General features: G+C 39.3%; 53 protein-coding genes and 2 tRNA genes. 34 read left to right on the plus strand and 21 right to left on the minus strand.

Annotation, left to right across the window (positions count from 1 at the left end; genetic code table 11):
* Window positions 1-85: 85 nt before the first annotated feature.
* Window positions 86-159: transfer RNA gene (locus HY817_05725), tRNA-Trp, on the minus strand.
* Window positions 158-415, minus strand: a complete 258-nt coding sequence (locus HY817_05730) for a GIY-YIG nuclease family protein (GenBank protein MBI4836725.1) — start codon at window positions 413-415, stop codon at window positions 158-160. Before HY817_05730 ends, HY817_05725 begins: the two co-directional genes overlap by 2 nt.
* 186 nt (window positions 416-601) lie before the next feature.
* On the opposite strand from HY817_05730, the gene dnaA reads away from it, so the two are divergent.
* Window positions 602-2,044: a chromosomal replication initiator protein DnaA gene (gene dnaA / locus HY817_05735; protein ID MBI4836726.1), complete on the plus strand. Its 1,443-nt coding sequence runs from the start codon at window positions 602-604 to the stop codon at window positions 2,042-2,044.
* 135 nt (window positions 2,045-2,179) lie between these two features.
* Here the strand turns inward: dnaA and HY817_05740 are convergent, their stop codons facing one another.
* Window positions 2,180-3,433, minus strand: coding sequence for a UDP-N-acetylmuramoyl-tripeptide--D-alanyl-D-alanine ligase (locus HY817_05740; protein MBI4836727.1), 1,254 nt, complete (start codon window positions 3,431-3,433; stop codon window positions 2,180-2,182).
* A 118-nt stretch (window positions 3,434-3,551) separates the two neighbouring features.
* On the opposite strand from HY817_05740, the gene tsaD reads away from it, so the two are divergent.
* Both tsaD and HY817_05750 read left to right on the plus strand, forming a co-directional pair.
* A complete protein-coding gene (gene tsaD, locus HY817_05745) occupies window positions 3,552-4,580 on the plus strand; it encodes a tRNA (adenosine(37)-N6)-threonylcarbamoyltransferase complex transferase subunit TsaD (protein MBI4836728.1) in 1,029 nt (342 codons plus the stop codon).
* Between the two features lie 273 nt (window positions 4,581-4,853).
* A complete protein-coding gene (locus HY817_05750) occupies window positions 4,854-5,390 on the plus strand; it encodes a peroxiredoxin (GenBank protein ID MBI4836729.1) in 537 nt (178 codons plus the stop codon).
* Window positions 5,391-5,469: 79 nt separating this feature from the next.
* Here HY817_05750 and HY817_05755 read toward each other — a convergent pair whose 3' ends face one another.
* Window positions 5,470-6,090: a CYTH domain-containing protein gene (locus tag HY817_05755; protein MBI4836730.1), complete on the minus strand. Its 621-nt coding sequence runs from the start codon at window positions 6,088-6,090 to the stop codon at window positions 5,470-5,472.
* Between the two features lie 112 nt (window positions 6,091-6,202).
* On the opposite strand from HY817_05755, the gene HY817_05760 reads away from it, so the two are divergent.
* Window positions 6,203-6,616, plus strand: coding sequence for an adenylyltransferase/cytidyltransferase family protein (locus tag HY817_05760; protein ID MBI4836731.1), 414 nt, complete (start codon window positions 6,203-6,205; stop codon window positions 6,614-6,616).
* Here HY817_05760 and HY817_05765 read toward each other — a convergent pair.
* Window positions 6,613-7,482, minus strand: coding sequence for a VIT1/CCC1 transporter family protein (locus HY817_05765; protein MBI4836732.1), 870 nt, complete (start codon window positions 7,480-7,482; stop codon window positions 6,613-6,615). The genes HY817_05760 and HY817_05765 overlap by 4 nt on opposite strands.
* A 28-nt stretch (window positions 7,483-7,510) precedes the next feature.
* On the minus strand, window positions 7,511-7,963 hold the full coding sequence (locus HY817_05770) for a DUF1801 domain-containing protein (protein MBI4836733.1): 453 nt from the start codon (window positions 7,961-7,963) through the stop codon (window positions 7,511-7,513).
* 105 nt (window positions 7,964-8,068) lie between these two features.
* Here HY817_05770 and HY817_05775 point away from each other — a divergent pair, with 105 nt between their 5' ends.
* The 8 genes from HY817_05775 (at window position 8,069) to HY817_05810 (ending at window position 12,681) form a co-directional block, all read left to right on the plus strand.
* On the plus strand, window positions 8,069-8,506 hold the full coding sequence (locus HY817_05775; GenBank protein ID MBI4836734.1) for an EamA family transporter: 438 nt from the start codon (window positions 8,069-8,071) through the stop codon (window positions 8,504-8,506).
* A gap of 3 nt (window positions 8,507-8,509) precedes the next feature.
* On the plus strand, window positions 8,510-8,956 hold the full coding sequence (locus HY817_05780; protein ID MBI4836735.1) for an NUDIX domain-containing protein: 447 nt from the start codon (window positions 8,510-8,512) through the stop codon (window positions 8,954-8,956).
* A 10-nt stretch (window positions 8,957-8,966) separates the two neighbouring features.
* Window positions 8,967-9,449, plus strand: a complete 483-nt coding sequence (gene msrA / locus HY817_05785) for a peptide-methionine (S)-S-oxide reductase MsrA (protein MBI4836736.1) — start codon at window positions 8,967-8,969, stop codon at window positions 9,447-9,449.
* Window positions 9,450-9,712: 263 nt separating this feature from the next.
* Window positions 9,713-10,228: a class IV adenylate cyclase gene (locus tag HY817_05790; GenBank protein MBI4836737.1), complete on the plus strand. Its 516-nt coding sequence runs from the start codon at window positions 9,713-9,715 to the stop codon at window positions 10,226-10,228.
* Window positions 10,229-10,242: 14 nt separating this feature from the next.
* Window positions 10,243-11,199: a hypothetical protein gene (locus tag HY817_05795; GenBank protein MBI4836738.1), complete on the plus strand. Its 957-nt coding sequence runs from the start codon at window positions 10,243-10,245 to the stop codon at window positions 11,197-11,199.
* A gap of 15 nt (window positions 11,200-11,214) precedes the next feature.
* Window positions 11,215-11,616: a DUF3052 domain-containing protein gene (locus HY817_05800; GenBank protein ID MBI4836739.1), complete on the plus strand. Its 402-nt coding sequence runs from the start codon at window positions 11,215-11,217 to the stop codon at window positions 11,614-11,616.
* Between the two features lie 86 nt (window positions 11,617-11,702).
* Entirely contained in the window at window positions 11,703-12,230 is a 528-nt protein-coding gene (locus tag HY817_05805) for an ImmA/IrrE family metallo-endopeptidase (protein MBI4836740.1), read from the plus strand.
* Between the two features lies 1 nt (window position 12,231).
* Window positions 12,232-12,681: a hypothetical protein gene (locus HY817_05810; protein MBI4836741.1), complete on the plus strand. Its 450-nt coding sequence runs from the start codon at window positions 12,232-12,234 to the stop codon at window positions 12,679-12,681.
* A gap of 95 nt (window positions 12,682-12,776) precedes the next feature.
* Here HY817_05810 and HY817_05815 read toward each other — a convergent pair whose 3' ends face one another.
* Window positions 12,777-14,204, minus strand: coding sequence for an ABC-F family ATP-binding cassette domain-containing protein (locus tag HY817_05815; GenBank protein ID MBI4836742.1), 1,428 nt, complete (start codon window positions 14,202-14,204; stop codon window positions 12,777-12,779).
* A 298-nt stretch (window positions 14,205-14,502) separates the two neighbouring features.
* Window positions 14,503-15,309, minus strand: a complete 807-nt coding sequence (locus HY817_05820; protein ID MBI4836743.1) for a TauD/TfdA family dioxygenase — start codon at window positions 15,307-15,309, stop codon at window positions 14,503-14,505.
* Between the two features lie 129 nt (window positions 15,310-15,438).
* Between HY817_05820 and HY817_05825 the strand changes: the two genes are divergently transcribed.
* Window positions 15,439-16,701: an aminoacetone oxidase family FAD-binding enzyme gene (locus HY817_05825; GenBank protein ID MBI4836744.1), complete on the plus strand. Its 1,263-nt coding sequence runs from the start codon at window positions 15,439-15,441 to the stop codon at window positions 16,699-16,701.
* A 14-nt stretch (window positions 16,702-16,715) separates the two neighbouring features.
* Here HY817_05825 and HY817_05830 read toward each other — a convergent pair whose 3' ends face one another.
* A complete protein-coding gene (locus HY817_05830; GenBank protein MBI4836745.1) occupies window positions 16,716-17,567 on the minus strand; it encodes a hypothetical protein in 852 nt (283 codons plus the stop codon).
* Window positions 17,568-18,042: 475 nt separating this feature from the next.
* On the opposite strand from HY817_05830, the gene HY817_05835 reads away from it, so the two are divergent.
* The 3 genes from HY817_05835 (at window position 18,043) to HY817_05845 (ending at window position 19,256) form a co-directional block, all read left to right on the plus strand.
* Entirely contained in the window at window positions 18,043-18,459 is a 417-nt protein-coding gene (locus tag HY817_05835) for a DUF1761 domain-containing protein (protein ID MBI4836746.1), read from the plus strand.
* 97 nt (window positions 18,460-18,556) lie between these two features.
* The gene (locus HY817_05840) at window positions 18,557-18,808 is read left to right on the plus strand and encodes a hypothetical protein (protein ID MBI4836747.1); all 252 of its coding nucleotides are present in this window, start codon (window positions 18,557-18,559) and stop codon (window positions 18,806-18,808) included.
* Between the two features lies 1 nt (window position 18,809).
* Window positions 18,810-19,256, plus strand: coding sequence for a hypothetical protein (locus HY817_05845; protein MBI4836748.1), 447 nt, complete (start codon window positions 18,810-18,812; stop codon window positions 19,254-19,256).
* Here HY817_05845 and HY817_05850 read toward each other — a convergent pair.
* A complete protein-coding gene (locus tag HY817_05850) occupies window positions 19,206-20,051 on the minus strand; it encodes a PKD domain-containing protein (protein ID MBI4836749.1) in 846 nt (281 codons plus the stop codon). The genes HY817_05845 and HY817_05850 overlap by 51 nt on opposite strands.
* Window positions 20,052-20,975: 924 nt before the next feature.
* On the opposite strand from HY817_05850, the gene HY817_05855 reads away from it, so the two are divergent.
* From HY817_05855 to HY817_05870, 4 genes are all read left to right on the plus strand, one after another.
* Window positions 20,976-21,665: a hypothetical protein gene (locus tag HY817_05855; GenBank protein MBI4836750.1), complete on the plus strand. Its 690-nt coding sequence runs from the start codon at window positions 20,976-20,978 to the stop codon at window positions 21,663-21,665.
* Window positions 21,666-21,675: 10 nt separating this feature from the next.
* Complete coding sequence (locus HY817_05860; GenBank protein MBI4836751.1) at window positions 21,676-22,491, plus strand: succinylglutamate desuccinylase/aspartoacylase family protein; 816 nt, start codon at window positions 21,676-21,678, stop codon at window positions 22,489-22,491.
* An 86-nt stretch (window positions 22,492-22,577) separates the two neighbouring features.
* Window positions 22,578-23,825 carry an insulinase family protein gene (locus tag HY817_05865; GenBank protein ID MBI4836752.1) on the plus strand — a complete coding sequence of 416 codons (1,248 nt, stop codon included), beginning with the start codon at window positions 22,578-22,580 and terminating at the stop codon, window positions 23,823-23,825.
* 232 nt (window positions 23,826-24,057) lie between these two features.
* The gene (locus HY817_05870) at window positions 24,058-25,728 is read left to right on the plus strand and encodes a type II/IV secretion system protein (GenBank protein ID MBI4836753.1); all 1,671 of its coding nucleotides are present in this window, start codon (window positions 24,058-24,060) and stop codon (window positions 25,726-25,728) included.
* Here the strand turns inward: HY817_05870 and HY817_05875 are convergent.
* Both HY817_05875 and HY817_05880 read right to left on the minus strand, forming a co-directional pair.
* The gene (locus tag HY817_05875) at window positions 25,706-26,665 is read right to left on the minus strand and encodes a DUF4115 domain-containing protein (protein ID MBI4836754.1); all 960 of its coding nucleotides are present in this window, start codon (window positions 26,663-26,665) and stop codon (window positions 25,706-25,708) included. The genes HY817_05870 and HY817_05875 overlap by 23 nt on opposite strands.
* Window positions 26,666-26,695: 30 nt before the next feature.
* Window positions 26,696-27,286: a hypothetical protein gene (locus tag HY817_05880; GenBank protein MBI4836755.1), complete on the minus strand. Its 591-nt coding sequence runs from the start codon at window positions 27,284-27,286 to the stop codon at window positions 26,696-26,698.
* A 149-nt stretch (window positions 27,287-27,435) separates the two neighbouring features.
* On the opposite strand from HY817_05880, the gene HY817_05885 reads away from it, so the two are divergent.
* The 3 genes from HY817_05885 to HY817_05895 all read left to right on the plus strand — a co-directional run bounded on the left by HY817_05885 (window position 27,436) and on the right by HY817_05895 (window position 29,572).
* Window positions 27,436-28,773: a hypothetical protein gene (locus HY817_05885; protein MBI4836756.1), complete on the plus strand. Its 1,338-nt coding sequence runs from the start codon at window positions 27,436-27,438 to the stop codon at window positions 28,771-28,773.
* Window positions 28,757-29,290 carry a hypothetical protein gene (locus HY817_05890; protein MBI4836757.1) on the plus strand — a complete coding sequence of 178 codons (534 nt, stop codon included), beginning with the start codon at window positions 28,757-28,759 and terminating at the stop codon, window positions 29,288-29,290. Before HY817_05885 ends, HY817_05890 begins: the two co-directional genes overlap by 17 nt.
* Window positions 29,291-29,362: 72 nt before the next feature.
* Window positions 29,363-29,572 (plus strand): hypothetical protein, encoded by a 210-nt coding sequence (locus HY817_05895; GenBank protein ID MBI4836758.1) that lies wholly within the window; start codon window positions 29,363-29,365, stop codon window positions 29,570-29,572.
* 13 nt (window positions 29,573-29,585) lie between these two features.
* Here the strand turns inward: HY817_05895 and HY817_05900 are convergent, their stop codons facing one another.
* Window positions 29,586-30,023 carry a lamin tail domain-containing protein gene (locus tag HY817_05900; GenBank protein MBI4836759.1) on the minus strand — a complete coding sequence of 146 codons (438 nt, stop codon included), beginning with the start codon at window positions 30,021-30,023 and terminating at the stop codon, window positions 29,586-29,588.
* A 93-nt stretch (window positions 30,024-30,116) separates the two neighbouring features.
* Here HY817_05900 and radA point away from each other — a divergent pair, with 93 nt between their 5' ends.
* Window positions 30,117-31,409 (plus strand): DNA repair protein RadA, encoded by a 1,293-nt coding sequence (radA, locus tag HY817_05905; GenBank protein MBI4836760.1) that lies wholly within the window; start codon window positions 30,117-30,119, stop codon window positions 31,407-31,409.
* A gap of 10 nt (window positions 31,410-31,419) precedes the next feature.
* Here radA and HY817_05910 read toward each other — a convergent pair whose 3' ends face one another.
* Entirely contained in the window at window positions 31,420-33,618 is a 2,199-nt protein-coding gene (locus tag HY817_05910) for a transglycosylase domain-containing protein (GenBank protein MBI4836761.1), read from the minus strand.
* A 120-nt stretch (window positions 33,619-33,738) separates the two neighbouring features.
* Between HY817_05910 and HY817_05915 the strand changes: the two genes are divergently transcribed.
* Complete coding sequence (locus HY817_05915) at window positions 33,739-34,272, plus strand: hypothetical protein (GenBank protein ID MBI4836762.1); 534 nt, start codon at window positions 33,739-33,741, stop codon at window positions 34,270-34,272.
* Window positions 34,273-34,286: 14 nt separating this feature from the next.
* On the opposite strand, the gene HY817_05920 is transcribed toward HY817_05915, so the two are convergent.
* From HY817_05920 to HY817_05930, 3 genes are read right to left on the minus strand one after another with little or no spacing between them, the layout of a single operon-like run.
* Complete coding sequence (locus HY817_05920) at window positions 34,287-35,171, minus strand: hypothetical protein (GenBank protein MBI4836763.1); 885 nt, start codon at window positions 35,169-35,171, stop codon at window positions 34,287-34,289.
* Window positions 35,172-35,179: 8 nt separating this feature from the next.
* On the minus strand, window positions 35,180-35,608 hold the full coding sequence (locus HY817_05925) for a polymer-forming cytoskeletal protein (GenBank protein MBI4836764.1): 429 nt from the start codon (window positions 35,606-35,608) through the stop codon (window positions 35,180-35,182).
* Between the two features lie 12 nt (window positions 35,609-35,620).
* Window positions 35,621-36,601 (minus strand): S-layer homology domain-containing protein, encoded by a 981-nt coding sequence (locus HY817_05930; protein MBI4836765.1) that lies wholly within the window; start codon window positions 36,599-36,601, stop codon window positions 35,621-35,623.
* Window positions 36,602-36,701: 100 nt separating this feature from the next.
* Between HY817_05930 and HY817_05935 the strand changes: the two genes are divergently transcribed.
* From HY817_05935 to HY817_05950, 4 genes are all read left to right on the plus strand, one after another.
* Window positions 36,702-37,520 carry a hypothetical protein gene (locus tag HY817_05935; GenBank protein ID MBI4836766.1) on the plus strand — a complete coding sequence of 273 codons (819 nt, stop codon included), beginning with the start codon at window positions 36,702-36,704 and terminating at the stop codon, window positions 37,518-37,520.
* 67 nt (window positions 37,521-37,587) lie between these two features.
* Window positions 37,588-38,199 (plus strand): RlmE family RNA methyltransferase, encoded by a 612-nt coding sequence (locus HY817_05940; GenBank protein ID MBI4836767.1) that lies wholly within the window; start codon window positions 37,588-37,590, stop codon window positions 38,197-38,199.
* Window positions 38,200-38,261: 62 nt separating this feature from the next.
* On the plus strand, window positions 38,262-38,780 hold the full coding sequence (locus HY817_05945; GenBank protein ID MBI4836768.1) for a hypothetical protein: 519 nt from the start codon (window positions 38,262-38,264) through the stop codon (window positions 38,778-38,780).
* A gap of 62 nt (window positions 38,781-38,842) precedes the next feature.
* Window positions 38,843-39,433, plus strand: a complete 591-nt coding sequence (locus HY817_05950) for a superoxide dismutase (GenBank protein ID MBI4836769.1) — start codon at window positions 38,843-38,845, stop codon at window positions 39,431-39,433.
* Between the two features lie 42 nt (window positions 39,434-39,475).
* Here the strand turns inward: HY817_05950 and HY817_05955 are convergent, their stop codons facing one another.
* The 3 genes from HY817_05955 to yjjX all read right to left on the minus strand — a co-directional run bounded on the left by HY817_05955 (window position 39,476) and on the right by yjjX (window position 42,157).
* Complete coding sequence (locus tag HY817_05955; protein MBI4836770.1) at window positions 39,476-39,736, minus strand: zinc ribbon domain-containing protein; 261 nt, start codon at window positions 39,734-39,736, stop codon at window positions 39,476-39,478.
* 70 nt (window positions 39,737-39,806) lie between these two features.
* Window positions 39,807-41,498, minus strand: a complete 1,692-nt coding sequence (locus HY817_05960; protein ID MBI4836771.1) for a SulP family inorganic anion transporter — start codon at window positions 41,496-41,498, stop codon at window positions 39,807-39,809.
* Between the two features lie 125 nt (window positions 41,499-41,623).
* Window positions 41,624-42,157, minus strand: coding sequence for an inosine/xanthosine triphosphatase (yjjX, locus tag HY817_05965; protein MBI4836772.1), 534 nt, complete (start codon window positions 42,155-42,157; stop codon window positions 41,624-41,626).
* A gap of 246 nt (window positions 42,158-42,403) precedes the next feature.
* Here yjjX and HY817_05970 point away from each other — a divergent pair.
* The 5 genes from HY817_05970 (at window position 42,404) to HY817_05990 (ending at window position 44,633) form a co-directional block, all read left to right on the plus strand.
* A tRNA-Ser gene (locus HY817_05970) sits at window positions 42,404-42,493 on the plus strand.
* A 259-nt stretch (window positions 42,494-42,752) separates the two neighbouring features.
* On the plus strand, window positions 42,753-43,220 hold the full coding sequence (locus HY817_05975; GenBank protein ID MBI4836773.1) for an NUDIX domain-containing protein: 468 nt from the start codon (window positions 42,753-42,755) through the stop codon (window positions 43,218-43,220).
* Between the two features lie 260 nt (window positions 43,221-43,480).
* Window positions 43,481-43,882, plus strand: coding sequence for a VOC family protein (locus HY817_05980; GenBank protein MBI4836774.1), 402 nt, complete (start codon window positions 43,481-43,483; stop codon window positions 43,880-43,882).
* A gap of 7 nt (window positions 43,883-43,889) precedes the next feature.
* A complete protein-coding gene (locus HY817_05985) occupies window positions 43,890-44,174 on the plus strand; it encodes a hypothetical protein (protein MBI4836775.1) in 285 nt (94 codons plus the stop codon).
* 27 nt (window positions 44,175-44,201) lie between these two features.
* A complete protein-coding gene (locus tag HY817_05990; protein ID MBI4836776.1) occupies window positions 44,202-44,633 on the plus strand; it encodes a hypothetical protein in 432 nt (143 codons plus the stop codon).
* Here the strand turns inward: HY817_05990 and HY817_05995 are convergent.
* The gene (locus HY817_05995) at window positions 44,597-45,562 is read right to left on the minus strand and encodes a fatty acid desaturase (protein MBI4836777.1); all 966 of its coding nucleotides are present in this window, start codon (window positions 45,560-45,562) and stop codon (window positions 44,597-44,599) included. The genes HY817_05990 and HY817_05995 overlap by 37 nt on opposite strands.
* Between the last annotated feature and the right edge of the window lie 208 nt (window positions 45,563-45,770).

The raw sequence follows: 45,770 nt of genomic DNA on the forward strand, positions 1-45,770 counted from the left end.
ACGACAGGCTTAAATTGAATCGGAAATGTAAATACGCTCCATCAATCTTCTGTAAGTAGCACCAAACTGTTTCAAAATGGATTCGTGGCAGGCCCGGAAGGAATCGAACCTTCATCGACGGTTTTGGAGACCGTAGTCCTACCGTTGAACGACAGGCCTAAATTGAATCGGAAATGTGAATACGCTCTGTCAATCTTTTGTAAGCAGCACCAAACTGTTTTAAACTTTTTTCTCGCTTTGTTGCTAACTTTTTCTCTTGATACCCTTCGATGTATAGTAGCGTGAATGGACGTCGATGGCGAGTGGATTTTACAAGACCTTCATTATGTTGTCCAAGCCTGATCAGATAATCTTGAGAATAGCCTATGTAAAGCTTTTTATCCTTGCTAGACTGAAGAATATAGATGTAATACATAAGTGACGGTTTTGGACCCCGCACGATAGAGCGGGGCTACCGTTGAACGACAGGCCTATATGCGATGCAGATAGTACGAGACGTCTGTATTCAAGTCAATCGAGAATCGAAGTGTGGAAGATTGTGCAAAACTTTGGAAAGATTCGCATCTTATGCTATCTTCTGCACGTTGAAGCAGCCTTTTTTATGGACGAAAGAGAACTACGGGAGTTTTGGCATGGTATTTTACGGGCATTACAGCCTTCGATTAAACGAGCTGAATTTCTCACTTGGTTTGGCAATACAAATGTTCATGCTTTTCAGGATGGAACTTTAATTTTGGCGGTGCCCACTATGTTTTATCAGTCTTGGATCAATAGTAAATATATGCCTTTAATTAAGGCTGAGGCTAAAAGGCTAAATAGCGATGTTCAAGATGTGAAAATTATCGTTGATTCCACTTTGATTCGTCAGAAGAAGGATGATTCTCCATTAAACACCATGAATGCTCCTGCTAGTAAACCTGTTGTAAATAATAATGAAACTTCTCAACCACTGCCGAGATCTTTTGTGCAGGAAGTTTCAGGTACTGGCAGTAGTATCAATCCTCGTTATACTTTGGACAGTTTCGTTGTTGGCCAAGAAAATCAATTAGCATTTGCTGCAGCCAAAGCAGTGAGCAATGCGCCGGGTGAGGCTTATAACCCATTATTTATTTATGGGGGCGTTGGCTTAGGAAAGACTCATTTGCTCCAGTCTATTGGTAATGCAGTGCTCAAAAAACATCCTCGTAAGCGTGTGCACTACTCTACTTCTGAGGAGTTTACCAATGAGTACATTGCTATGGTGCAAAAGAAGCGGGCGTCCTCATTTAAGGAAAAGTATCGCAATCTAGATCTATTAATTGTTGATGATGTTCAGTTTTGGGCTGGAAAAGAACAAACTCAGGTGGAATTTTTCCATACCTTCAATGCCCTGTATGAGGCGGGTAAGCAAATTGTATTGAGTAGTGACAGACCACCAAGAGAAATTACTAATTTAGAGCAGCGCCTTAAGTCCCGTTTTGAGATGGGTATGCTGATTGATATTCAGCCGCCTATGTATGAAACAAAATTGGCAATTTTGATTACTAAATGCCAGGAAAAAGGACATTTACTATCACAAGAGATTCTCGAATACATTGCGAACAATGCTGGTGCTAATGTACGTGAATTAGTGGGAGTATTGACCGGACTTTTAGCCTATATAGATTTACAAGGGAAAATGCCCAATTTGGAAGATGTCGCTCATATTTTTGATCGCTCCATGAAGCCTGAACGACCATCCGGTTCGCCAACAATAAAGTCTAGTGGCCCAATAGGCAGATCACTGAATGATGAAGATATTCTTAATATTACGGCAGAGGAGTTTAATTTAGCACCGGCAGATTTACTAAGTGATGTGAGAAAACGAGAAATTTTGGTGCCTCGTCAATTAGCAATGTATTTTATGCGAGAAGAATTACAACTTTCGTTAGAGCATATCGGTGAAATATTTGGTGGTAAAAATCATACGACTGTTATGCATGCCTGCCAAAAAATCGCCGATCAAATCAAAAAAGATAAAGTGCTGATTAAGCACTACAATGCAATTAAAAGAGCGCTTAGGTGAAGTCAGACAGGTGAAGTCAGAAGGCAGAGGGCAGGAGGCAGAAGTAAAGTTGGCAATATGAAGTCTAGTGGTATTCACTCATATCTTTATTGAGTTTGGCGATTTTCTCTTACTTCTGAATTCTGCCTCCTGACTTCAAATCCGTTTCCATTTTCCATACTGGCGTGGCAATAGGTCTTTTGCTTTGCTTGGGTCTGCCATTAATTGCTCACTAACTTTTTCTAGCATGATGGTGTTTTGTGAACCTTTCACCAAGACAATATCCCCTTCACTCAGCTTGGGAGTGATGAAATCAACTATTTCTTCTCGGGTTAGGAAATGTTTAAATGAAGCTTGGTTACGGTTGTGTTTGGGTTGATGTGCCAAGGCCTCGGCATAATAAGGGCCAAAGGCAATTACTAAATCACAGACATTACCCAAACAACTTAACATATCAACATGAGCTTCTTGGGTGATGTCTCCTAGTTCACGCATATCGCCCACAATGGCTATCCTTCTTTTGGCTGGTAAGTTGCGCAGTATCTCCAAAGACATTTTCATTGAAGCGGGAGAGGCATTATAGGAGCCTTCCAGTAAAATACTACCTTTAATTCCCGGTATTGCTGATAGCCGACCAGGAAGTGGTTTCAATGTGCTTAGTTGGCTAGCGATATCTTCCCAAGAAAGGTTTTGTAGTTTGCCAATAATAATTGCTGGCAAGCTGGAATATACTGGTGCTTTGCCAAGCAATGCTAAATGCAATGAATGGGGCTCATGATTATGTATCACCGCAAAATTTGTACCTTGTAAATCATACTCAATGTTAGTGGCATAAAAGCTAGCTCTTTCATTGAGGCCGAAAGTGATCAATGTTTTATCCTGAATATTCTTTGCCTGATCGTGAGTGGGGGGATTGTCATAATTAGCGATAACTATGCCGCCACTTTTCGTCCCATGAGCCAATTTCCATTTTTCTTTTACTAGTTCTTCGAAGCCACCAAAGTTCTGTGTGTGGACACTTTCTACTGTGGTGATGACACTGATATCTGGTTTAATAATAGTTAAAATTTCATCCATATCACCTGGCTTATCTATGCCACATTCCAGTACATAAAATTCTATCGAGCTGTCATAGATAAAAGTACGAAAGGAGATTCTCAAGACCTTGCCCAACCATTGCAAGAGATTCACAGCACTTTTTTCTCCTAATATTGCTAAGGGTAGCCCCAGTTCATTATTTAGACTGCCGTAATTTGCTCGCACTTTGAATGTGCGACCCAATACCTGGGCAATAGCCTCTTTGGTAGTGCTTTTGCCGACGCTACCAGTAATAGCAATGATTTTTGCTGTGGTATTTTTGATCTTTCTTTTGGCACACCAGATAATGTAGTTTTGAATGAGCTTTTTCATAGAGACGAGCCAAATGCTGCAGAGATGATGACATTAGCACGATACCATAAAAGATCAGAAGTTTTAGTTTTGCTTCTTTTCTTCTCTTGCTGCTAAACTCTCTTGGGTTTTTTATCTTATGAAAAGAATTTTAGCAATTGAAACATCTTGTGATGAAACTGCCTGTGCTGTTGTAGAGGATGGTGTCAAAGTGCTTTCTTCAATTGTGGCATCCCAAATTCCCTTGCATCAAATCACTCATGGTGTGGTACCGGAGGTGGCTGCTCGAGCGCATGTGGCACAAATTTTGCCAGTGATTGAAGAATCCATGAAGCAAGCAAATCTAGCTCCAGATGCTATTGATGCCGTGGCTGTGACCCAAGGGCCAGGGTTGGTGGGCTCTTTGATAGTGGGAGTGACGGCAGCTCAAGTGCTTAGTCGTTTGTGGTATAAGCCTTTATTGCGAGTGAACCACATCTTGGGCCATCTCTATGCTAACTTTTTGGGTCGGGAGCAACTTCCTCAACTACCGATACTTATTCTTAGTGTATCAGGTGGACACAATGATTTAGTTTTATTGAGTGAACATGGAAAGTATCAAGTATTGGGTCAAACACAGGATGACTCAGCAGGAGAGGCCTTTGATAAAGTGGCCAGAATGTTAGATCTGCCTTACCCAGGAGGGCCAGAAATAGATAAATTAGCCAAATTAGGAAAACCGGGCACATTTCAATTACCTAGGGCCTGGTTGCAACAAGTACCCACAGGTATGCGTCCCAAAGAAATAACCGATTTTAATTTTAGTTTTTCGGGGTTAAAAACTGCCGTATACGTACTGATAAAAAAGTTAGGAATCCTAACTTCAGAGCAAAAGGCCGATTTAGCATATGAGTTTCAAGAGGCTGTGTGTGACGTGATGGTTAGTAAATTAGTAGCTGCCTGGGAAAAGTATCAAACCCCAAGTGTCTTTATTTCTGGTGGTGTCTCGGCCAATCAAAGATTTCGGTCTTTGCTAGAAGCAAGTTTCATTAATAAGCCAGTACAGTATTTTTATCCATTGAAGTTGAGTTACTGCACAGATAATGCGGCGATGATTGGAGCGGCTGCGTACTTTAATCCCCAAGTAATTTCAGAGACATTGGAACCTGAGCCGAGTCTATGGCTTTGAATGAAGTCAGAAGGCCGATGGCAGAATTCAGAAGTGAAGTAGTGGGGCTGTTTTAGTTTGATAAAAAGTGCATACACAATTGGTTTTTTCAACAATTCTCGCTGCTATGTCCATTCCGAATTCTGAATTCAGCATTCAGAATTAAATTGATATTCATTTTTACATCATCTAAAATAATTTTACTCTACTTGATGTAGAGCTAATAAAGATCATTAACCAATTATTTTTATGCATAATTGTATGGACGGTTCTTGTGATTGCGATTGTTCTGCTATGGATGGGTCTTCTGTTCCTGCTAAGGTTGGTGAAGAGGCGCCTCTATTTGCTGCTGATGCTCTAGTAGGAAAAGAGTTTAAGCATGTTACTAGTCAAGATTTTGAGGGTAGGTGGCTAATGCTTTTCTTTTACCCATTAGATTTTACTTTTGTTTGTCCTACTGAATTGCTGGAACTGAATAAGCGTCATAAAGAGTTTGAAACGTTAAATTGTCAGATTATCGGTTGTAGTACCGATAGTGTTTATTCACATCAAGCCTGGGCAAAAGAAATCGGTGAATTCAATTTTCCCTTGCTAGCTGATATGACCAAAGAAATTGCTGCTGAATATGGTGTTTTAGTTGAGGAAAAGGGGGTTTCTTTACGTGGGGCTTTCTTGATTGATCCCAATGGCATTTTGCAATCAGCAACTATCAACAATTTACCTGTAGGTCGCAATATTGATGAGCTAATCCGAGTACTCAAAGCCTTCCAAACTGGCGAACTATGTCCTGTGGGTTGGCATGAAGGCGGGAAGACTTTAGGAAAAGCCTAGTTTAAGAGCTAAGAGCGAAGAGCTGAGAGCTAAGAGATCCGATCCATCTTAGCTCTTAGCATTTAGCTCTTAGCTCTTTCTATTTGTCCATTACGCCAATTTTTACTAAATTTTGGTAGTGTTCTGGGTAATTTTGATAAATAAATTCCATATATTTTCCTCTGGTATTCGCTAGAGTGAGTCCATGTTCTTGGGCAAATTGACCGATTTTCTCATGGGCTGCTTGGGTTTCGCTATTATCAGCTACTTGCAGTTCTATTTCAGCAATTTCGTAATGATAGGGAGTATTGTCACGAACCAGAGAAAATGTAGCTTCATCTAAATCAATAATGAAGCCTGCTTTATTGTACGTGGTGCGGATAGTTTTGATGGATGCCCGTGGTCGGAAAGCGTTTTTTATTAAGCTGCTTTCGAGATTCTTCGTTAGCTCTATTCCTATTTTCTGGGCAATCATTTTTTCATCACTGATTTCGTCCATAATGGTGGTATACGAAGAACCATCATTTTGCTTGGCCATTGGTGCTTTGAGCTCGAAGTGGCCATTTTTTCTTTTTAGGGAAAGGTTGGTAAGTCCTAATTGCCATTGATCATTGTCCCAAAATTCTACTACGAATTCTTTGACTCCGACAAAGGCTGCTCCAGTTAATAACTTTGCTTTGGTTTCTGGAGTGAGACGAAACTTGGCTTCTACTTCGATCATGAAAAAGTTTAAAACTATCGCTAGCCTACATTTCTATGATTGAAAGGTAAATGTGCCTAGTCAGATCAAAATAAAATCAGTAAGGTGATGATGTTTTTTCAATAGCTTTTCTATGAAAAAAGTTTTTTGCTTTGGTGTTTTTGATGGTATCCATGATGGTCATAGGGAGATGCTGAAAGAAGCTCGATCCTTAGGTGATTATTTGATTGTCGCACTTACTCAAGATCATGTTGTGGAACAATTAAAAAAGAAGCGGTCTAGGAATACTCTGGCGGAGCGAATCAAAAGTCTAGCAGAAACTGGTCTGGCTGATGAAGTGGTGGCAGGAGATCAGGCTATCCAAAGTTGGCAGGTACTACAGTCGTATCAACCAGATATTATTGCTTTAGGCTACGATCAGTTGCGATTACTCGATGCGTTGGGTCAAGCGATTCGCAACTTTTCTTTTTCGCTTCAAATTGTTGTCCTCAAACCCCATAAACCCGAAGAATTACATTCTAGTTTATTATTTCCTAGCAAAGATTAACCTACTTCAATACCGAATAATTTGCGGAAAGTGGAACCTAGGATGAAGGTGATAATAGTGACGCCGATACTTAGTGCTGCCATTTGAATAAATTCATGCCAAAATTTGCGGTGAAAAATTACTGATGCGTAAAAAGAAATCAAGGTAACAATCAGGAAAATAAAGACAAACATCAGTGCTATAGCTGAATAAAGTGAGCTGAATAGCAAATATGGAGTAACTAAGATAAGCACCACGATAATATAAGCAATACCTGTGTAGAGTGCTGCTTTTTTAGGATCTTTTCCCACCTCATAGCGGGCTTGAATATATGCTGAAGCAGCCATAGAAAGGCTGGCTGCTATACCAGTGATTAGGCCTGTTAGTGCTACTACCAAATGATTGCCCAGAGCAAAAGAAAAACCCACTAATGCTCCAGTGAGTTCAATTAGACCATCGTTGAGTCCTAATACAATATTACTCATAAATTGAATTTTGTGCTCTTGTATTTGCTCAATTAGTTGAGCTTCATGGGACTTTTCATGGGCAAGAATCTTTTTTACTTCGTTCTGCATTTTGGGTGAAGCTTGAGCAATGAATTCTTCATAGGCAACAATCATTCTCTTTTCTCTGGTTTCCAAAAATTTAGCAGTAAAGGTAAGGCCAAATATTTTTCTCAGTAAAATAAAACGCCAAATATCTAATCTGCTGATTCTAAAAGTTTTTTTATCTGCTAGTTTTTGCCAGAAATGAAAATCCTCTAATTCTTGCCCAATTAACTTTTCCAGCACTCTTTTAAATTCCTGATTCTTTTCTCTTTTGGCTAATTCTTGATAAACAATATAATCACGATATTGATGATAAGCGAAATATGTTGCTGATTTCATGGTGAAGCAGAGTTACCAGTTAATAATGCTATTTTTTTATTTGCTTGTGGGCATTTTCGTATTGGGCTATGAAGCTTTTCACCGAAGTGCGTCCGATTACTTTTCCTATAAGTTCTACTGGTAAATCCTCCAGCTTTTTAAAACGGATACATGATTTGCCCATATCCAGCTTTTTGCCACTAGCCTGGTATTCTTTTACAAACCAGTCTTTTGTCGACTCATCACCATAGACACACATCAAATACACCGCCATGTGATTCTTTTGAGAAGCGAGAGAAGCGATAGCCAATGGTTGATTATTGTATGTCTTAGGAAAAATAGAAAAAGGTACAATATAAGAAATCATACCGTATTGCATTACTTCTTCATATCCTTCAGAAAGGTTCTTGAGAATAATATCTCTGATCGTGCTGAGTGCTTTTCTTCGTTCAGGTTCCAGTCCATTGAGATACTCTTCGACAGTTTTTGCAGTACTTTGCATAGCGTGAAATTTAACACTATCACTATAGCATGAGTTATCGTGTTGTCTGGGGAAAGGGGCCGCTGGAGTTGATCACGCTTCTCCAGTACAGTGGCTAAGACATTTATGCCACAATTGATGAATTGGCTATATTTCGCACTTCTTGCTTCAGCTAGTTTTGGTTTCTACAATTTTTTTAGCAAATTAGCTACTGATAAATTTAGTGCTAGTATTACGCTGATGTTTGTCGCTGGTACGGCTTTTATTGTAGCTGCTATTACCACATTCAGTTTGAAAACAAGTGGATTACCGCTGCAATTTTCTTTTAAACATATCCATTTACCAATACTAGCTGGTTTTGCTACTGGTATCGCTGAAATATTGTATTTTATGGCATTCGCAAAGGGCGCTCCATTATCCATTGGTGCACCCTTTGTGATTGGTACTACTATTATTATTGCCTCAATACTGGGAATGATTTTTTTGCGGGAGCCACTTTCTTTGCTAAAATCAGTTGGTTTTCTGCTTACTCTTAGTGGTTTGATCCTTTTAGCTAAAAGCTGAGCTATGGATATGCTTAAAGTGCCAGAAATAAAAGTCGGTGTTTTGGTTTACAATGACCAAGGCGAAATCCTGCTGGTTACTTCTCATAAATGGCAAGATAAATGGATGGTTCCTGGTGGTGGGGTAGAATGGGGAGAAAGTTTAGAAGAAACTGTTCGCCGCGAAATAAAAGAGGAGACGACTCTGGATATTACCGACATACATTTGTTGGGAGTGCAAGAAAGTGTTTTGTCACCAGAGTTTTTTAAGCCTGCCCATATCATATTCTTGGACTATTGTGCGAAGCTTGTTGGTGGTAACCTTCAGCTTAACCAAGAGTTGCAGCAATATCAGTGGATTATGCCGGAAGCTGCTTATGCACTAGATTTAAAACCATCGATCAGATTATTTATTAAAAATTTTCAGAGATTCATAGCCCACAATTGTGGCCAAGATTTGTTCTCCATGTAAGCTATTTACTATGAATAAAAATTATCAATTTGCTACCTTTGGTGCTGGTTGTTTCTGGGGAGTGGAAGAAACTTTTCGTAAAGTTCCAGGGGTGGTGGAAACTACTGTGGGGTATGAAGGAGGAGTGACAGAAAGTCCTACATACGACGATGTCTGTGCTAAAAATACCGGTCATGCTGAAGTGGTACAGGTAATTTATGATCCTCAACAGATATCCTATGAGGCATTGTTGGATGTGTTTTGGCAAAATCATAATCCTACAACCTACAATCGTCAGGGGCCTGATGTGGGCAGTCAATATCGCTCAGTAATTTTCTATCATACGCCAGAACAAAAGTTAGCTGCTGAAATCTCTAAAGATGTACTTGATAAGTCAGGTAAATTCAATCGTGCAGTGGTGACACAAATTGTTCCTGCGCAACCTTTTTATCGTGCAGAAGAATACCATCAGAGGTATTTAAGCAAGCTCGGAAGAGATAGTTGCCGTATTTAAGAATCCAGAAGCTAGATTTTTTCTCACTTACCGAGTGAAGTCAGAAGGCAGGAGGCAGAAGTAAACTTGGCAATATGAAGTCTAGTGTTATTCACTCATATCTTTGTTGGTTCAAGCGATTTTCTCTTACTTCTGAATTCTGCCTTCTGACTCCTAACTTCAAATGCCTTCTGCCTTCATATCCACAATTTGTATAGGGTCGACCCATTCGATACACTCAGGGCAAGCAAGTTTACTACAAGATCCGTAATCTGCAATTTCTTATGTCTCATCTCAATGTAGAAATCAAGGCTCGTTGCAAAGATCAAAATAAAATCCGTGAGTTACTAAAAAGTAAAGATGCCGATTTTAAGGGAGTTGACCATCAAATTGATACATATTTTAAGGTGCCCAATGGCCGTTTAAAGTTGCGAGAAGGTAATATCGAAAACGCTTTGATTTTTTATAGTAGAGAAAATAAACAGGGTCCCAAAGAATCTCATGTGAGCATGTGTGCGATGCCGCCAGAAGCAAATTTAAAAGAGGTTTTGGCGCAAGCTCTCGATATCCTAGTAGTGGTTGATAAAGAAAGAGAAATATATTTTATTGAAAATGTTAAATTCCACTTAGACCTAGTACAAGGATTAGGCACCTTTGTTGAGATTGAAGCAATTGATATGATCGGAAATAATGATAAAGATAAGTTATTGCAACAATGTAATTTCTATTTAGAGTTGTTTGGTATTGCCAATGATGATTTGTTGTCACAATCTTATAGCGATTTACTTAGAGCCAAATAACTAACAGGCCAATAATGATAAATATCTTGAGTGCCGTTGAGTCGGTAGTAAATAGTGCCAAAGAGGTAAAGATTAACTACCTGGCTTTGAGTGGTGTGGCTAATTCTTTTCAAATGGCTGAGGCAAAATCTTGGCTACATGACGCTCCTTTTGATTTTTCTGTCTTGAGTGAAGAGGAAATGGTTAATTTCTTATTTCTTTTCTATGCCCTGATTTTTTGTTTTTGGGGAGAACCGAAGTGGGCTGTTACTTATCAAGAAAAAAGTTTCGATGGATCATTTGGTTTGTTGATAGCATTGCGTAGGGCAAAAGAAGAGGGAGTGCCTGTGTTTGATTGGAATTATTGGGCCACAATATCTCAGCATCACCTTGCTACTATATTGCGAGGCAATGTAGAGATCCCTCTTTTTTCAGCACGCCTGGACATTATGCATGAGGTTGGTAAGGGGATTGAAGATAATTGGCAAGGTAATATCGCTAATCTTATTCAAGCTGCACAACATGATGCTCAAGAACTTTTATTACTAATAAGCAATAATTTCCCTTCCTTTCGTGACGTAGCTCAATACCAAGGAAGAATAGTGCCTTTTTATAAAAGAGCGCAGCTTTTCATTGTCGATATCTACCAATTTCTAGAAAATAAAGGACTTGGTAACTTTTCTAATATTAAGACCATTACTGCTTTGGCAGATTATAAGTTACCGCAGACCTTACGCCATCTTGGGATTCTCCAATACACTCCTAAGCTAGCATCTATTGTTGATAGCAAGAATAGTTTGCCACATGGTGCTGAAGCTGAAGTTGAAATCCGGGCTGCCACCGTTTGGGCTGTGGAATTGTTAAGGAGAGAACTAGCACCGAAGTTTCCTACTATTACTGCTACTGTGATTAATGACTATTTATGGCTTATGAGTCAGAGCTTGGCTAATACTGTCAAGCCGTATCATCGTACTTTAAATATTTACTATTAAGCTTTATCCACTCTTATGGCTGGTTATTCAGCTAAGCCATTATGGCAAAAGTTAGGTATGAAAGAGGAGGCTACTCATGTGATAATAAATATGCCCAAGGATTACCCTGCCCTGCTCAAAGCGGGTGAATATAAAATAGCACTGTGTGCCAATGTTTTTCCTAATGCCCATTTTATCCAATTGTTTACTAGTTCCAGAATGGAATTAGAGCAGATCTTCCCTGAGCTAATATCGGCTTTAGCAAGTAGAGGTATGATTTGGATTTCTTGGCCTAAAAAATCGGCCAAGGTAGTAACTGACTTAGATGAAAATATTATCCGTGAAATTGGCTTAGCTTTAGGTATTGTGGATGTGAAGGTCTGTGCGATAGATGAAGTCTGGTCCGGTCTGAAGTTTCTGCGTAGAAAAAATAAGTGAGTAGAATATTAAAATTTATTTTGATATTAATACACTGAGTTTTTCCATTTTTATATTCTGCTACAATCAATCTGCTTACTATTTCTATGGAAAAAAGTTTTGTCGTTCAAAAAGCGGAAGAAATTCAAAGGCTATTTAACCCTAGTTTTTTTTCGCCTTTTCCTTACCAAAATATCCTGGACAAATTTAGCGATTTGAAAATCTTCTTAATCGATTTAGATCAAGGGGTTTCAGGGGTTATTCGTTATGAAGAAAACTTGAAAGAGTTTCATATCTTTGTGGATCAAAAGAAATCTGAAACACGGCAACACTTTACCATTGCTCATGAACTGGGACATTATTTTTTACATCAGGATATTATCAAAAAAGAAAATCTCATAGTCGATGGTGATAATATTTTTGACACTGGCGGAATGCTTTTTCGTCTAGATGGAGTGCCAGGGACTCAATTTGAAATGGAGGCCAATGAATTTGCGGCTACCTTAATTATGCCTGAATCGTTAGTCCGTGAAGCATGGGAAAAGTTAAAGAGTGTTGACGACTGTGCTAGCATCTTTCATGTTTCCCCTTTGGCTATGAGTATTCGCCTAGAAAAACTAGCTTTACTTTCATGATATGGCTTATTCGAAGCAACTTCCTTCTTCGCCACAGTATCAGAGGCAAAAAGCACAAGTAGAAAAAACTTTAGCAAAACAGAAGAGTTATGTTCAGGAATACAGGTTTCCTCGTACTCCTGTCCAACCCACTATTCCCGAGCAAACTGATGCTCGTTACCAAGAATTACAAAATCGTGCATTAGAACAAGATATTTTGCTCAAAAAAGCAGCCTTCAATCGGTTATTCTTATTTTTAGCAATTGAAACAGTTGCCGTATTTGTACTCAGTCTATTGCAGGCCTGGCATACTAGTGGCTTCGCTTTAGAAGAATGGAGTTTCCGACTATTACTAGCTTGCACTATTGTTCAAATTACTATCATGTTGTCAGTAGCGATAAAACATTTGTTTCCAGACAAACTTGATAATGAAGGCGTGATTAAGGATTTACTAAAAAGAATCCTAAAGTAGTCAATAACATCACAAGCAGAACAATCAAAACAATGACTTTTTGCATAGTAAGTGAGAATAAGGCGCTAGCAAGATTTCACCAACGCCTTAACTCTTTACTGTAAATTAATGATTCTTTCAATCCCTACTTTTTCAATAAAATAACGATCATGAGAGACAACGAGCATGGCAATAGTATTCTCGACAATAAATTTCTCTATTGCTTCTCGACTAAAAGTGTCCAAGTGATTAGTTGGTTCATCAAGCAATAATAAATGAGGTTTATTGGTAATAATGATTGCCAATTCTAATCTGCGTATTTCACCAAAACTAAGGCTTCCCAATTTGCTGCTCATATACTCACTAGGAAAAAGGTATTTAGCCAAGATAGCTCGAGCTTCACTTTCTGTGGTGTAAGTATGTTGGAGAAATATTTCCAGCAAAGGGATATCAGTTGGTAAGCGAGAAAACTGTCGTAGGTAACCAATCTTGATGGTGTCTTTCATGACTATTGTGCCGGCGAAGTTCTTGTCTTCACCAGCTATAATATTAAGCAAAGTCGTTTTCCCAGCACCATTTGGTCCAGTTATTAATACTTTTTCCTGATGGTGAATTGAGAAAGTAAGATTTTGCAATATCTGCTTTTCAGGGAATGTTTTACCAGTGATGATAGCTTTCATTACTAGCCCTTTGTCTGTCTTTCTTGCTAGCTGAGGAGATATCTGTGGATCAGGTTGTGGCTTTGTAACAAGATTCTTACGCAGATTTTCTAATGCCTGTTTTTGAGAAAGTACCAAGTCACTGTAGCGATACTTGGGGTGAAACTCATTTGCCTTTAGCCACTTTTCTAGCAAAACAATCTCTTTATACTGCGCCTCATGCTGCTGTAGTTGATGCTCTCTTCTTCGTATCCTTTGAGCGATAAAGTCTTCATAACTGCCTGTGTGAACATATAAGCTATGTTCTTCATGATCCAACTCCCAAATATATCCACTGACACGATTAATTAATGTCCTATCATGAGAAATGAATATAACCGTTCCAGTAAAGTTCTTAATAAAACTTTCTAGCCAAATAGTGCCGGCTAAATCTAAGTTATTACTTGGTTCATCAAAAAGCAGAACAGTCGGAGATTGTAGTAGTAAAGCGGCCAAAGCTACTTTTACTTTCTCGCCACCACTAAGGAGTGCTAAGTCCTTGAGTAAGAAGTTGTCTGGTAGATCTAGCTTTTGTAACGCTATATCTATTTGATATTGCAACCAGGATTCAGTCAAAAAACTTTCTAAGTACTCTCCTACCAATTGATAATTGCTCGGAAAAGTAATTTCCTGAGGTAAATAGCCAATTATTTCATTAGCTTTGGTTACCCTTCCCTGGTCAGGGACAAATTCTCCTGTCAATAACTTTAATAAAGATGATTTTCCCGAACCATTTTTCCCAACGATAGCAATTTTCTTTCCACTGCTACCATCAATAGAGAGATTAACATTATCTAATAAAAGTATGCTGCCATTATACAGCGAAATATTTTGTAAATTTAACATAAAAAAAACATTACAATAGTAAGAAGCTCTTGGCTGTGTCAGCAGCTAGCTTTACTAGTAATGTTCTTTACAGAAAACTTTTTTGCTACTGCACAGTCACCAACACAAGACCATGATTGGTCCGGAGGATAAGACTGACTTTGAGAGCAAAAAGCTCCATAATGTGTAATAGCTGAGTTCCTAAACTCATAAAGTTTCTGCTTTAATTGACGACAGAAGTTATTGCTAATATAGCACAGTCAGAGAATTTGTCGATTGTGGAATAGCTGTAACTTGAATGTTTTCTTATCAAATAGTCTTAAGGCTTATTTAGCCGACCATCTTGTTTAATGGTAAGAGCTTTGACTATCAGCTTAGAATCTGTGGTCTGTTGGGCGAGACTAAATGGCATTCTACCATGAACCATAACGTCCTCTGAAAGTAATAATAAGTCACCTTTTTCCCAGTGATGACGGTAAGTGACATCCTTTAAATATTCATATAAAGCAAATACTTCATTTGCTGGGATGCCACGAAGTGAAGTGCCAGTATTAGAAAAGAAATAGTGACTCCAACAGCGTTTGCCAGTAGGGGCTGCTGTTTGTGCTGATAGCCCTAAATCTTTTTGGGTTGCTGCAATAAGTTCAGAGATGACACTGTCTCTTTCGGTAGGGTGTAAGCCAACTTTTTGGATGAATTCTACTATTTTATTAAACACATCTGCAGCATTACCAGTGACAGTGAATGCTTGGCGACTGATATAGCTATTATCTGAAGCATGAAAATATGCCACTCCATTATTGCGCGGGTGATCACGATGGATCATTTGAATTTTACTATCGCCGCTCACAATGCCCCATTGTTGATCATCTGTTTCCAATGGTGAAAAGTTTTTGAATAAAACAAAACCAGCTTTTCGAAATGTCTCAGCTTGAATACCAGAATCACGTAAAATAGTTTTCCAACTGTATTTTTGCCGTGGTAAGAGATCAATGCGAATCCCACCACGGCTTAAGCCTGGTGCTACTTCAGGATAAGTAGGAGTGAGAATCTTTTCTAACTGTGGTCTGTCAGATACCAGTACTATATTTATTCGAGGTGTGTTTCTTTGTTTGTCTATGCTCACACAATAATTGAATCTTATTATTTTCTCATATATATGCCTGCTATTCAAGATAAATTGGCCAGTATATTTATGAGTAGTTTCTCAGCTAATACTGTTCTGTTAGACTAATTTTGAGTATTCATGAGTATAATGAAAAAGATAGCGGTGATTGGTGGTGGCGCAGCTGGTATGATGGTTGTTGCTACATTGTTGGAAAATAATGCAAATGCTGATATACACCTTTTTGAAAAGAATCCTTCTTTAGGTAAAAAGGTAATTATTAGTGGCGGTGGACGTTGTAATGTTACTACCGGGATTAATGAAGCTCGTATATTAGAAAGAAAGTATATTCGTGGCTGGCAATTTTTGAAACCGTCATTAGCAAATTTTCCTCCCGAAAAGGTATATAACTGGTTTGAGAAACATGGTGTACCTTTAAAAAATGAAGCAGACAATCGTGTCTTTCCTCAATCTGATCAGGGAACAGATATTGTGGCGGTTTTTGAACGCATATTTGCTGCCCATAATGTTCATTTACATCTTAACCAATCTGTTCAGTCTATGACCCCTGAGGGTAATGCTGTGCGTATCAGATCATCTGCTTTAAATGAAATATTTGACTATGTGGTAATAACGACAGGAGGGAATGCCTATCGGCATACTGGCTCGACGGGTGATGGTTATGACTTTGCTAAAGCTTGTGGCCATAGCATTACGGCGCTAGGTCCTTCTTTGAATAGTTTTGAAGTGGCTGAAGAGTGGCCCAAGATGCTTACTGGTATTAGTTTTCCCTGGGCTCAATTGGTTACACTGGTAGATGGAGAAAAGATGGTGGCAAATGGCCCCTTCTTATTTACCCATTTTGGCATTTCTGGTCCGGTGACATTCGCTTTTTCAGCACATGTGGCTTTTTTACCGATACATAGAGAAACTCCATTACCAGTTTGTTTCTCTCCTGATGCTTCTGTGAATTTTGAGCAATGGAACAATCGATTACAAAAACTATTTGCGGAAAATGGTGCTAAGCAAGTGCATAGTATACTGAGCACATTTTTCCCTAAAAGATTTGTTGACGTGGTATTAAATCAGGCAATGATTTCTCATAGCAAACAAGTGGCCACGATTAGCAAAGATGAGCGGAAACTTTTAGCTTATTTATTTTCCGGGAGGCTTACCTTTTCTTTGATTGCGCGTAGGGCTGGCGATGAATTTGTTACTGCTGGGGGAGTAAATACTGATGAAATCGACCGTAAGAGCATGCAGTCAAAGATTATTTCGCAACTATACTTTGCTGGTGAAGTAATGAATATTGATGGAGTGACAGGAGGGTTCAATCTCCAAGTAGCTTGGGCTACAGGTCGAATGGCTGGAGAAAGTATTGCCAAAAGGTTGCAGAAAGGTGATGTGCTCTAATTGTTCTACAATTGTTACCCTTGGAAAAAACTCTCAATTAAGTGCCAAGCTTCTACAAAGCCCCAAATAGCGATTGCAATAAAAGCTAAACTGCCTAAAAAGGAAATAATCGGATTTTTAACCACTTTGATAGTAGTTTGAGGAGAGATAAAAAGGGCAATATTAAGCACCATGTGCCCCACGAATACTCCTGTAGCAAAGCCCACCACATTTACTACATTGAATAGGGGAATGTAACCAGCAAAATCATCAAGACCAAGAATAAAAGGAACACTAAAAGCTAAGACAAAAAGTGGCCAATACCCTGTTTTTTTCTGTTCTCTAATATTGGTGTGAGGAACAACTTTATTAAGCACTGGTGCGACAAAACGATTGAAACGGATTAAAACCTTTTCCAACCAATGTTCTATTCCCCCAAAATTGATCTTATACTTCCCTTCTTCGTCTTTGACATGCTCTAGACCTTCTTCAGCCAAGCGTAAGAGTACTAATCCTGCAATGATGATCATTGTCGCCATGAGTAATTTAACTTCCCGGAAAATATCCCATAACAATAGTATTACCAGGGTACCCAGGATATTGCCCAAAGCGGTACCTATTTCAATCATAATGCGATTTTTCCACCCGGGGTAATGAGCCATTAATCTACCGATAAAAATAGCAAAATCAATGGCTGTCTTGAGATAAATAGTAATGCCTACCAAGATATCTTGCCAACGGAGTAGGGGGACAATTTTTTCTTGGCCACCAATAAGGTAATTCATGAGATATATTTGTCCCGTCAGGATGCCGACACCGACAATACAAATAACTACGGTCAGCAATAAAGGAATAAATTGATCGGGGTAAAATGGAGATTTATTCATAAGACAAATTGAAAAACATTGCTCACAATACAAAAGAATAGTACCAAATGGAAGTTTTCCTGGCAGATGCTTTTTACATCATGAGCATGATACAATGATGATCAATTAAGCTGATAGCTATGAATATTCTCTCTTTGTTTAAAGGTTACATATTCCAAAAGCTAATAAAAAAAGTCCCTCTGGCAGCGCAAAAGAAGCCACTTCAATGGCTAGAAAGTGTACTCGGTGGCACTTTCCTGAGGATAGGCTCGCGACTTTAAAAGAGATTAAGGTATTGATTGGCCGTTTAGCTTTAGCAGTAATTATTCTGCTAATTGTCTTAATTGTTCTGATTATTACACTTATTATTATTCTTCTTCAGCGGTGAGTAAGTACTATCCGCGACAATGAAAGTATTTTGCAACAATGATCCAGGAAAAAGTATTGTGTATGTTGAAGAGGAGCGTATAGTTGCTAGGATACTTAATTTATTTTTATGCCACTGGTTACTATCAATTACTTAGCAGTTTTGGTGGCAGCGATAGCAGCGATGGTTATTGGCGCTGTGTGGTATTCACCGCTCTTGTTTGGTAAGCCTTGGATGAAGTTGATGGGATGGAGTGAGGCAAAAATGAAAGAAAAACCAGCCAGTGCAGGAAAGGCAATGGCCGGTATGGCCGTGTTTGCTTTAGTAATGGCCTATGTATTAGCCCATTTTGTAGATTACACTGCAGCTACTACTTGGGCACAGGGAGTCATTACTGCTTTTTGGTTATGGTTGGGTTTTGTCGTGACTACTATTTCCTCACAATCTCTTTTTGAGAATCGTCCTTGGGGGCTATTTTGGATTAGTGCTGCCTATTATCTAGTTTCATTAGCCGTAATGGCAGTTATCTTGGTTCTTTGGGTATAGGCTCTTAGCCAAAGAATATGGGCCCATGGGAGAGACACTCCTCTGGGCTTTTTTCTTATCTAAAGTTTTGTTAATTTGCTGACACTTCTAATTTTTTATGTACAAAAGTAACGTCAATACTCGTGTATCTTTGGTGATCAATGGTTTGGGCTGGATTGGAGTCATAGCAATTCTATTGGCTTACTTTTTGGTAAATGGGCATTATATAGAGATTGGTAATGCTCTTTATTTTGGTCTCAATTTTGGTGGTGCTATTGCCCTAATGATTGAAGCTTTTTATAAGACTGATTATCAACCAATGGTATTGAATTTCATTTGGGCTGGGATCGCTTTGGTTAGCATTATTTGATATGCATATTACGGTAATTAGTTTCGATGAGATAACTAGAAATCTTAGTCAGGCCTTCCATCTTACAGAAGAAGCCATTCAACTATTAAAACAATATAATCAAGATTTGGTTCTCGATTATTACGATTTATTACAAGAAGTGATTGATGAAAGTAGTATTTCTCGTTTAGCAAAAGCTGAAAAAATGTTCTTTTCTTTTTCCTCCTTTGCTGAGGTGCTGCCAAGCTCTATAACAAATATATTTGTTCAATTACACACACTAGCAATAGCTAAAAGTACCAGTGTCCCAGTGATATATTTAATATCTCATCAAGACTATCCCTATCTGCCCAATCTGGTCTCTTTACTAGAGCAAACATTTAATAGACCTGTAACCTTGCTCAAAAATAAGCGAGATTTAGCGAAGAATTTTCTTCCTTTGGAATACGAAACTAGCAGCAATAGCTAATGCTAATGCAATCCACAATTCAGGACCAGTTCTACTTACTGCTACACCAGAGGATTGAGTAATATCTTTACCTTGTAAGGTAGTGGTAGTAATTGCACCCTTATCATCTGTAACAGTAAGAGTAACAGTGTAATTACCTTCCTGGCTGTAGACGTGTGTGGGGTTTGCTTCTCCACTGGTCGTACCATCGCCGAAATTCCATAAGTAAGTAGCGATACGTCCATCACTATCTTTGGCCTCACTAAAGAATTTGACTGTCAACGGTGCTTTACCCACCTGAACATCAGCTCTTACTGAAACAGTAGGTGCTTGATTAGCAGCTGGTGGTGGTGTAACAACAGTGGCTGCTTTGACTTTGATAGTAGCTTGAGCACGATACTTGCTGGTGTTATTAAATTTATCAGTGACTTCAATATCAACAGGGTATAGACCAGCAGCTTGAGGAGCGATAAATTCACCACTGTATTTGCCAGCTTGGCCTGATACTGGGGCTAAACTAATGGCTCTTTGGTCAGCTGTTGCTTTGACACTATTGAGTTCAGGTTCAGTGGTTACCGAAATAGTGACTTTATTGGTGCCTTCTACTTCAAGCGGATTGACAATGACGCTTTGTAGTACGGGAGGAGCGCTATCAACGCGAACTTGTACAGCATCAGAATTTACTGTTTGCCCTTGAGCTGTGGTGATCTGTACTTTTATCGTATGAGTACCATCATTTAAGGTGTCAGTGGTGTAAGAATAGCGGCCATTGCGATCGCTATTTACTGTGCTCAGTAATCTTTCACCATCAAATATTGATACTTGAGTGTCAGGAGCTGTGCTACCAGTAATGTCTATTTGTCCTCTATTAACTGTGGAGTCATTAGTTGGAGTAATAATAGTAGGTTTTGCTGCTGTGGTATTTGTATTCTGTGGTTGATTTACAGTTCCTGCTGTAACAGTTACGGAAATCTCACCTTGTAGAGCTACGTTGGCAGCATCTTTTACGGTGATGGTATGTTGCCCTGCGCTCACAAGTGTTGCGCCCAAGCTAAATACTTTTTGACCACGATCCGCAGGAGTGAAGGTGTAAGGAGATGGCAAGCGAGCTTGAGGGTCGCTAGCAGTGAAGTTTATTGTTCCGGCATATGTATCTGCAGTAGCAATGCTGTTGTCTAAGGCGCGTACAGTGATTGAGAATGCTTTATTCGCTTCCAAGGTAATGGTGTCTGATTTGCCTTCAATGCTAAGTAAAAAAGAAGTAGCATTACCTGCGGCAATAGTGCTAAGAAATGGAATATTCCAAATCAAAATAGCTAGACTTAAACTGATGGTTCCTAATATTTTGAAATGTCGAGCCTTTCTTTTTTCTTGCTTCTGGGAGCGGAGAAGTTCTTGTCCGATAATCATAAATGAATGATGGTAAAAAGCGAAATCTTTGAGTTATCAAGGTATTTTACATCATTTCGGCCTCTTTTGCCAAGAGCTCATATCGTTTGGGGAACGATAAGCAAATATTTGAAAAAAAGAGGTTTCTATTATAAGGTTGGGGTTGATAAGCTTAGATATGAAGCAGCAGCAGGCTCTAAAGAATTCTATCTGCGAACAAAATAAGAACTTTTTACAAAGTTTCTATAATCATCGTCACCAGCGCCATTGAGAAGGTCGCTGATTTTTAAGTGTGTTTTATTGGCCTCCTATCTCAAGTGATTAGGGGCTTTTTTAAATTTAAAAACTTTTATGAAAACTGATTCAACTGTTAAACCAGGTATTTCTATTATAGAACCTCGCCCTGGGCAGGAATTGCGCTCTTGGTTTCCTAAGATAGTACCTATCTACAAAGCTGTTTTTGGTGATGAAATTTGGTGTGAAGGATATAAATGTTCACGTTGTGGCAGAAAGTATGCCTTTTCTGCCCCTAGTATTGCTAATGGTTTTTGTTGTGAAGTGAAATTACAAGAATATTATGCTGATGGTGATATTGTACGCATGCTTGAATCTTTATTGTTACGCAGATATCAATTACGTTTAGCCCTAGATTCGGCAGAAAGAGTAGTGGGATTTCAGTGGGGCTGGGTGGATAGTTTGTCTGGAATGAATGATAAGTTAGATTTATTTCCTGCCAAATTACTAGAATTAGAAGCTTCCTTGAAAGCTCAAGGGCTTTTTTCTACTACTATGTATTATTGGGCAGAAAGTGGGGTGATAAATGAATTTCGTAGACAAGGATTAGCTACCGCTATGTATGCCAGTATCCGTCAATCCTTGGTGCGACAAGGTGTTCGTAATAAGATTTTGCGCACTACTCGTTCTTCTCCTCAGTACCGTCTAAGCACTCAAATGGGTGATACCGAGGTATTTAATTATATGGATAATACCTTGGATCGGCGCACGTTTGACCAGCGCATATTGTTAGCGGGCGGTATTTAACTTTTTCTCTATGAATGAACCAATTATTATTCAATCTTCTCAAATAGGACCAAAGGTAGTGATCCTGGGTGGCGTCCATGGGAATGAAACTTGTGGGGTAAAGGTTTTGGACCAGTTGCAAAATCTTACTATTAATAAAGGCCAGTTGACGCTCATGTATGGTAATCCTATGGCTATTAAACAGAATGTTAGGTTTGTAGAACAAAATCTCAATAGAATGTTTGTTCCTGATCAAGACTTATCTATAACTATGCGGCAATCATATGAGTATCAAAGGTCACGAGAGATTCTTCCCTATTTGCAAGCCGCCGATTATCTATTAGATATTCATGCCAGCTTTACTCCAGGGAGCCTTCCTTTCATTATTTGTGAAAGTAATGGGGCGCTAATTGCTCAGCACTTTCCACACTTGATGCGATGCTATGGTTTTGCTGTGATTGAACCTGGTGGGACGGATGGATTTATGAATAACAATGGTAAAGTGGGGCTATGTGTCGAGTGTGGTTATTTGGCTGATGTTGCTACCAATGAGATTGGTTATGAAACTGCACGTAGTTTTTTAGCTGCTTTAGGGCTAATTGATAGAAAACTCACTGTTAATTCATTACAGCAGGTTTGGGATGCCTATTATCTTTATCACACAAAGACGAATAGTTTTCGTTTAACCAAGGAATTTACTGATTTCGAGGATGTTAAGCCTGGGCAAACTATTGGCTATGATGGCAATGAAGCAGTAAATGCCTTTCAAAATGAAAAAGTTCTCTTCGCTCGTAACCGAGATAAGATTGGTGATGAAGCTTTCATCTTGGTAAAAAAAGCTGTTTAATTCTTAGGTGTTATTGATAATGTGCAATTTCCCCTAGCTGTTTTCTCTGCTACATTACTCACGGTTTTGTTTTTTACTTTATACTTATGTATCAATGTACAAATTTGCCTAATGGTTTGCGTATCATTAGTGGGCATCTGCCCCAAACTGAAGTAGCTACTGTGTTAGTTTTGGTAGGAACTGGCTCTCGTTTTGAGACTAGAGATATCAATGGCGTGTCACATTTTTTGGAACATCTTTTCTTTAAGGGAGCAAAAAAGTATCCGGATACTCGAGCTGTCTCAGAAGCAGTAGATGGGGTGGGGGGGGAATTCAATGCTTTTACGGGCAAAGATTATACTGGCTATTATGTTCGTGCTGCTAAAGAACATGTTGGCTTAGCTTGTGATGTTATTTCCGACATGTTGCTTCACGCTACTTTCAAGGAAGAAGAAATTGAGCGGGAGCGTGGGGTAATTTTGGAAGAGATTAATATGTATGAAGATGATCCTCGATCCAAAGTGGCCGAAAGTTTTGAAGAACAATTGTTTGGCGATCAACCTCTGGGCTGGAATATTGCTGGTCCTAAGGATGTGATCAAACGGGTGAGTCGTGAGGAGATTATGAATTATCGCTCTAGAACATATGTACCTCAAAATATTGTTGTGGTTGTTACTGGCTCAATTGAGCATGCTCAAGTCGTAACATTGGTACAGAGATATTTTAGCTTTACCAATGATGGTCCAGTACCACAGCCCGAAGCATTTAAATCTCACAAAGCCAATCGAAAGTTAATTATTCATCGGAAAACTGAACAAGCGCACTTTTGGTTGGGGACACAAGCATATGATCGTTATCATAAAGATCGGTTTGCCTTGCGTGTGCTGCGTACCATTTTGGGTGGCGGCATGAGCTCAAGATTGTTTCTCTCCGTGAGAGAAAGACAAGGATTATGTTATTACATAGCTGCCAGCAGCGATGATTATGCGGACACTGGAAACTTTGCTGCTTTTGCTGGAGTTGATTTACTTCGGGTAAACCAAGCATTAAGAGCTGTAGAGAAAGAATTTGCCTTGATAAGTGAAGAAAAAGTAAATGAGGCAGAACTTCATAAAGCAAAATCCTATATTAAAGGGAAAATGGTTATGGGCTTGGAAGATTCTGAGAATGTTGCCAATATGCTCGCTCATCAACAGCTGTTTTATAATCGCTTCTTCACTCTTGATGAACAAAAAACATTGATTGACAGTGTGACTGCCGAAGATATTCAAAGAGTTTCCCAAGATTTGCTGAAACCAGAAAATCTTTCTTTAGCTCTCATTGGTCCTTTTGAAGATAAGGATATAGAGTTTTAATTCTGAATGCAGAATGCTGAATTCAGAATGGACATTGGGATGAAGGTTCTTGCATAAGCCATGATGTATATCTTTTTTAAGCTGGACTGAAGGGGGCACAGTCCCGTACTTCAATTCAGCATTCAGCACTCAGAATTCAGAATTCTTTCTGCTTTCTATAGAATAAAGCCAAGTATTTCTATATAATATATTGATATTCCCAATTCCTAATTCAGAATTTCGAATTCTACCCATGCCTCTACCAAACGATAGAAACGCGCAAAAACCGCTGGAACAAAAGCTGCAGGAAGTGAACCGTGCTTATAACGAAAAAGAGGCAATTGAGGCCGCCAAAAAGCTTGGAGTTTCTTATGTCGACGTTGCCAAACTGCCTATCAATGTAGATCTGCTTTACCTGCTTAGTGAACAAGAATGTCGCGATGGTAAATTGATACCATTTTTTCGAGTAGGCAAAAAGTTACGGGTTGCTCTTGTAGATTTCGATTACCCGAGAACAAAAGAATTACTTGAAAAACTTAAAGCTCAAGGGTATGCCCTGAATCTTAACATTGCTTCTGAGGCTAGTATATTGGAAGCAATCAAGGCATATCAGGTGGAGTTTTTTAAGCAAAAAAAGGTTACAGAAAATATCTATGATGAGCAGGATCTGGGCAATATGCTTCAAGAAATTCAAAACTTAGCAGCTTTAAAAGATCGCATTGCTAACTACTCAGGAGAAGAAAGCGTCAATGCGTTGCTAGTTGGTGCTATGCGTGCTGGCGCTTCCGATATTCATATTGAGCCTTACGAAAATACCACCAAGGTGCGATTTCGCATTGACGGTGTCTTACAAGATGTTTTTTCGGTGATGAGTACTCAAGCTCTACAAATGGTGAATCAATTCAAGCATATGGCCCATGTGAAGCTGAATATTAATAATAGGCCACAGGATGGCCGTTTCAGTTTTTATGTTAATCATGAGAAGGTAGATGTTCGTCTATCTAGTTTACCGACGATGTTTGGCGAAACTTTGGTGATGCGTTTACTTGCTAATAAACCGCAGGCCTTAGAGCTTACTGATCTTGGTTTGACTGGAAATGCTTTACGTTTGGTGCAAGCAGCAATTAATCGCCCAAACGGACTTATTTTAGCGACAGGACCTACTGGTAGTGGTAAGACTACTACTCTCTATGCTTTATTGCATTTAATTAACACCCCAGAAAAGAAAATTATCACCTTAGAAGATCCGGTTGAATATTATGTTGATGGTTTGGTCCAAAGCCAAATTAATCTGGAATTAGAGTATGACTTTGCCGCTGGTTTGCGAGCAATTTTACGTCAAGATCCTAATGCGATCATGGTAGGAGAAATTCGTGATCATGAAACTGCCGAGATAGCCTGTCAGGCATCTCTTACCGGTCATATTGTGCTTTCTACCCTCCATACTAATGATGCTGTGGGTACTATTCCACGTCTTATTAATATGGGATTGGCACCATTTGTTTTGGCTCCGGCATTAGATACTGTCGTGGCCCAGCGTTTGGTGCGCAGAATCTGTAATTTCTGTCGTGAAGCAATTACTTACAGCGCTGAAGAACTAAAATTACTAGAAGATTTAATTAAAGATATTGAAAAAGTGCAGGGGATAGTCATTGATCGACCGGAACAATTTGTTCATGGCAAGGGCTGTGAAAAGTGCAGCTATACAGGATTTCATGGCCAATTAGGCATCTTTGAAATCTTTACTGTAGATACTCCTATAGAAAAAATGATTTTGGAAACAAAATTATCAGGTGATATCTTCAATTATATTAGAACTACCCAAAAAATGCTTACCTTGCGTGAAGATGGTGCCTTGCGGGTAATTCAGGGGATAACAACTTTATCGGAAATACTACGAGTTACTTCAGATTTGGAGAAGTAAGGTAACCAATATTGAGATCGTTCCAGCTGAAATGTTTTCGTATTACTTGGCCCTTTTCGCCCAATAAAATAGGATTACCGCCATTCAAAGCAACAGCAATACCGCCGGCATTGCCGGCAATTAAATCAATATCTTTGCCGTTAATTGCTTCTTTGTCACCAGCTTTTAGTGTTTTTTGTAAACTTTCACCATCTGCTTTGATACTAATCCAGGTTGTATCATGAGCTGTGATTTCCATGGTTAAGCTATCTTTAGCTAAATGATCTGGTAATACGGCAGTGGTATCAGGTAAGGTTGCGTATACTAAGAGACTTTCACCAATTTTCTGACCATTATTACTGGTGGCTACAATAGCAATATGATTTTCACCATTATTTAAGTTGATCGGTACATTAAAATTGCCTTCACCATCAGTACTGACAGTTTTGCCGTTTAATTCAATCTTGCTACCATTACTAGTTCTTCCTTTCACCAAAATGTTGGGATTGTTGATACTCACTCCATTGGCTGGTTCAAATATGATTAAATTGGGAGGAGATGAAACATTGAAAAATTGTTGAGTAATATAAAATACTACCAAACCGAGGGTAGCTGCGGCTAAACCCAAGAACATTCTCTTGCCTGTAACTGGGTGGGCATGAGATAGAATTTGTTTTTCTTCCGATGCAATTAATGAATGATGCTTTGAGAAGTACTCTTTTTCAGTTTTAAGTTGTTGTACCACGCTTCTTTCATTGGCCCCAAGGTAACGAGCATAACTCTTGACTATTGGTAACAAATAAATATCAGCAGGTAACCGGTCAAAATCTCTTTGCTCCAAGGCATTAATATATTCTGGTCGAATACCAGTATCCCTTTCAATCTCAGCCAAAGTAATACCGAACTGCGTTCTTCTAGTGTGTAAATAATCGCCAATAAATTGAGAATCTAAATTCATAGGGGGACATACTAAGTCAAATCTCTCCAATTAGCGTACAGTTGCTCCAGAAGCAGTGGTGGAAGGACTTTCAAGCGCACTATACCCTTTGCTTTCGATATCAGCAATATGCCAACTTTCTTGGTTCCTGACTAACTTCACAATAAAAGTCTGATCGTGATTGGTTATTTGAACTTGAGCACTGCCGTTACTAGTGTCGCTTTGTAAGACAATCATGGCACTTTCCTTTGACCAATTTTTGTGCCACGGGGCCTTTTTATTCTCTCTCCTTATGGTACTAAAAAGGATATCTTCAAGTGACAAAGCTGCCGATGGGGTAAATGCGGCTACTGTAATTTGGGGGACACCATCACTGTTGTTGTTTTCTAACTTTCCCGTAATTGTTCCTTCTTGGTCAATCAGATCAGCTAGGGCCACTTCACTACTTTGAATGTATGCAAGTAAAGTTTCATTATCAGTATTTACTAAAAGAAAAGGGGCTTGGTTGGTCAACCGAGATGGATTTTCAATAATTGTACCTTGCCAAGCAATCGCCTGATTCACAGGTAAAGTATTACTTTTACCACAACCACTTAATGGCAGTAGCAGGATGCCAAGCAATGCGATTTTTTTTAGTACCATCAAGAGAAATTAGGTAAAAATATTCTACTGTGAGCACAGGAAAAGTACAATTTGAATATTGCTCAAGAGACTAGCAGGTAAGATCAGGGTAATACATACTAGCCTTATTATCGTGCTGCGTGATAGAATATTAAGAACACCAAAATACAATGACATTCCCCAGAAGGTGGTTATATAGCTTTTGTGCGATCATCGTGACTATTCAACTATTAGCTTTTGTTCCCACAGTATTGGCTAATCAATTGCCTCAGATTAGTCCCATTGGGGAAAAACATGTTTATAGTGGGGAAAGGGTGCATATTAGAGCTTCTGCGAGTGATGGGGATGGACAATCTCTAGCTTTTCATTGGGAGCAGACCACAGGACCTGCCTTGGAGCGGCTACGAGGTATTAACACCGATACCCTTATTTTTACTGCCCCGGATGTAGCTACTTTGACGCAATTGGATTTTCTGTTAGCAGTAAGTGATGGTGTCGCTACTAGTGAACAAATAGTAACTGTGATGGTCCAGGAACAATTAGAAAAGAAGCCTTTGGCCCATGCAGGGATTGACCAGTCTGTTAGCAGTAATCAAATAGTGACATTGAATGGTTCCAGCTCAAGTGATCAGGACAGCATAGCCCTAACTTTCTTTTGGCAACAACTGTCTGGTCCTGAGGTGCACTTTTCTCCTACTCATGCACAAACGACTTTCATTGCGCCACATGTTAGTGAAGCTAGCGAACTGCGTTTTCAGCTAACAGTAAATGATGGTAAGAATGAGGCAGGTGATGAGGTTGTAGTCCATGTTTTACCGGAGAGCATTGTTCCTCTGACTACAGTAGCGCCACCAATACCTTCCGCGCCTACCTCACCTATAGCAATCTCCACTCCTCAAATTGTACCGGCATTGCTATTTATTGATGCTCCTGTCACTGTTCGCGTAGGCGAAAAAGTTCCTTTAAAGTCATCTTTCATTGATCCTGAAGCTAATTACTTCTGGCGTGTCGCTAACCATCCATTAGTGGTGAATGATCTGTATGAAGCGGAAACAAGTCTCACTATCCCTTCTGATTTCATTTCTGGTCATGAAATTATTCTAGAATTGGTAGTTACCAATAAAACCGACACTATCCGCAAACAGCATACAATGCTGGTAATAGGAGATACTGCGAGCAAGGAAACAGCAATTATTAAGCAAGCAAAGACAGCTGGAGGAAATGTGTCTTCAGTGGGTGTGTCTTTGCCATCATCAATATCTGCTGAGCCTGCTGCTTTGGCTGTTGATCCAGTTGGTCAGCAGGTCGAAGTGTCGTCAAACAACAATAGTAGCCAAGCATCTTTAGTGCAGAAACCGAATATGTTTGAGCCCAAAATGATGATTACTGTTATACTGGTCCTAGTGGGAATGCTCTGTGTCAGTTTCGCCTTATTATTTCGCCGTAAAGAACCGGCGAAGAGTCTAGTAACTTCCTCTCATACTTTCCTTTATGATCGACGAAAATAACACATCGCTCTCTCCTGAAACCGAGGAGGTGAATGTAACTAATGAAGCTGCAGAGCACCAAGAAGAGGGCTTGTTTGCCTGGGAAGGTCAAGAGAGAACTTGGTTATTGGCTGGTGCCTCTTGGTACTTCTATGGTGCTATCGTGGCAGTTTTATTATTGTTTTATGCTTTACTGACTCAAGCTTGGACTATGGCAGTGTTAATTTCTCTCCTGGCTGGAATCATTTTTTTATATTCTCAAGAACAGGCTCCCAAAGTAGAGGTGGTGATTAGCAGTAAGGGGATTTATATTGCTGAAGAATTTTATTCTTTTTCATTGATCAAGAGTGCCTGGTTCTCAGTCGATCATAAGGGACATTATCTTGTTTTTTCTTTGCTCAACAATCCTCGGGCAAGAATAAGTATTAGTTTCCAATCAGAAGAGCAGGCTGCCTTAGAAGTCATTTTAAGAGAATTTGTCGTCATAGATGAATTCCATCAAGATACCTGGTGGGAGCGAATAGAAAAGATGTTCTAATACTGCTGAATTCAGGATTATATTGACTTCATTTCGCCTTTCCCGTACATTTCCCTCGCTTTTGTTTTTGTTATGTCTCGCAAGCCAATCACTTTTTATAAAATCACTCGGAGTGGACCAAAGAGCAATAAAAAGCCTGAGAATGCTTTGAAGTCTCATGCTAAGTTGCAGACACGCATCGCTGTGGAAGGAAAAACCAAATGGCTAATAAATGCTTTGGAATTCAATACCCGCAAGCTTAAGAAATATGGTCTCTTAAACAAGCTCCCTAGTACTAAGTAAGCGAAGGGAGCAGTTAGGGGTGGAAGAATATTTGTCCTCCATGGGGTTTCGGATAGTTCAATGTGTCAATGACTTTTCCTGTGATCAGCAAGAGCTTGATTGTGTTTGGACTATTGGGTAGAGATAATCCTAAATCCTTAGTGGGGAGTGTCTTGGTGTTTTGACCATAAATAGTAAAGTCAGGAAGTTCATAAATTTGTTCAGCTATTTGCAGCTGATAATCTTTTAAATTGATACTAGTATTTTGCTTATTAGTGATTTTGATCCACTCACTATCCTTATCATTGCCAATAGCATTGGGAAGAATACTTGTGATATACACACTACCAATTTCTGGTTCAACAATAGCTGGTAAGTCAGCACAAGTAGTAGGTGGTGAAGAAGTGTAGTAAATGGTGCTCAATGTTCCTATTGTGCCCACTAAGGCACCGATTATCAATAATAATTTCATAGATTTTTCCGGATCATAATAGGAATCAATATGAAATGTTTGTTTTGACAAAGTGTGGGAATGAGAATATCTCAATAGTAGTAGCAATGAATTATGAAAACGAACTTAGCTTTTGTCTGTACAGAGTGTAATTATCAGACTAAAAAATGGCAGGGGAGATGCTCAGGCTGCGGAGCCTGGAATTCTTTAGTAGAAACGATGTCTACTTTTGAATCGCCAACATTTGATCAAAGTATTGTGGTCGAGCCTGTTTCTTTGCTAAGTATTGATTTAAGTGAACAGCAATTACAGCCAGTGGTACATATTCCCTTGCAGGAAGTGGAATGTGTTATTGGTAAGGCATTATTGCCTGGTAGCTTGGTATTAATGGGTGGTGAGCCTGGTATTGGTAAATCAACTCTAGTTCTACAGTTTGCTCTTTACTTAGGAGCGAATCAGAAAATGCTCTATATCTCAGGAGAAGAGAGCTTGGGGCAATTACGTTTGCGAGCTGAGAGATTAGGTATTACTCAACAGATAGATTGTTTGATGCTTGCTGATGTAGATCTAATTGCTGATTACCTACAGCGTATCAATAAAGGGGATATGAGTATTGTGGTAATCGATTCCTTACATACTTTGTATTCAAGCCGTCGCACTGGTGGGCTTGGGGGGATAGCTCAGATTAAATATGCTATTGATGTACTGCGGCGCATTGCCAAAGAGAAAAATATTTTGCTGCTAATTATTGGTCATATTACCAAAGAAGGCGATATTGCCGGACCAAAAACTTTAGAACATATGGTGGATGCAGTTTTCTATTTGGAGGGAGAGCGAGATACTACTATCCGCTTTCTTCGTTCCGTGAAAAATCGTTATGATGCAGTAAATACTCTTGGTGTTATAGAAATGACGGAACGAGGTTTTAAAGATGTAAAAGATCCGGGGAGTATTTTTTGGAGTAAGGGAGAGCTTGATATTGGTAGTTCTTTGGGCATGGTGAAGCAAGGGAAAAGAGTGTTTGTTTGTGAAGTACAGGCCTTAGTAGTAGCAACAGACTTTGGTTATCCTAGGCGTACCAGTTTAGGTATTGATCTCAATCGTTTACATCTCATTTTGGCAGTATTGCAGAGACATTTGAATCTCAAATTCAACACCCAAGATGTTTATGTTAAGCTCAAGGGCGGCCTAGCCGTTTCCGATCCACATCTAGATGCTGCTTTGGCTATGGCTTTGGTTTCTGCTTATAAAAAGGAAGCTTTACCTAGTCAACAAGTATTTGTTGGCGAAATTGAGCTGAATGGTAAAATAGTGCTTCATGATAAAGCTTTTCCAGACGAGGCGAAAAAACGGGCTTTAAATCTGGCAACTATCCAAAGTTTACAACAATTTCCTGGGATGAAGTAAGTGCCGCACTTTATTCCACTTGATACATTACTTGTCTGATTATTTTTTGGCCGTTTTGATCGTAGCCACTGACAGAAAGTATGTAGGATCCTGCTCGGGTAGGTAATTGACAGTTAGCTGGAAGCAATTGGTTGTTTAATGTTATTTCCAGTCTACTCATATGACTGGTGATTATTTCACAAGGAATTGATTCATGGCTATCAGGAATCTCAGGATCAAGCTGGAAAATATCATGATTAGCTGGTTTTACGATAGTGATCCCTGTTTGCAAACTGGTGGTAGTAGTGAACTTCTTTTGCCAAGCATTCAACTCTGTTGGTAAGTGTAAACCATCTGCTTGATACCAGGTGTCAAAACTTTGTGGTGCCGTGTGGGGAACAAATAATTCTTCTACAGTATGTTGGCAATACTTAGTGGGCAATTGGCCTGAGGGAATACAGATGGTGTGGGTCTCAATACTGGGGTCTAAAGTAAATGCAGATGTAGTCGTGTGAGGTAGGTCACGCATAATTCTTTGAAAAATGGACCCAGCACCAGTAATGCCACTTACTCCGTGCATTGGAGCACCGTCAGCATTGCCACTCCACACTCCTACGGTATATTGTTTAGAAAAGCCTGCTGTCCAATTATCGTTGAAGTTTCGACTAGTGCCAGTTTTTGCCGCTACCGGAAAGTCAAAAGTTAAGTTGTTGTATTCATCAAAGGCTGGTTCGCGAGCTTTATTGTCACTGAGCACATTAATAATCAGTGAGGCTGCCGCTTTTAATTGGTTGTTTGTTGCGCCTGTTTTGATGAGATCTGAGGGGAATGAAACTTCTTGCCCATCGATAATTACTTGTTGCATTGTTTGGAGTTCTTGGTATCTGCCTAGATTGGCCAATGTGTAATAAGCATTGGCCAATTCAAATAGACTAACTTCACCGCTGCCTAAAGCCAAGGAGAGCCCGTAATGATCATCAGATTCTTTTAGACTACTGATTCCTACTGCTTCTAATAGCTTCTTTGCCTTGCTTATACCAACGAATTCCAAAGCTTTCACAGCAGGAACATTGTAAGAGTTGGCTAATGCCTGACGTAAAGTTACTGGTCCGTGGAATTCTAAATCATAATTCAGCGGTGTATAGGGAGTATTAGTGCTAGTTAAAAAACGACTAGGAATATCATAAATGATGGTACCAGCTCCCCATCCTTCAAGGATACTGGCTAAGTAGATAAATGGTTTAAGGGCTGAGCCGGGTTGGCGCGGAGCTTGAACCATATCTACTTTCCCTTCATGGTCATGATCGAAGTAATTGGGACTACCAACATAGCTAAGTACTTCACCATTACTATTATTTATTACTATACTAGCGGCATTGTGAATGTTTTTTTCGGTTAACTTTGTTAACTCTTCTTGAATTGCACTTTTATTGTGGAAATAAAGTTTACTATCTAATGTCGTAAGTACATCTACTTTTTTATTGTGCCAAAAGTCCTGTCCCCATTTCTCTTCCAAATTACTTAAAACGAAATAAACAAAGTGCGGAGCAATAATACTATTCTCTTCAGAGAACTGAGGTGTGGGGCTGCGGAGGATACTATCTTTTTCGGTATTAGAAATAAGGCTCTTTTTAGCTAGCAGTTCAGCAATGTGCTGTTTCCTCCGGGTGATCTTGGTAGCTGTCAAATCACTGGGGTTCTTGATTATTGCTGCCAGTAAAATTGCTTGATGCCAATCTAAATCTGTTGGTGCTAAGGAAAAGTATTGTTGAGCTGCTTTACTTAAGCCAATAATACGGTTTCCATAGGAAGTAGTGGTTAAATAATAGGCTAAGATATTTTGTTTGCTTTGATTGGCGTGCAAAAAGTAAGCCAGTAAAATGTCTGCAGCTTTGTGCTTAAAGGTTCGTGGGCGATTTATTCCTAGTATGCTTCGGCTGGTCTGTTGAGTAATAGTACTAGCACCAGAGACTTCAGAAGAGTTGCTAACTCGTTCGTATACGGCTCTGGCAAGGGCAAGAATGTCTATGCCGTTATGACTAAAAAAACGTTGATCTTCAGTGATTAAGAGACTTGATAGTGCTCGTGATGCCAACTGGGGCTGATCCTTGGTATTGCCTATAGTCCATTGGGCCAATACTTGATGATGGCGATCGTAGATAGTTAACTGGCTAATTGTATTAGTATTTTTGATATTGCTGAATGCACTGACCACAAAAGCTGTAATCATAAGGATGAAGTAGGGCCACAATATATTTTTCTTCTTCATGAAGATGTTTGTAAGGGATGTATACTACGGGGTATAATAAAAGAGTAAATACTACTTTGAAACAAAATAATCATAAATATCATGTCGCAAAAATCAAAACTAGTTAGTGCCTATGAAATGCTTCGTTCAGCAGAAAATGCTATTGTTGCTGCCAAGGAAATATTGGCTTCTTTAGAGGATATTGGCACTGGCGGAAGTGGTACTTCTTTAGCTCCTGGTGATTTGGCTGAGCCTCGTATGGAAGGAAATGTGAAAATAGTGGAAGGAGTCTTTGATGGGCAAAATATGTTAGGTCAAGATCAGCGTATTTATCCAGTCCCTGCTAACTATGCTAGTAAGTCCAAGCTTATCCCTGGCGATCATCTTAAACTCACTATTGCCGAAAATGGGGCATTCAAATACAAGCAAATTGGTCCTATTCCTCGGCGAGAAGTTGTTGGTATTGTGACTTACAATGATGGCCAATATCAAATTATGGCTGAAAATAAACTTTATAAAGTATTATTGGCGAGCATCACCTATTATAAAGCCGAGGTGGGGAGTTCGGTAACAATTATTATTCCCCAAGAAGGTGATTCTGAGTGGTGTGCCATAGAACATTTGCTGCCTAGCTAAAGGACAGCACCTTTTCAGTATTTTTGCGGTAACAAGAAACGAATTTGAAATGGGGCTTGAGTAAAGATCAAGGGTGTATCCGCATCAAGTAATTCACCATCAACCTGAAGCGTAAGGTGATCGGGTTTTTGAATCACAAAGTGTTTGCCTGGAATATGGCTGACACCTTCACTCTGAGTCAAAATTCTGCTCTGCTTTAGCTTTCTCGCTTCTCGAGGACTTAAGCTGTTATCAATGGTAACTAAATCTAATAAGCGATCCTGCGTAGAGAAGAGGATTTTTTGTGGCAACTGAAAAAAGTAGCCTGCATTTACTATTTCTACGTCGTACGCTGCTACATTCACTGTGTATTTTTTTTCAATCATAATAGTCGTATTGTATATCGTCTGAGGTTTATAAAAAGTTGTGATGTTTTTTAGCCAGGAATTTTTCTTGATTCGTTGAGAATGTTTATCTCTCAGATCAATAATATTATTGACACAAAGACCTAATCCTGCCGAACTTAAAAAAAGATAATTATTTACTTTGCCGACATCAACGGCGATCGATCTAGGAACTGAAGCATATTGCTCTAGCAGATTTTGCCAAGGATATTGATCACAACCAAGACTCTGGGCGAAAAGATTATTCGCTCCTATTGGTACTATGCCGATGGTAATCGGTGCATCCAAGATGCCGTTAATAATTTCAAATACTGTGCCATCTCCGCCGACACATAAAAAGTGGGAATAGCCTTTTTTTAGTCCTAGTCTTGCTAAATGACCAGCATCACCTGGACTAATGGTCTTTACCATTTCACCCTCAATACCGAGGCGATCGAAAGTAAGTTTCAATTTGCTTTCGATTTGAGCAAGCTTACCTTTCCCAGCTACCGGATTTAGGATGGCGTAATAACGCATGAGACATTTTACTCAGAAGCCAACTCTTTTTTCTCTCGAGCTAGCGGTCGGCGAGTAGGTGCAGGAGCCTCATTGTCTGAATTTGACTCGTGTCCCATAGTACAGCGACCATTTAAGATCCCGCCTTTGGTAATTATCAATTTACCTCGAACTGTGATATCACCAGTAATTTTGCCAGAAGTGCCAATTTCCAAATCTTCTTTGACACTAACATTTCCTTCAATAGTACCATTTACTGTTAGCTTTTGAGTATCTACTTCGCCTTTAATCAAGGCGCCGATGCCCACTGTGAGACTACCGCCGATTTTTATGGTGCCTTTTTCCAAGGTACCATCAAATATCACATTACTATCACTAGCTAAGGTGCCAGTAATTTTCATTTGTTTACCAATAGTAGTGACATGTTGTTGTGTCTCACGTTCGTTTGATTGAAACATACTGCAATAGGATTAAAAGATAAAAGAGTATTTGTAAAAATAACTGTAGTAACTGATTAACAAGATATGGCCAAGAATGAAGTTTATCAAGAAAATGAATGCCGTTTTCACTAGTGCTGGACTCTTAACTACTAAATACTGATATAATTCGAGACCAATTTTGCGTGGCGTAAGCAATGCTTTTATTGGGTGAAGATGGCTATCTTCTGAGCCACTGGCGTGTTCATATATGGTTATTTTAGGGATCAAAGCAATAATGCTTTGAATAATACTGCTGATTGGTCCAGTCAGAATAGCGCCAATTACTCTACTTTGTGGGTGCTTGGGGAGTAATTTGTGCCACAAATTTAGGCTGTAATATGCAGTTATTCCCCAAAGGATTAGTGCCAATAATAATGCCCATAGAGGAATAAGTGGTGCCTTTTGGGCCACCTGTTGGATCATAAGGTAGTATGTCAGTGTTGCCATTTCTGCTCTAGTAAGGGCTCGATTGGGCTCAAAAAGAGGAAGATTGTTCGGCCATAACCTATGCTCTACTAAATAGCGGGCATAGGGAAAGAACCAATGATCTTCCTTAACGTCACTAAATGTAGCCTCCTTAGTGTCTGGTACTTGAATTTGAAATGCATTGAATAGTACTTTGACTACTTCAGCACGGGAAATAGATTGATCAGGACGAAAGGTATTGTCATCATAACCCCTGACTAGTTTTTCGCTAATAGCAAAGGAAATAAATGGCTTACCCCAATGTTCTGATGGAATGTCGGTAAATGATAGTACAGACGTTTCTGTTGGGATTTGTCGCTTACTCCCCAAGAGTGCAATTTTTAATGCTTCAGCTCGAGTTACTTGTCGATCTGGCAAGAATTGATTGTTTTCGTAACCTTTGATGACATTTTGTTCCACTAAATACTGCACGGCTGGATAAGCAGAATTGATTGGTGGCAAATCAACAAATTGAGTACTAGCAAAGGCCAGAGTAATAAACCACATAATAATTAGTAAGCAGGGGCAGTATAGCAAAATCATTTCGCTATAAGCTAGCATTAAGAAATGAGAATGTGATAGAATATAAAGAGTAACAAAAAAACCAATGGACACACCAATGTCACCTAATTCTACTCCACTTGAGGAGCATGATATGCCTAAATCAACTAATGAACCTGTATCAGCAAGTAGCTCTTTGATTCATAAAGAACATGTACAGAAGTCACATCCTGCCTACTTTTTGTGGTTATTGGTATTAATCATTTTAGGCGCATGCGGTTTTATGGGATATATGCTCTATACTCAACAAATGGCTCTTGATAGTTATCGTAATGGACTGACGGCCTATCAGGACAGTATGCGCCAATGGACCGACCAGGTAAACACTTTGCAATCAGTAGTGCAAGATTTGCGCACCAAAGCTACACAGACACCTACTGCAGTACCCACAGTACCTGCAAATACAGCCTCTTCCAGTCCCAATGCATTATCTTCTGTTTTTCCTAGTTCATTAGGACAGCTCTTTGCTAGTCCGATTGCCAATAATTCGTCAGCCCGCCCTAGCTCAACACCTCAAGGAGAGTTAGGTGGTGAAGATGGGTCTGACTTGTATAGTCCGGACCAAGGTGATGATGAATATGCTAATAGTGATTCACTATCTGGTGGCAGATTAAGCGCTGAAGATGAACGTGGCATGTTAGAAACTTATCTGGCGGAAATAAAACAAGGTCAGCATAAAACGAGCCAACCGGATGGCTTATCTGTGTTTAAGAATCGTCAGGTGAGTGCTGATGGTCAAACAACCTATGATATTTTTAGAAGCACCAATGATGAAGAGCTGTTTTTTATTTACATTAGAAAAACGGGGACAGCTACCGGTCGTGAAGGGTGGTATGGGCCATTTTCTTCATTTCCTGGTTCATAGTCATTATAGCCAATTCAGTAGCAAAACGATAAGATGGTAGTAAGAAAAAGTTTACTATCATCTTTTTGTGTCAAAAGCATTTAATCCTCAAGATTTTTATTTTAGAAGAGCAAAAGAACAAGGCTTTCGTGCCCGTTCAGCCTTTAAGTTGGAGGAATTACAAAAACGTTTTCGTCTGCTGAAACCTGGCCAAAATGTGGTTGATGTTGGCTGTGCTCCAGGTAGTTTTTTACAATATGCCGCCACCATTGTTGGTCCAGAAGGGAAATTAGTAGGATTTGATATTAAGTCAGTGGCCAATCTTGGCAGAGCAAATATTGTCACCTATGTCGCAGATGTTTTGCAAGATGATTTAATCTCCTTGATCAAAAAAAGTTTCTCTATTGCCGATATTATTGTTAGCGACATTGCTCCTAATACTTCAGGGATAAAAGATGTTGATCATGGCCGCTCTATTCAATTAAATAGGGCAATTATTGCTATTGCTTCTACAGTTTTACGTAATGGTGGCAATGTTGTTTTGAAAGTTTTTGACGGTCGAGAATTTCCTGTTTTTCTCAAAGAATTAGAGACTATGTATGAGCTGGTGAAAGTAGTTAAACCCGAGGCATCGCGTGATCGAAGCAGAGAAGTATATGTAGTATGTATGAGGAAGAAAAATCTAGAAACTAAGAGCTAAATTAGGTAGAGATTTTAGTCTTTTTTTGTTACGTTGTTATTCGATAATCTAGATTTTGTTGTATGGTGACTTGTCCTCATTGCCAAAAAGAATTTGATCCTAAAAGTGGTAATAGCTCAAGCCACTTATCTGGGAAGACTTTTCAATGGGCTTTTCTATTAATCTTATTGGCGATGGGGTTGTATCAACTGGGGACGAATTCTGCTGAGCAGCAGTTATTATCGAGCGTTACCAACTTTCGGGGCGAATTGGGTGAGGCTTATGAGGTCTTTGATAAAGTGAGCAGCAATATTCAGGGCAGAATTGCTAAACAGGTAAGAGTGCGAGTAAAAACAAATGATATCGGTACGGTAACTACCCAAGCAAAAGAGCTTATTGCTGCTGAAAGAAATAACAATCCTACCAATCTTATTTATTTGTATTTTTACCTAACTGATAAAGATCCTAGTACTTTGCCTTTGGAAAGTTGGTTTGCCAAGGTAACCTACGTGAACTTTGTGGTGATTCGAGATTTGGCTCCTGGTGACTTTCTGAATGCCAAAAGTATCGCTCCAGGTACTTATTTGGAAGTCAAAAATTAGATATTCAAAATAAGGGATGGTATGCTAGTGAAGCAATTTGCTTTTTTAAATTTTGTCATCTTATGTATCAATCTCTTCCCTTACCTTACAATGAATTGAATGGTATCTCGCAAAATACTTTAACGATTCATCATGATAAATTATATGTTGGTTATGTGAATAAACTAAATGAAATTGAGGAAAAGTTAAAAACAGTAGATCGAGCTGCGGCTAATGGCACTTACAGTGAATTTGGTGAACTGAAAAGGCAAGAATCCTTTGCTCGAGACGCAAAAATTCTTCATGAAGCTTACTTTGCTATTCTAGGGGGCGATGGTCAGCAAAGTGGTGCAGTAGTGCAACAAATTGAAAAAGATTTTGGCTCTTTTGATCTGTGGCTGGCTGATTTTAAAGCCTGTGGTTTGGTGGCTCGTGGCTGGGTTATTCTCGCTTGGGATATGAATGATGGTCGTTTACACAACTATATCTGTGATGCACATAATCAAGGTGGTATTTGGAGCTCTATTCCAGTGATTGTTTTAGATACCTATGAACATGCCTATATGATCGATTACGGTAGTGATCGCAAAGCATATATTGAGACATTCATGAAACAACTCAATTGGTCGGAGGCCAATCGTGTTTGGGAAAAGGTAAAGGGCTTTAGTCTCTAACTTAATAGTTGTTACATCTACGGCAATGGCGAAAATAAAGGCTTACTTTCGCCATCTCTTTAGACTAGGTATAGTTGCTTGAGCCAATTTTTGTGCTTCCTCTTTATTCATATGCAATTCCTTTGTCATATGATCAACTGAAGTGTTGATCATGTCATTTATTGTCATTTTGGGAATCACAAATTCACCTTTTTGAAAACAGTACTTACAATATTCTTGACTATGACTATTATCTTCATTACTTCCCCAAAAACCTTCTCCCAATGGCATGCCACAGCTCTGACAACGAAACTTCGTTTCCATAAAGATGCTTAAACAAAAACAGAGTACTAAATTTTTTAGTACTCTGCCATGATTGCCAAAATCGTGATAATTATGCTTTTGCTGCTCGAGTTGCCACTTTGGGCTTGGTGTGTTCCTTTATTTTAAAACCTAAAAATTGTAATGCTTTAGTAGTTGATGGGAAAACTACGCCAGATTCTTTTAAGCGATTGTAATTTTTGCTTTCTAATAAAACCTGTTCAATCAATGGATTGACCCCCGTGAGATAAACTTTTTTACCCCGACGCTCAATGGTTTCAATAATCTCATCAAAAGCATCTAAGCCATCAACATCCAAATAATACAGTTCGCGAAGTCGAAGCACTACTTCTTCATATTCCTTGATCTCATGTTCGAAGCGAGCAATATGAGCTTGGCTATCGACATAAGTCAAATGTCCTTTGATAGAATAAACAAGGGTATGAGTATTGGGAGTAATAGTAGTAACTTTATCGCCTAATACACTTTCGATCATTTTTCGATTGCGATCATTTGCTACCATTTCAAATTGACCACGAGAAAGTGTGTCTAGGAAAAAGAATAAGGAAAGCGCGGTACCTACGAGGATACCAATCATAGGATCAACATAAAAGGTGATTACAGCCACAAATATTGAAATCCAGAAGCCTTTTTTATCGAGCCGATATAGTTTGACAAAATGCTGACCTTCAACCATACGAACAGCAACATTGACCAATATGGCAGCGATAATTGCCATCGGGATAAACTTGAAAAAATTAAGTAGGAAAAAAGAAATAATTACTATACAGATAGCGTTCACAGTACCGGAAATTTTATTATTTGCACCACTTTTGACATTGAGAGCAGTGCGAGCCAATGCTGCAGTGGCAGGAATACCACCAGCAAGACCGGAAGCAATATTTGCCAGACCGAGGCCGAGAATTTCTTTATCGCGATTGTGTTTTGTTTTAGTGAGATTATCGGCTATCTTTGCTGATAGAATAGTCTCTAATATAGCAACAATAGCTACAGTAATACTGGTGCTGATTAAGCTTTGATCAAAATGAAAGCTCTGAGGAATAAAAAGAGTAGCGTTCATATCGCTATATTTTTCGCCTAAGGTAATAAGTTTCAATGGAATTAAGCTATTCACTGACAAATATCCTAACAAGATACCAATAGGGCTGAGTAATACAGCTGGCGGTAGGCGCAGTAATTTGGGTAATTTGGTGCGCACTTTGACTAATAAAAACATTAGCCCCAAGAAGACAATAAAAGTAATAAATGTGGTGAGAGAGGCATTGCCAATATGCTTGAATGATTCCACCACGTTATCAAAGAGACGTTCGTGTACATGCAATCCGCTTAAGCCTAAGGCAGAGTTTAATTGATTAAAACCAATGGTAAAAGCTACTCCTAAAGTGAAGCCATGAATAGTATTAGCAGGAACATAGATAATATATTTTGCTAAACGCAACGCATAAGAAACCAACACTATCACTCCAGTGACAATTGCCACCATAGGCAATGTTTCTGCTCCATGAGCAATGGCATGAGCTGCGAGAATTCCGGAAAGGGCACCTGTTGGGCCTACAATATTGTAGTCGCTACCGCCAAATAGGGAGGCAATTAAACCAGCCCAGATCGCAGTTACTATACCGGCCACAGGCGATGCCCCGCCGGCGATAGCTAAAGACACTGAAAGGGGTATTGAAACCAAAGACACAGTTAAACCAGAGACCCAATTATCTTTCAGGCGTTGCCCTATAGAATGGCTTATCATAGAGATTAAGAGAATTAAATGGTGCTTCAGCGCGCGAGATTATGCTCCTGTTTTGTGGGGAGCACAAGATCAATTTAAAAGTATTTTTTATCTCAAAATAAAGTGTTTTTATCTGTTCTGTGGAATCAGGAATATAAATGAGGATTCTTAAAGGGGATTAATGCCATTATCATTGCTGCTGTATAATAAGCAGTTCTATCGATCACGTCTCCAGTCAGTAGGCCAACTGCACCATTGTGCTTTGGCGAATTAGTTCGACCAAATACGATGTCATCTGCTTGTCCCAGATCTTTACCTTCTTTGATTAATGCCACTATTGCTGAAGGCAAAAAGAAAGTACCAGTGCGACCTTTTCCCCAAAGACCTATCCTTGATTTTATTACTACCCATCCGAAGGCGACCATTTCTGTCTGAAATGTATCAATGCCACTTTCTTGTCCCACCCAAAAATCTGCTTCAGGCTGAAGCGTGCTAGCATTATTGGCTCTATTGCGGGCACCCTGAAAGGCTTCATCCTCACTTTTTGGTTGATCACTGACACCTGATATCGTTGCCACTCCTTCGAATAAAAACTCTTCACCAGGAAACATCTTTTGAAATCCTAGTTCAGCTGCCTTAACTTTAACGGGGTTTTGTGAAGCGATAATGACTTTTCTCATAATAATATCAAATAGCAACATAAAAAGGTTACCTTTTTATCGTTTTGAATTCTACATTGCTTTAGCAAGTTTACCTTAATCGAGAAGCTGGTTTTGAGTGGATTCTGAATAATGCTATCTATTCCGGTATCCCGTTCTTTTCATTATCCCTTCATTTGTAATTCGTAATCTGTAATTGTTATCCCAGCCTCTTTATTTTACCGATCTTTCTCGCTATACTCGGCGCGTGTTTTACTTGTCACTTCAGGAGAGATGGCAGAGTGGTCTATCGCGATGGTCTTGAAAACCATTGTGCCCGCAAGGGTACCGGGGGTTCGAATCCCTCTCTCTCCGCCAACCTGCGCTCTGCGAGCTTCGGTTGGCAGGCCAACGCTGATAGGCTGCCGAAGTGCTAATGCACGCAGGCATGCCAGAGATCGAAGATTGAGTGAGGTTTATAAATGATCTATGGTGCTTTTCAATGCTGGTTCTAACTTTATCCACTACACTCCGCCACGAACATCGTGGGTGTAATGTCGCTTTACTGCTAAGGTTTTTAGTAAATCCTTTTAGATAAAAAAACGATCTTGATCGACTAAACTTCTAATTTCTCTATATGAAACCATCTAGAAAACCGCTAGAAAAGGAAGAAAGAATCAAAGTAAAGGCTCTTTGTTTATTTCATAAAGATGGGAAAATCCTAGCATCTAGAGGAATTAACAAAATTACTAACCAAGTATTCTATCGATTATTAGGTGGCAGCTTAAACTTCTTTGAAACAGGAGAAGCTGGGATTCGAAGGGAAATCAAAGAAGAGCTCCACAGTGAAATTGACAATCTCCACTTTATTGATGTCGTAGAAAATATTTTTACCCATGAAGATTGGCGTGGACATGAGCTTATATTCCTTTATTCTGGTGATCTCGTACGTCAAGAATTGTACGCACAACAAATGATTCATATTGTAGAAGACACATACGAATTTGAAGCTGAGTGGATAGCAATCATCGAGATACTCAGCGGAGCTCGAACTTTGTTTCCAGCATTAGATTGGAAAAGTCTATTGCTCAACATATCGAGATAAGAAACTAGAACAGTATTATTTGTTGCTAACTCTATACTTGGCTACAGAGGAATGACTGTCCATGATAAAAGTACCTGGGTAATGTGGAGTGATGCTGCATAGCATATAGTCTTTCTTTACTTTGTCTTAGTTTATTTCTAAGCTAGGGGGTGATTTCCAATTTGCTTTATGCAGACGATATTGGCCCAACAAAGGTTCCTAACAATATTGTCTGGTAGATAAATGTACATTGGGATTTTTTCTATTTTTAAACCTATGCTATGGCGAAACTTTATCGGGTGATAGTACCGGTAACTGATATTGAGGTCGCTGCACAATTCTATGGACAAGTCTTAGAAACGCCAGGCGAAAGAGTGTCACCTGGTAGGCACTATTTTCATTGCGATGGGACTGTTTTGGCTTGCTATGATCCAGCAAGAGATGGTGATCAATTAAGCTATGGTTGGCAAATGCATGAGAATCAATATCTTTATTTCGCTGTGGAGGATTTGTCAAAGGTGCGTGGTTTGCTGAAAAAGGCAGGAGCATCTGCGTTGGGGAAGGTTCAAGCTATGCCTTGGGGAGAAACTCTGCTCTATGCCAAAGATCCTTTTGGCAATCCGATTAGTTTTGTCGATAGCAAAACAGTATTTACCGGCACTTCGAAGTCAAGTAAAAAGTAATGATTATATGATAGTAAAAATAGCGCGATATTCTATTCGTGAAGATACTCACAGTACTGTGTCGGCTGCGATTCGAGAGTTTGTCCAGTTGATTAAACAATATGAACCTGATACCTATTATGAGGCATTTAGTTTACTAGATTCCTTAGATTTTATTCATGTTATGAAGTTTCCGAATGCTCAGGCAGAACAAAAACATAGATTTGCTGATTATACTCAAAAGTTTGTGGCAATTTTGTATCCATTGTGCGCGCAATTGCCTGTTTTTACTGACTGTAGCCTGATTGAATAATGATTCCATATGGATCATCTAGCTATTATGAATAAGAGAATACCATTTTTAGCCCGAATCTTAAGTGGCCAGAAAACTATTGAATCACGTTGGTATCAAATGAAAAGAGCTCCTTGGGACAAGGCTTGCTCAGGTGATACTATCTATTTCAAGAATGTAGGAGAATTGGTGAGCACCAGAGCAACAGTGAAGGCGGTAAAGCAATTTGCTGATCTTACTCAATCTGAACGCGAGCGGCTAGTATTAGACAATGCTAGTAAATTGGGCATCGAACCAGTCGAAGTGAAAGTTTTCTTAGAGCATATAGCCAATAAGCGCTACGTAATCTTTTTGTATCTCAGCAAAATTGAGTCAGTAAAACCATTCGGTATCAATAAAAAAGGTTTTGGGGCAATGTCAGCTTGGATTACCTTGACTGATATTCAGGCCCTTTCGGCAACGGAAAATACTTTATCGTAATCTCTGATAGCTGCTGCTAGCACTGCAAAATACTTTTCTTCAAAATAAGGATAATTGTGTTCCTCCGCGAACTTTTTGATCAATGGTCTAATTTTGTTGAGCAAATGATTGGGAATATTAGGGAAAAGATGGTGCTCTGTGTGACACTCGACGAATGCATTTCCGCCTAAACCAGTCAAAAACCAACTTTTCTTGATATTTCTGGTGGTTAATAATTGATGGTAAAGCCATGGCAGCCGTTTTTTAGGAGTGTCTAGGCCAACATGATTAAATACTGCTAAATGCATGAATAGAGGAGCAAATAGCGATCGCAATAAATAAGCGTACAGGATAGCTAGTGGGAGAGAAACTATGCTGGTAAATAGTCCAATATGAAATGCCCAGCCGGCTGTAGCGGTTAGCAAAAAAAGGAAGAACTCTTGCCAACGTCCCCATAAGTAAATAGCACTTTTGATATAAAACCAAAATACCGCTAAGAAGGGGATGAATAAAAAGTAAACATAGCGATTGATCCAAGGGAAATAAAAAGATGGGGGATCAATACTGGGAATGTTAGTATTGGGATGATGAATGAGATCATGAGTTTCATGCCACCATTCATTGCTTTGACCTACCCAAAAGTCTGAAAATAGATAACCCAAGATACGATTACACCAATAGGACTGACAGAAGCTTTGATGTCGTGCTTGATGAATACCACTGATTGCTATGCCGCCATGGGCATAAGACATAATCAGTAGCCCGATAATAGTACTTAACCAGTAATTTTGTGCTACTACAAAAAAGCCAAGGCAAAACAGAGTAATACGTAAGCCAAGCTTGAGAAACTCCCAACCATGCGCTTGATACCAGGTGGCATTATGAATGATTTTGCTGACTTCTTGTGAAAGCCATGTGAAATCTTTTTGTTGTTGCTCAATTGTATTCACTCACATCATTAATTACCTTATCAATGTGCCTAAAAGTGTCTTTTCTTGCAACTTTTTGCTGACGCTCTAGGTTAAATTAAACAATAGGTTGGAGAAAATAATATTGAGAGAGTTAATTTGAAGAGGTTGTGAGAATGTTCATGCTCATATCTAAAGATAAATTGTTTCAAATAGAGGTTTCGGTATTTCTTTGACACTCCATGGTGAA

This window comes from Candidatus Abawacabacteria bacterium (genome assembly GCA_016207805.1).
GTDB lineage: Bacteria > Patescibacteriota > Gracilibacteria > RBG-16-42-10 > RBG-16-42-10 > JACQZO01.

What these genes read in the sequence shown, in the direction of transcription:
- HY817_05855 (MBI4836750.1), top strand. Translation starts at nt 20,976, where the DNA reads ATGAAAACTGATTCAACTGTTAAACCAGGTATTTCTATTATAGAACCT.
- HY817_05865 (MBI4836752.1), top strand. Translation starts at nt 22,578, where the DNA reads ATGTATCAATGTACAAATTTGCCTAATGGTTTGCGTATCATTAGTGGG.
- HY817_05795 (MBI4836738.1), top strand. Translation starts at nt 10,243, where the DNA reads ATGATAAATATCTTGAGTGCCGTTGAGTCGGTAGTAAATAGTGCCAAA.
- dnaA (MBI4836726.1), top strand. Translation starts at nt 602, where the DNA reads ATGGACGAAAGAGAACTACGGGAGTTTTGGCATGGTATTTTACGGGCA.
- HY817_05800 (MBI4836739.1), top strand. Translation starts at nt 11,215, where the DNA reads ATGGCTGGTTATTCAGCTAAGCCATTATGGCAAAAGTTAGGTATGAAA.
- HY817_05775 (MBI4836734.1), top strand. Translation starts at nt 8,069, where the DNA reads ATGCCACAATTGATGAATTGGCTATATTTCGCACTTCTTGCTTCAGCT.
- HY817_05750 (MBI4836729.1), top strand. Translation starts at nt 4,854, where the DNA reads ATGGATGGGTCTTCTGTTCCTGCTAAGGTTGGTGAAGAGGCGCCTCTA.
- HY817_05755 (MBI4836730.1), bottom strand. Translation starts at nt 6,090, where the DNA reads ATGATCGAAGTAGAAGCCAAGTTTCGTCTCACTCCAGAAACCAAAGCA.
- HY817_05960 (MBI4836771.1), bottom strand. Translation starts at nt 41,498, where the DNA reads ATGATAAGCCATTCTATAGGGCAACGCCTGAAAGATAATTGGGTCTCT.
- HY817_05955 (MBI4836770.1), bottom strand. Translation starts at nt 39,736, where the DNA reads ATGGAAACGAAGTTTCGTTGTCAGAGCTGTGGCATGCCATTGGGAGAA.
- HY817_05990 (MBI4836776.1), top strand. Translation starts at nt 44,202, where the DNA reads ATGAATAAGAGAATACCATTTTTAGCCCGAATCTTAAGTGGCCAGAAA.
- HY817_05975 (MBI4836773.1), top strand. Translation starts at nt 42,753, where the DNA reads ATGAAACCATCTAGAAAACCGCTAGAAAAGGAAGAAAGAATCAAAGTA.
- HY817_05935 (MBI4836766.1), top strand. Translation starts at nt 36,702, where the DNA reads ATGGACACACCAATGTCACCTAATTCTACTCCACTTGAGGAGCATGAT.
- HY817_05895 (MBI4836758.1), top strand. Translation starts at nt 29,363, where the DNA reads ATGTCTCGCAAGCCAATCACTTTTTATAAAATCACTCGGAGTGGACCA.
- yjjX (MBI4836772.1), bottom strand. Translation starts at nt 42,157, where the DNA reads ATGAGAAAAGTCATTATCGCTTCACAAAACCCCGTTAAAGTTAAGGCA.
- HY817_05765 (MBI4836732.1), bottom strand. Translation starts at nt 7,482, where the DNA reads ATGAAATCAGCAACATATTTCGCTTATCATCAATATCGTGATTATATT.
- HY817_05875 (MBI4836754.1), bottom strand. Translation starts at nt 26,665, where the DNA reads ATGAATTTAGATTCTCAATTTATTGGCGATTATTTACACACTAGAAGA.
- HY817_05780 (MBI4836735.1), top strand. Translation starts at nt 8,510, where the DNA reads ATGGATATGCTTAAAGTGCCAGAAATAAAAGTCGGTGTTTTGGTTTAC.
- HY817_05925 (MBI4836764.1), bottom strand. Translation starts at nt 35,608, where the DNA reads ATGTTTCAATCAAACGAACGTGAGACACAACAACATGTCACTACTATT.
- HY817_05920 (MBI4836763.1), bottom strand. Translation starts at nt 35,171, where the DNA reads ATGCGTTATTACGCCATCCTAAATCCGGTAGCTGGGAAAGGTAAGCTT.
- HY817_05945 (MBI4836768.1), top strand. Translation starts at nt 38,262, where the DNA reads ATGGTGACTTGTCCTCATTGCCAAAAAGAATTTGATCCTAAAAGTGGT.
- HY817_05835 (MBI4836746.1), top strand. Translation starts at nt 18,043, where the DNA reads ATGCCACTGGTTACTATCAATTACTTAGCAGTTTTGGTGGCAGCGATA.
- HY817_05760 (MBI4836731.1), top strand. Translation starts at nt 6,203, where the DNA reads ATGAAAAAAGTTTTTTGCTTTGGTGTTTTTGATGGTATCCATGATGGT.
- HY817_05860 (MBI4836751.1), top strand. Translation starts at nt 21,676, where the DNA reads ATGAATGAACCAATTATTATTCAATCTTCTCAAATAGGACCAAAGGTA.
- tsaD (MBI4836728.1), top strand. Translation starts at nt 3,552, where the DNA reads ATGAAAAGAATTTTAGCAATTGAAACATCTTGTGATGAAACTGCCTGT.
- HY817_05840 (MBI4836747.1), top strand. Translation starts at nt 18,557, where the DNA reads ATGTACAAAAGTAACGTCAATACTCGTGTATCTTTGGTGATCAATGGT.
- msrA (MBI4836736.1), top strand. Translation starts at nt 8,967, where the DNA reads ATGAATAAAAATTATCAATTTGCTACCTTTGGTGCTGGTTGTTTCTGG.
- HY817_05770 (MBI4836733.1), bottom strand. Translation starts at nt 7,963, where the DNA reads ATGCAAAGTACTGCAAAAACTGTCGAAGAGTATCTCAATGGACTGGAA.
- HY817_05890 (MBI4836757.1), top strand. Translation starts at nt 28,757, where the DNA reads ATGATCGACGAAAATAACACATCGCTCTCTCCTGAAACCGAGGAGGTG.
- HY817_05825 (MBI4836744.1), top strand. Translation starts at nt 15,439, where the DNA reads ATGAAAAAGATAGCGGTGATTGGTGGTGGCGCAGCTGGTATGATGGTT.
- HY817_05805 (MBI4836740.1), top strand. Translation starts at nt 11,703, where the DNA reads ATGGAAAAAAGTTTTGTCGTTCAAAAAGCGGAAGAAATTCAAAGGCTA.
- HY817_05985 (MBI4836775.1), top strand. Translation starts at nt 43,890, where the DNA reads ATGATAGTAAAAATAGCGCGATATTCTATTCGTGAAGATACTCACAGT.
- HY817_05845 (MBI4836748.1), top strand. Translation starts at nt 18,810, where the DNA reads ATGCATATTACGGTAATTAGTTTCGATGAGATAACTAGAAATCTTAGT.
- HY817_05790 (MBI4836737.1), top strand. Translation starts at nt 9,713, where the DNA reads ATGTCTCATCTCAATGTAGAAATCAAGGCTCGTTGCAAAGATCAAAAT.
- radA (MBI4836760.1), top strand. Translation starts at nt 30,117, where the DNA reads ATGAAAACGAACTTAGCTTTTGTCTGTACAGAGTGTAATTATCAGACT.
- HY817_05900 (MBI4836759.1), bottom strand. Translation starts at nt 30,023, where the DNA reads ATGAAATTATTATTGATAATCGGTGCCTTAGTGGGCACAATAGGAACA.
- HY817_05870 (MBI4836753.1), top strand. Translation starts at nt 24,058, where the DNA reads ATGCCTCTACCAAACGATAGAAACGCGCAAAAACCGCTGGAACAAAAG.
- HY817_05910 (MBI4836761.1), bottom strand. Translation starts at nt 33,618, where the DNA reads ATGATTACAGCTTTTGTGGTCAGTGCATTCAGCAATATCAAAAATACT.
- HY817_05815 (MBI4836742.1), bottom strand. Translation starts at nt 14,204, where the DNA reads ATGTTAAATTTACAAAATATTTCGCTGTATAATGGCAGCATACTTTTA.
- HY817_05830 (MBI4836745.1), bottom strand. Translation starts at nt 17,567, where the DNA reads ATGAATAAATCTCCATTTTACCCCGATCAATTTATTCCTTTATTGCTG.
- HY817_05730 (MBI4836725.1), bottom strand. Translation starts at nt 415, where the DNA reads ATGTATTACATCTATATTCTTCAGTCTAGCAAGGATAAAAAGCTTTAC.
- HY817_05810 (MBI4836741.1), top strand. Translation starts at nt 12,232, where the DNA reads ATGGCTTATTCGAAGCAACTTCCTTCTTCGCCACAGTATCAGAGGCAA.
- HY817_05950 (MBI4836769.1), top strand. Translation starts at nt 38,843, where the DNA reads ATGTATCAATCTCTTCCCTTACCTTACAATGAATTGAATGGTATCTCG.
- HY817_05880 (MBI4836755.1), bottom strand. Translation starts at nt 27,286, where the DNA reads ATGGTACTAAAAAAAATCGCATTGCTTGGCATCCTGCTACTGCCATTA.
- HY817_05740 (MBI4836727.1), bottom strand. Translation starts at nt 3,433, where the DNA reads ATGAAAAAGCTCATTCAAAACTACATTATCTGGTGTGCCAAAAGAAAG.
- HY817_05915 (MBI4836762.1), top strand. Translation starts at nt 33,739, where the DNA reads ATGTCGCAAAAATCAAAACTAGTTAGTGCCTATGAAATGCTTCGTTCA.
- HY817_05885 (MBI4836756.1), top strand. Translation starts at nt 27,436, where the DNA reads ATGACATTCCCCAGAAGGTGGTTATATAGCTTTTGTGCGATCATCGTG.
- HY817_05930 (MBI4836765.1), bottom strand. Translation starts at nt 36,601, where the DNA reads ATGTGGTTTATTACTCTGGCCTTTGCTAGTACTCAATTTGTTGATTTG.
- HY817_05980 (MBI4836774.1), top strand. Translation starts at nt 43,481, where the DNA reads ATGGCGAAACTTTATCGGGTGATAGTACCGGTAACTGATATTGAGGTC.